The sequence below is a fragment of the Sphingomonas colocasiae genome (assembly GCF_019880585.1).
Taxonomy (GTDB): domain Bacteria; phylum Pseudomonadota; class Alphaproteobacteria; order Sphingomonadales; family Sphingomonadaceae; genus Sphingobium_A; species Sphingobium_A colocasiae.
Window position 1 is genome coordinate 391,923 of the sequence record NZ_JAINVV010000004.1, and the last position, 56,620, is coordinate 448,542.

Sequence of the window (56,620 nt, forward strand, 5' to 3'; positions counted from 1 at the left end):
GCGGTGGGCGACCTGTCGCACCGCGCGCGCATCGTTTCGGGCGGCGACGCGTTCGACGCGCTCGCCGGCCGCGTCAACATGATGCTCGACCGGATCGAGGGGCTGATGCGCGAGCTTCAGCTTCTCACCAACAGCCTGGCGCACGACCTGCGTTCGCCCCTGTCGCGGCTGCGCGTGAAGGTGGAGCGCGCGGTCGCGCTCGACGACGGGCCGCAGCGCGACGCCGCGCTCAACGGGCTGATCCAGGAAACCGACATCATCATGCGCATGCTCTCCACCCTGCTGGAGATCGGACGGCTGGAGACGATGCACGGCCGATCCCAGTTCGACTGGATCGAGCCCAGCGCGCTGGTGAGCAATCTGTGCGACATGTACGAGCCGGTGATGGAGGATGCGCGCATCGCGTTCTCCGCCGCGGTCGAGGGGCCGATCCTGCCGATGCGCGCGCATGGCGAGCTGCTGTCGCAGGCGCTGGCCAATCTGGTCGACAACGCCATGCGCCACGGCTGCCAGGGCGATGGCGGCGACGCGATCGCGATCCGGCTCTCCGCGCATGGCAACGAACTGGTGCTGGCGGTGGAGGATCGCGGATCGGGCATCGCGCCGGAGGAGGAGGGGGAGGCGCGCCGCCGCTTCGGCCGACTCGACGCGGCCCGGTCACGGCCCGGCGCAGGACTCGGCCTCGCCCTTGTCGAAGCTGTCAGCAGGATGCATGGGGGGCGCCTGGAGCTGGCGAACAACGCGCCGGGGCTGGCGGCGCGGATGATTCTGCCCACCGGCCTTGCCGCGCTCGGCTGAAATCGCGGCTTCGGGGGCAAAACGATCCCGGATGCGGGCGCATCCGCCGGGCCGTGGCCGCGTGGAATCGGGCGCCGCTTGACTCTCTCGGGGTGCGGGCCTAAATCCAACACATTCCGAAACACCGGTTCCCGGCGGCGCTCTTGTGCGCTCGCCGATTTCTTGCGTTTCGGGATGTCACGCGATGAGATGGGCGGCCGTGCCAAAGCCGTTCGTGGAGCAGGAGAAAGAAGAATGGCTCGTATTGCGGGTGTCAACATCCCGACCAACAAGCGCGTGCTGATCGCGCTTCAGTATATTCACGGTATCGGCCCGGCCAAGGCGAAGGAAATCACGGCGAAGCTGGGCATCACGCCCGAGCGCCGCGTCCAGGACCTGTCGGACCAGGAAGTGCTTCAGATCCGTGAGACGATCGACGCCGATCACACGGTGGAAGGCGATCTTCGTCGCGAGACCGCGATGAACATCAAGCGCCTGATGGACCTGGCCTGCTATCGCGGCCTGCGTCACCGTAAGGGTCTGCCCGTTCGCGGCCAGCGCACGCATACCAATGCGCGCACCCGCAAGGGCAAGGCGAAGCCGATCGCCGGCAAGAAGAAATAAGCCTTCCAGGTCAGGATAACAGCAAATGGCACGTGAACCGCAGCGCCTTCGCCGTCGCGAGCGCAAGAACATCACCTCCGGCGTCGCCCATGTGAACGCCAGCTTCAACAACACGATGATCACCATCACCGATGCGCAGGGGAATGCGATCTCCTGGTCGTCCGCCGGCATGATGGGCTTCAAGGGCAGCCGCAAGTCGACGCCCTATGCCGCCCAGGTCGCCGCCGAGGACGCGGGCAAGAAGGCCGCCGAGCACGGCGTCCGCACGCTCGAGGTCGAGGTGAAGGGTCCGGGTTCGGGCCGTGAATCGGCGCTCCGCGCGCTGCAGGCGGTCGGGTTCAACATCACGTCGATCCGCGACGTGACGCCGATCCCGCACAACGGCGTGCGCCCCTCCAAGCGTCGTCGCGTCTGATCCCAGAACGCCGTGCGGCCGCGCGGCGTTCTCGCAATTTATCCCGGCGGGCCGCTCGCGCCCGCCCAAAGCCAAGGGGAAGCCCGTGTCTGTCAATGCAAAGAACTGGCAGGAAATGAAGAAGCCCAATGGCCTCGAGAAGAAAGCAGGCGGTGACAGCAAGCGCAAGGCGACCTTCGTCGCCGAACCGCTGGAGCGCGGCTTCGGTCTGACGCTCGGCAACGCGCTGCGCCGCGTGCTGCTCTCGTCGCTCCAGGGCGCCGCGGTCACCTCGATCCGGATCGAGAACGTGCTCCACGAGTTCTCCAGCCTCGCCGGCGTGCGCGAGGACGTGACGGACATCGTGCTGAACGTGAAGCAGGTCGCGCTCAAGATGGAAGGCGAAGGCCCCAAGCGGCTCCAGCTTTCCGCGACCGGCCCGGCGGAAGTGACCGCCGGCATGATCTCGGTTTCGGGCGACATCGAAGTGATGAATCCCGATCTGGTGATCTGCCACCTCGACGATGGCGCGACGCTCAACATGGAACTGACCGCCGATGTCGGCAAGGGCTATGTTCCCGCCGCCGCCAACCGCCCGGCTGACGCTCCGATCGGCCTGATCCCGATCGACGCGCTCTACTCGCCGGTGCGCCAGGTGGCGTACAAGGTGGAGAACACCCGCGTCGGCCAGGAACTCGATTTCGACAAGCTCACGCTGAACATCGACACCGACGGCACCGTGACGCCCGAGGACGCCGTGGCCTATGCCGCGCGCATCCTGCAGGACCAGCTTCAGCTCTTCGTCCATTTCGACGATCAGATGATCCAGTCCTCGGCCCCGATCGGCATGGCCGCGCCCTCCGCTTCGGAAGGCGAGAGCGACACCAACCAGATCAACCGCTACCTGCTCAAGAAGGTGGACGAGCTGGAACTGTCGGTCCGTTCGGCGAACTGCCTCAAGAACGACAACATCATCTATATCGGCGATCTCGTGCAGAAGACCGAGGCGGAGATGCTGCGCACGCCGAATTTCGGCCGCAAGTCGCTCAACGAGATCAAGGAAGTGCTTTCCAGCATGGGGCTGCGCCTCGGCATGGAAATCCCCGGCTGGCCGCCCGAGAATATCGAGGAAATGGCCAAGAAGCTGGAACAGGAGATCATGGGCTGACGCCCATCGGGTCGAAGCCTGGCTTCGACCCGGATTTCCGGCTTCGCATTCCGGCAAAGGCCGGAATGACGAGACGATTTCAAGGGTTTTCGGCGGTGGCCCGTTTCGCACCGCCTGGTCCGGGGTACCAGCGGGTCCCCATCGAAGTACCACTTTGATGGGTTCGCTATACGGCCCCCGAACGAACTGAAGGAAGATTACCATGCGTCATCGCGTCGGCGGCCGTAAGCTGCAGCGTACCTCGTCCCATCGCGCGGCCCTGTTCCGCAACATGGCGGCGGCGCTCATCAAGCATGAGCAGATCCTGACCACCACCGCCAAGGCCAAGGAGCTTCGCCCCTATGTGGAGAAGCTGATCACGCTGGCGAAGAAGGGCGGCCTGTCGAACCGCCGCCTGGCGCATGCCCGGCTGCTCGACGACACCCAGCTCAAGAAGCTCTTCGAGGTGCTGGCCGATCGCTACAAGGATCGCAACGGCGGCTATACCCGCATCATCAAGGCCGGCTTCCGCGCTTCGGACGCGGCGGCGGTCGCCTATATCGAACTCGTCGACCGCGACGTGAGCGCCAAGGGCCAAGATTCCGGCCCGGTGCTGAGCGACGACGACTATGCCGACGCGGCCTGAGCCGCTGAGGGCATAGCCTGAAGATCAGGGGCCTCGCGGAAACGCGGGGCCCTTTTTCGTTGTGACGCGCGTCCGCCGATCGGCAGCCGATGGTGGATTCCTCCCCCTGAATTGCTCTACTCTCCCGGGCAGTTGTTCTGGAGACGATATTCGATGCGCGCCGCGCCCTTCTTCCTATCCCTTCTGATGCTCGGTGCGCCGGCGCAGGCGGCCGATACCGGCGGCTATGGCTATCCGGAAACCGCGACGGTGCCGGTGGTGGAAACGCAGTTCGGCGTGCCGGTGGCCGATCCCTATCGCTGGCTGGAAAACGACGTGCGCACCGATCCCAAGGTGCGGCAATGGGTGGAGCGCGAGAACGCGGCGACCAACGCCTATCTCAAGACGCTGCCGGGGCGCGACGTGCTGAAGGCGCGGATGCGCGCGCTCACCGATTTCGAGCGGTTCGGCGTGCCGCGCAAGGCGGGCAGCCGCTATTTCTACATGCGCAATGACGGGCTTCAGAACCAGTCCGTGCTGTGGGTGCGGGAAGGGCTGGCCGGCCCCGCGCGCGTGCTGATCGATCCCAATGGCTGGGCGAAGGACGGCGCCACCGCGCTGGGCGAATGGACCGCGTCGGACGACGGCGCCATGCTCGCCTATGCGATCCAGGATGGCGGCACGGACTGGCGGACGGTGAAGCTGCTCGACGTCGCGAACGGCCGGACGCTCGACGACGAGGTCAAATGGGTGAAATTCTCGCCGCTTTCCTGGGCGGCGGACGGCAGCGGCTTCTATTATTCGCGCTTCGCGGCGCCCGAGCCGGGCCAGACCTATCAATCGACCAACCTGAACCAGAAGGTCTATTTCCATCGCATCGGCACGCCGCAGGCGGAGGACCGGCTGATCTACGCCACCCCCGATCGCCCGCGCCTGGGCCATCGCGCGCAGGTGACCGATGACGGGCGCTGGCTGCTGATCACATCGTCCGAAGGCACCGATTCCCGCTACGAACTGCATGTGCTCGATCTGACGAGGCCCAATGCAAAGCCGGCCACGCTGGTGAAGGGGCTGGATTATAATTGGGCGATGATCGGCAATGTCGGCCCCAGCTTCTATTTCGTGACCAACCAGGGCGCGCAGCGCCAGCGCATCGTGACGCTCGACGCGGCCAGCCCCAGGCGCAAGCCCGTGGCCATCGTGCCCGAACGGCCCGAAACGCTGGTGGGCGCGTCGATCGTCGGCGCGAAGATCGTGCTCTCCTATCTGGGCGACGCGAAATCGGACGCGGAGATGGTCCATCTCGACGGCCGCCCGGCGGGCGACGTGCGGCTGCCGGGCATCGGCACCGCCGCCGGCTTTGGCGGTAAGGTGGGCGATCCCGAGACCTTCTACAGCTTCTCCAGCTACACCACGCCGCCGACCATCTATCGCTTCGATACCGCGACCGGCATCGCGGAAGTGTTCGCGCGTCCGAAGACCGCGTTCGATCCCGACCGGTTCGAGACGGTCCAGCATTTCTACAGCTCGAAGGACGGGACGCGGATCCCGGTGTTCGTGATCCGGCGCAAGGGCGCGATGCCCGCGGGCGGCGCGCCGACGGTGCTGTACGGCTATGGCGGCTTCAACGCGTCGCAGACGCCCGGCTTCTCCGCGACGCGGCTGGCCTGGATCGAGCAGGGCGGGGTGTTCGCGATCGCCAATCTTCGCGGCGGCGGCGAATATGGCAAGGCGTGGCACGATGCCGGCCGGCTCCAGAACAAGCAGAATGTGTTCGACGATTTCATCGCCGCCGGCGAATATCTGATCGCCCAGGGCATCACCGCGCCCGGCAAGCTCGCGGCGGAGGGGCGCTCGAACGGCGGGCTGCTGGTGGGCGCTGTCGTCAACCAGCGGCCGGATCTGTTCGCGGCGGCGCTGCCCGCCGTCGGCGTGATGGACATGCTGCGCTTCGATCGCTTCACCGCCGGCCGCTATTGGGTGGACGATTATGGCGACCCCGGAAAGGAGGAGGATTTCCGCACCCTCTATGCCTATTCGCCCTATCACAATATTCGCGGCGGCGTGGATTACCCCGCGATCCTGGTGACCACCGCCGATACCGACGACCGCGTCGTGCCCGGCCACAGCTTCAAATATGCGGCGAAGCTGCAAGCCTCCAACATCGGCGCGAAACCGCACCTGATCCGCATCGAGACGCGCGCGGGCCATGGATCGGGCAAGCCCACCGACAAGCTGATCGAGGAAAGCGCGGACATGTACGCCTTCGTCGCCAGATGGACGGGGCTGACCATTGGCGCCCCGGATGGGGATTAAATAGGGGCTCGCCGAAGCTGTATTGATCATCTAGTACAGCGAGTGTGACAGAGTCCGCTACGCCCGTTCCGCCGTTTCCGGAGGACAGGACCAATCCGGCGCCCGGCGCCGTGCCGATCGAAGCGCCGGCGCCAAGCCCCTGGCCGCGCCGCCGCAAGATTATCAAGCGTTGCCTGCTCGGGCTGCTGATCGTCTTCATGCTGCTGTTCGCCTGGCTGGCGGTGACGGCGCCGCTCTCCCGCTCGCTCCAGCCGATCGCGCCGCCCAGCATCACCTTGCTGTCGGCGGACGGCAAGCCGATCGCGCGCAAGGGCGCGATCATCGACAAGCCGGTGGTGATCGCCCAGCTTCCCGAACATGTGCCGCAGGCCTTCCTCGCGATCGAGGATCGCCGCTTCTACAATCATCTCGGCATCGATCCGATCGCGATCGCGCGCGCGGCCTGGCGCAACCTGCTGGCCGGCGGCGTGCGCGAGGGCGGCAGCACCATCACCCAGCAGCTCGCCAAGGTGGCGTTCCTCAATGCCGACCGCACCGCCGCGCGCAAGCTGCGCGAGGTGCTGATCGCCTTCTGGCTGGAAGCGTGGCTGAGCAAGGACGAGATCCTGGCGCGCTATCTGTCGAACGTCTATTTCGGCGACAATGTCTATGGCCTGCGCGCCGCCTCGCTCCATTATTTCAACCGCGAGCCCGAAAAGCTGAGCACCGGCCAGGCGGCGATGCTGGCGGGGCTGCTCAAGGCGCCCAGCCGGCTGGCGCCCACCGTCAACCTGAAGGGCGCGCGCGATCGCGCCGCCGTCGTCGCCGATGCGATGGTGGAGGCGGGCTATCTCAAACAGGCCGAACGCGATGCGATGGCGCCGGTGAAGCTGAACGTCCGTCCGGTGAAGACGATGGCGACGGGCACCTATTTCGCCGATTGGGTGCTGCCGGAGGCGCGCGACCGGTCCGGCCAGGTCTATGAACAGCAGACGGTGACGACCACGCTCGACAGCGGGCTCCAGCGCATGGCGGAACAGGCGGTGCGCCGCGCCGCGCTGGGCGGCGCGGAAGTCGCGATGGTGGTGATGCGGCCCGACGGCACCGTCGTCGCCATGGTCGGCGGCAAGCGCTACAGCGACGGCGCGTTCAACCGCGCGACGCAGGCGCGGCGCCAGCCGGGCTCCACCTTCAAGCTGTTCGTCTATCTGGCGGCGCTGCGCGAGGGCATGACGCCGGATACGATGATCGCCGACGAACCGGTGACGATCGGCGACTATACGCCGCGCAACGATGGCGGCCGCTATCGCGGGCAGATTTCGCTGCGCCAGGCCTTCGCCTGGTCGAGCAATGTCGCGGCGGTGCGGCTGGCGGAGCAGGTGGGGCAGGAGGATGTCGTCCGCGCCGCGCGCGATCTGGGCGTCACCAGCCCGCTCCATACCGAACCCAGCATGGCGCTCGGCACCTCGGGCATGACCTTGCTCGAACTGACCTCCGCCTATGCCGCCGTCGCGGGCAATCGCTATCCGGTGAAGGCGCACGGCCTGCCCGATGCGGAACGGACCTGGTTCGCCAAGCTGGTCGACCGGCAGCGCACGCTGGGCGACGACACGCACGAGATGATGCTGGAACTGCTTTCGGCGGCCGCGAACAACGGCACCGGGCGTTCGGCGGCGCTGCGCACGCGCACCTATGGCAAGACGGGCACGACGCAGGACAATCGCGACGCGATCTTCGTCGGCTTCGCGGGCGATCTGGTGACGGGCGTGTGGGTCGGCAATGACGACAACAGCCCGCTGGGCGGGGTCGCGGGCGGCGGGCTGCCCGCGCGGATCTGGCGCGATTTCATGGGCCGCGCGCTCAACGACGCGCCGCCGCCCGTCGCCGTCGAGGCCGAACCGGACAATGGCCTGGATCTCGATCTCGGCAATATGGCGATCAACGCGCAGATCGGCGATGTCGAGCTGGGCATCGATCTGGGCAACGAGACGCTGCGCATCCGCGGGCCGCGCGACGACGCGCCTGCGCCGCCCGAACGCCGCGTGCAGCCGCCGGTGCTGCCGCCGCCCAGCGAGAATGACGGGCCAGCCGAACGAAGATAGCGGTTTTCTTTCACCGTGCGTTCCGACTGAGCTTGTCGAAGCCCCGTACTTCTTTACTGCATGGCGTTTCGGATCGTGCGACAGGCCCGGCCGAACGGGGGGAAACGCGATGGTGAACGGAGCGGGCAGGACATGGTGACGCCGGTTGCGACCGAATATGGCGTGGAGGCCGCGCCGCGACGGCGGCGGCTGGCCGGCCAGCTTTACGTGCAGGTGCTGATCGCGATCGTGCTGGGCGCGACGCTCGGCCATTTCTGGCCCGATGTCGGGGAGTCGCTGAAACCGCTGGGCGACGGCTTCATCAAGCTGGTGAAGATGATCATCGCGCCCGTCATCTTCCTGACGCTGGTGACGGGCATCGCGGGCATGAAGGAGATCGCCTCGGTCGGCCGCGTCGCCGGCAAGGCCTTCGCCTATTTCCTGTTCTTCTCCACCCTGGCGCTGATCGTCGGGCTGATCGTCGCCAATCTCGTCCAGCCCGGCGCGGGCATGAACATCGATCCGGCGACGCTCGACAAGGGCGCGGTGGCCGATTTCAGCGCCAAGGCGCACGAAACCAGCATCACCGGCTTCCTGCTGGCGATCATTCCGGACACGATGGTCTCCGCGCTCACCGGCGGATCGATCCTGCAGGTGCTGTTCGTCGCCATCCTGTTCGGCATCTCGCTGTCGCTGGTGGGCGAACCCGCCCAGCCCGTGCTCGAATTTCTCGAGCGCGTCTCGCTCGTCGTCTTCCGCCTCGTCGGCATATTGATGCGCGCCGCGCCGATCGGCGCGTTCGGCGCGATCGCCTTCACCATCGGCGCCTATGGCATCCAGTCGCTGGTCAATCTGGGCGCGCTGGTCGCGACCTTCTACCTGACGTCGCTGATCTTCGTGCTCGGCGTGCTCGGCGTGGTCGCGCGGCTGAACGGCTTCTCGATCCTGAAGCTGATCCGCTATCTGAAGGCGGAATTGCTGCTGGTGCTCGGCACGTCCTCGTCGGAAGCCGCGCTGCCGAACCTGATCGACAAGATGGAGCGCGCGGGCTGCGCGCGGCCGGTGGTCGGGCTGGTGGTGCCGACCGGCTATTCCTTCAACCTGGACGGCACCAATATCTACATGACGCTCGCCGCGCTGTTCATCGCACAGGCGTGCAATGTCGATCTGTCGCTGGGCGACCAGATCGCGCTGCTGCTGGTCGCGATGATCAGTTCGAAGGGGGCGGCGGGCGTGACGGGCGCGGGCTTCATCACGCTGGCGGCGACGCTCTCGATCGTGCCGTCGGTGCCTGTCGCGGGCATGACGCTGATCCTGGGCATCGATCGCTTCATGAGCGAATGCCGCAGCCTGACCAACTTCATCGGCAACGCGGTCGCCACCGTCGTCGTCGCGCGGTGGGACAACGCGCTGGACCGCGACGCGCTCAACCGCGCGCTGAACGGAGACGGCCCGGCGGCCTGACGGCAAGTTTTTCCGAGACGTGAACGCTTTGCCGCGCCGGTGCGTTGGCGGGTGGAGCGGGTCATGGAGGAGGAACGACCATGCCGCGTGGCGACAAGAGCAGCTATACCGACAAGCAGAAGCGCAAGGCCGAACATATCGAGCAAGGCTATGAGGATCGCGGCGTCGGCCATGCGGAGGCGGAGCGCCGCGCCTGGGCGACGGTGAACAAGGATTCCGGCGGCGGCAACAAGTCCGGATCGGGCCGGGGCCGCAAGGGCGCCGCCGCATCCAGCCGCCGCGCCGCCGCCGATCGCTCCGCCGCCGCCAGGAAAGGCTGGGAAACGCGGCGCAAGCGCGCGGGCGGGTGAGAGACACCCACCTGACCAACCTCACCGTCGCTCCAGCGAAAGCTCGAGCCCATACGATGCCTGCACGTCCACCGCTGCCCGACGATCGCATGGGCTCCAGCTTTCGCTGGAGCGACAGGGGCGCCCCCTTCGCCCACAGATGCCATCACGCGCCAACTGGCCGTTGACCTGAACCGCCAAGGCCAGCAATGGGCGCTCATGCGCTTCTTTTCCGACAATGCCGCCCCGGTCTCCCCCGCTGTCCTCGCGGCGCTGGCTCAGGTCAATGTGGTCGATACCGCCTATGACGCGGACGCGCACAGCCAGGCGCTCGACGCGCGCTTTTCGGCGCTGTTCGAAACCGATGTCCGCGCGCTCTGGGTATCGACGGGCACCGCCGCCAATTCGCTGGCGCTCGCCGCGCTCTGCCCGCCGCATGGCGGGATCGTCTGCCATCGCAACGCGCATATCCAGGTGGACGAATGCGGGGCACCGGGCTTCTTCACGCATGGCGCGTCGCTGATGACGGCGGCCGGGCCGGGCGCGAAGCTGACGCCGGAGATGGTGCGCGGCGTGATCGATCGGATCGGCAAGTCCGTGCACAATGTTCAGCCGCACGCCGTGTCGATCACGAATGCCACCGAATATGGTGAAGTCTACACGCCCGGCGAAGTGGCGGCGCTCGGCGCCTTGTGCCGCGAACGCGGACTGGGTCTGCACATGGACGGCGCCCGCTTCGCCAACGCGATCGCGCATCTGGGCTGCGCGCCCGCAGATATGACGTGGCGCGCGGGCGTGGACGTGCTCAGCTTCGGATTCGTCAAGAATGGCGCGATGTCGGCGGAGGCGCTGATCTTCTTCCGCCCCGAACTGGCGGAAGAGACGCTGTACCGGCGCAAGCGCGCGGGTCATCTTCTGTCCAAGGGCCGCTATCTTGCCGCGCAGATCCTGGCGATGCTCGATGGCGATCTGTGGCTGGAGAACGCGCGCGCCGCCAATGCGGGCGCGCGGCTGCTGGGCGACGCGGCGGGGGACCGGCTGCTCTATCCGGTTGAGGCCAACGAGGTGTTCCTGCGCGTGACGGCGGCGGAAGCGGCCTCTCTGCGCGCGCTGGGCTTCGATTTCTACGACTGGGCGGAGGGTGAGGCGCGGCTGGTGACGAGCTGGAACCAGAGCGTCGACGATATCCGCCCGCTCGCGGACGCGATCGCACGCTTGTGAGCGCGGGGGGAACGCCTGCTCCGACGCGCGCGGCGGTTGCATTCCCCTTCGTCGCGGTCACGCTGATCTGGGGATCGACCTGGCTGGTGATCCGCGATCAGCTCGGCCATGTGCCGCCAAGCTGGTCGATCTGCTATCGTTTTCTGATCGCCGGGCTGGTGCTGCTCGTCGTCGCCCGCGTCCGGCGTGAAAGCCTGCGGCTCGATCGCGGCGGGCTGGCCTTCGCGGCGGCGCTGGGGCTGGCGCAGTTCGTGATCAACTTCAACTTCGTCTATCGCGCCGAACAGCATATCACCTCGGGGCTGGTCGCGCTGGTCTTCGCGCTGCTGATCGTGCCCAACGCGCTGTTTTCCTGGATCTTCCTGGGCAAGCGCGTCAGCGGCCGCTTCCTGGCCGCGTCGGCGGTCGCGATCCTGGGCGTCGGGCTGCTGTTCGTGCACGAGGCGCGCGCCGATCATGCGTCGCAGGGCGGCACCTTGCTCGGCATCGGCTTCACCCTGACGGGGGTGTTCGCCGCCTCCACCGCCAATGTCATGCAGGCCAGCCGCCGCGCGGCCCTCTATCCGATGGCGACGATGCTCGGCTGGGCGATGCTGATCGGCGCGCTGTGCGACGGGCTGTTCGCCTGGATCACCGCCGGGCCGCCGGTGATCGAATGGCGCGCGGGCTATATCGCGGGATTGCTCTATCTGGGCGTGATCGCCTCGTCGCTGGCCTTCACGCTCTATTTCGGGCTGATCCGGATGATCGGCCCGGCGATGGCGGCCTATACCAGCGTGATCATCCCGGTGATTGCGATGTTCCTGTCGACGGTGTTCGAGGGTTATCGCTGGTCGCCGCTCGCCATCGCCGGCTGCGCGCTGGCGCTGGTCGGGCTGTTGTTCGCGCTGAGGGCGCCCAGCCCCGCGCGATAATCGGGAAAGGCGGGGCGCCAGCCCAGCACGCGCTTCGCCTTGCCGTTCGCGACGCGCCGGTTCTCCGAATAAAAGGCGCGCGCGGCGGGCGACAGGCCGGCATCGTCGATCGCCAGCAACGGCGGCGGCGCGACGCCGAGCAGCGCGGCGGCATGCTCGATCACCTGGTTCTGCGCGCATGGCAGGTCGTCCGCCAGATTATAGACGCCCGGCGGGGCGGTGAACCCGGCGATCACGCCCGATCCGATATCGTCGACATGGATGCGGCTGAAAACCTGTCCGGGCATGGCGATGCGGTGCGCGGCGCCCCGCGCCACCCGGTCGAGCGGGGAGCAGCCGGGGCCGTAGATGCCGGGCAGGCGGAAGACATGGGCGTCCAGCGCCTGCCATGCCGCGTCCGCCTCCGCGCGCGCGGTGCGCCGGCCCGCGCCGATCGGCGCGCTTTCGTCCACCCATGCGCCGCCGCTGTCGCCATAGACGCCGGTGGAGGAGAGATAGCCCCGCCAGCCGCCGAAATCGCGGATCGCCTCGCCATAGGCGGCCAGCACCGGATCGCGTTCGTCCTTGGGCGGCACGCTCGACAGCAGGTGCGTCGCGCCGGCAAGGCCAAGCAGCACCGCCGCCGGATCGTCGAAGGCGACATCGCCCGCGCACCCCGTGCCGGTGACGCGCCAGCCCTCCGCGCGCAGCCGCGCGGCGAGGCGCGATGCGGTATAGCCGAGTCCGAAGATGAAAAGCGTGGGCATCCGGGCCTCTTCGCCGAAAACGCCGCGATCGTCACGCGGCGATCGCGTGTCATCGGCGTGGCGCTCGATTCCCCAACCGTTCTCGGGCGGCACGCCATGCCATGGCTATTTCGCCGGCGCCTCGCCCATATGATCGGCCTTCCACCGCATCGCCATGCGCACGCGCGTCTCGCCGGAGGGGTGATCGAAGAACAGCATCTCCTCGATCGGGCCGGGTGAGATTTTGCGATATTCGGAAAGCTTCATCGCGGTGAGCGCGAAGCCGTCGGGCTCGCGCGCGGCGTCCAGCCCGAAGGCGTCGGCGGCGCTCTCGCTGGTGCGGATCATGCTGTTGGTGATCGGCGTCGCCAGCAGGCCGAGCACGGTCGCGATGCCGAAGAACACCGGCGTCGCGGCGGGATCGTCCACCCCGCGCACCCGCCAGCCCGGCCCGTGGCGCGCGATCAGCGCGGGCGCGATGCGATGGACCAGCCAGAAGCCGGCCAGGAACAACAGGCCGAACATGCCGATCAGCCACCAGATATGGCGCAGCACATAATGGCCCAGCTCGTGGCCCATCACCGCCGCGATCTCGGGCGGGGAGGCGCGGTTGAGCAGATTGTCGTTGAGCGAGATGCGGATCGTCGGGCCAAGGCCGGAGACATTGGCGGAGATGCGCTTGCTCTGCTTCGATGCGTCGAACACATAGATATGCTCGGCGGGCACGTGATTGGCCGCCGCCATCGCCACGATGCGATCGCGCACCGGCCCCGCCGGCATCTCGCTATAGGTGTTGAACAGCGGCGCGATGAAGACCGGCGCGATCAGCAGCCCGATCGCGATGAACACCGTCATCGCGCCCGCGCCCAGCAGCCACCAGAGCCGGGGGGCGCGGCGGATCACCGTGAATATGATCGCCAGCAGCAGCGCGGTGGTGACGATGCCGATGCCCAGCCCGATCGCCTGTTCGCCCGCCCATCCGCTGAAATCCTGGCTCATCAGGTCATAGTGTTTCTCGCGCACATAGCCGGCATAGATCGTCCAGGGCAGCGTGATCAGCGTGGCGGTGACGATATAGGGCAGGGCGTAGAGCGCGGCGACCAGCGCGGGGCGCTTCGTCCGCCGTTCCGCCCAGTCGCGGAAGCGCGCGGAAAGGCCGAAGCGCAGCAGGATCCAGCAGGTGGCGACCGACACCAGCGCGCCCCACAGGATCATCCAGTATCCGCCCTCGAAATAGGCGTCCGATTTCGCGCGCGCCGCGCCGTGCAGCGTATCGACATAGGCGCGCGTCGCCGCCTCCACATCGAAGCCCTGCGCGTGCGCCAGCGCGGGCAGCGCCATGGCGAGCGCCGCCCCCGCGATGATCATGGTCCTGCCGTGCCGCATCATGGTTCTCCCCCCAACCGGCGGCAGGCTATGGCGTGTCGCCGGCGATGCAAGCCCAATTGCACGCCCCCGCACCGGGGCGTAAGGCTTTGACCATGCTCGATGCCCAAGCCACCGCCGCACCCGCCGTCATCCGCCGCGAGGATTATCGCCCGCCCGACTGGCTGGTGCCCGATATCGCGCTCGATTTCCGGCTGGATTCGATGCGCACGCGCGTTGCCTCGCGGCTTCAGGTGGTGCGCAACGGCGATCATGACCGGCCACTGGTGCTCGACGGCGACGGGCTGACCCCGGTGGCGCTGCGCATCGACGGCGTGGCGACGGACTGGCGGCTCGATGGCGACGCGCTGGTCGTGCCGCTGCCGGGCGGCGCGCATGTCGTGGAGGTCGAGGTCGATATCGCGCCCGAGCTCAACACCCAGCTCATGGGGCTCTACGCCTCGGGCGGGCTGCTCTGCACCCAGTGCGAGGCCGAGGGTTTCCGCCGCATCACCTTCTTCCCCGATCGGCCCGACGTGCTCAGCCGCTACAGCGTGCGGATGGAGGCGGACAAGGCGCGCTATCCCGTGCTGCTGGCCAATGGCGATCCCGTGGCGGCGGGCGATGCCGGGGACGGGCGGCACTGGGCGGAATGGCGCGATCCCTTTCCCAAGCCCTGTTACCTGTTCGCGCTGGTCGCGGGCGATCTGGTCGCCAATCGCGACAGCTTCACCACGCTGTCCGGCCGCAAGGTCGATCTGGGCATCTGGGTGCGCGCCGCCGATCTCTCCAAGACCGATCACGCCATGACCGCGCTCAAGCTCTCCATGGCGTGGGACGAGGCGGTTTATGGCCGCGAATATGATCTGGACGTGTTCAACATCGTCGCCGTCGCCGATTTCAATTTCGGCGCGATGGAGAACAAGGGCCTCAACATCTTCAACTCGCGCTACATCCTGGCCGATCCCGACACCGCGACCGACGCGGATTACGACGCGGTCGCGGGCGTGGTGGCGCACGAATATTTCCACAACTGGTCGGGCAATCGCGTCACCTGCCGCGACTGGTTCCAATTGTCGCTGAAGGAAGGCTTCACCGTCTTTCGCGATCAGCAATTCTCCGCCGATCAGGGCAGCGCCGCGGTCAAGCGGATCGAGGATGTCCGCACCCTGCGCGCCGCCCAGTTCCCGGAGGATTCGGGGCCGCTCGCGCATCCCATCCGCCCCGAATCCTATATGGAGATCTCCAACTTCTACACCGCGACGATCTACAACAAGGGCGCCGAGGTGATCCGCATGATGCATGCGATCCTGGGGCCAGAGCGTTTCCGCGCCGCGACCGACCTGTATTTCGCGCGCCATGACGGCGAAGCCGCGACCTGCGAGGATTTCGTCGTGGCGATGGAGGATGGCGGCGGCGCCGATCTCACCCAGTTCCGCCGCTGGTACAGCCAGGCCGGCACGCCGCGCGTGGTGGCGACGCTCGATCATGAGGGGACGACGGCGCGGCTGACGCTGGAGCAGGCGGTGCCCGCTACCCCCGGCCAGCCGGACAAGCAGCCGATGGTGCTGCCGCTGCGCACCCGGCTGTTCTGCGGCGAAACATCCGGCCCGCTGTGCGACGAACGGCTGATCCTGCTGACCGAACCGCGCCAGACCTTCGTGTTCGACGATATCGCGACGCGGCCGGTGCTCTCGATCAATCGGGGCTTCTCCGCGCCCGTCACCGTGGAGACCGGGCGCGACGCCGCCGATCTCGCCTTTCTTTCGGCGCATGACGACGATCCCTTCGCCCGGTACGAGGCGATGCAGCAGCTCATGCTCGACACGCTCGTCGCCGCGGTGGCGGAAGGGCGGGGCGATCACGGCGCGGTGATCGAGGCGGTGCGCAACACGCTTTCCGATCCCGCGCTCGACAAGGCGTTCGTGGGCGAAGCGGTGCTGTTGCCGAGCGAGGCGTTCGTCGGCGAACAGATGCTCGTCGTCGATCCCGACGCGATCCACCGCGCGCGCGAAGCGTTGCGCACCGATCTGGGCAAGGCGCTGGAGGGCGAATGGCGCGCGGCGCATGCGGGCGCGCAGGCCAATCGCTTCGAATATTCACCCGCCGCCAAGGGCGCGCGCCGGCTGAAGACGGTGGCGCTGGGCTATATCGCGGCGGCGGGCGCCGCCGACGCGGCCGAACTCGCCCATGCCCAGTTCACCGGGGCGGACAATATGACGGACCGGCAGGGCGCGCTGACCACGCTGGTCAACGGCGATTCCGCGCTGCGCGAAGCGGCGCTGGAGGCGTTCTACCGCCGCTATCGCGACAATGCGCTGGTGCTCGACAAATGGTTCACCACCCAGGCGCTCTCGACGCGCGACGACGCGCTGGACGCGGTGCTCGCGCTGGAGAAACACCCCGATTTCACGCTCGCCAACCCCAATCGCGTCCGCGCGCTCGCCGGCGCCTTCACCGCCAACCAGCGCGGCTTCCACGCGGCGGACGGGCGCGGCTATGGTTTTCTGGTCGACATCATCGTCGCGCTCGATCGGATCAATCCGCAGACGGCGGCGAAGCTCGTCCCGCCGCTCGGCCGCTGGCGCCGCTTCGACGAAGCCCGCGCCACCCTGATGCGCGCCGCCCTCGGCCGCATCGTCGAGACGCCGGGCCTGTCGAAGGACGTGTTCGAACAGGCATCGAAAAGCCTGGGGTAGGATTGGGCCGATCAAGATCGACGCCTCACCTTGTCATTCCCGCGAACGCGGGAATCCATCTTTTCCGTGAAGCATCAGAAAGAAGAAGCTGGATTCCCGCGTTCGCGGGAATGACAAGAGTTAACGACCCCGGGGCGGATTCAACGCCCGCCCAGCACGAAATCGCGCAGCGCCCGCGCATCGTGCAGCGCGTTGTGCGGCACCTTGCTGTTGGCCGCCGGGCTGAAGCCGGGCGAGCGCAGGAAGCTGAAATCGACATCGTCGATATCGACGATCACGCCGTTGCCGATCACCAGCAGCTTGCAGAAATAGGCGATGTCGTCGGGCCAGTCGGCGACGATCACGGGCTTGGGATCATGCGCCAGATAGCGGGCGACCTCGTGCGCGGCTTCGTCCGCGCGCATCGTCATGTCGAGCGCGGGCGGCACCATGTGGAGATAGGGCATCACATGGCGATCCACCCAGGGCACCACCGGATCGGCCATCGGCAGGATCGCGTAGAATTCCTCGTCGCCGAATTCGGGGACGAGCGCGATGCTGATCAACGCGCCGCCAAAGCCGTTGAACTCGGTATCGAGGAAGTAACGCAAAAGGGGCTCCTGATCCGCCCGTTATCTCAATTGCCGATCCAGGCGGCGACCTGGTCCGCCACCTGATTGGCGGCGGTGTTGAGCGCCACGGCGGCGGGGCCGGGTTCGATCGTCGAAACCGGCGCGCGCGCCTCGAAGCGGCGTTCCTCGATCTTCGCGCCGCCATCGGTGGCGCGCGCCGCGTCATAGGTGACCACCGCCTGCATCGACGCGGCGTCGATCGTGAAGTTGCGCAGCTCGCCCGAGATCGTCGTGCCGGGATCGAAGCTGAACTGGCGGTTGTCGAGCACCATGCGGCCGGTGCGCGCGGTGACGACATCGGCGAGCAGCGCGCGGAACAGGCGGTTGGGCGAATCCGCCCATTGCGCGTCCTTCACATAGGCGATGCTCGTATCGTCGCTGCGCACAGGGATGCGATTGTTGGCGAGTGCCGCGGGCACGCGCGGCGTGAGGATGGTCACCCCCTGGCCGGCGACGGCGGTGCGGCTCTCGCCCGCCGGCATCGCGGCGGCGGGGAACAGCGTCAGCAAGGTCGGCGGCGGCTTCGCGCCGAAGCTGATGCAGCCGGAAAGCGCCAGCAGGGCGGCGAACGGGATCGTCAGGCTGAGGATGCGTGCTTGGCGCGCCATGATCATTTGCCCTTCTTCTTATAGTCGGGGAGCTTGGGCGATCCGACGAGCGCGCCGGCGCCGCCGCGATCGAGCCGGGTCGCCACCGCCGTCAGCGCTTCGGACATGTCGCGCAGGTCGCGGACGAGCTGGCCGACCTCGGGAACCGTCTGCTTGGAAAAGGCCTGCAGGCCCGGCCGCGCATCGCCGATCGCCGCGTCCAGCGTGTCCATGCTCGCCTTGGCCGACGCGACGGTCTTGCGCAGATCGGCCATCAGCGGGCGGCCTTCCTTGTCGAGCAGGTCGTTGGTGGTGCCGGCGAGCTTGCCGATCTCCTCCGCCGCGTTGCCCGCCTGTTCGATCGCGATCCGCGTCTGCGCCAGCGTGGCCGCGATCTCCGGTCCGCGCTCGGCCAGCGATCCGGACAGTTTCTCCACATTATCCAGGATTCCCGCGATCGACGCCTGGTTGCGGTCGCTCAGCAACAATGTCAGCCGCTCGGTCAGCGTGGTCAGCCGTTCGAGGAGCTGCGGCGCGTTCGACAGCAATTCACCCAGCGCGCCGGGCTTGGTGGGGATCACGGGCACGCCGCCCGGCCCGATATCGGTGATCGGCGGCGCGCCCTTGACCGCGCCGTCGAGCATGATCTGCGACACGCCGGTGAAGCCCACGCCCTGGATCGTCGCGGTCGTGCCCTGGAGCACCGGGGTCTCGGATTTCACGCGGATGCGCACGCGCACGAATTCGGGATCGCGCGGCCACAGCGCGATCTCGTCGACCTGGCCGGACGGCACGCCGGAGAAGCTGACGCTCGATCCCTTGGCCAGCCCGTCGACCGACTGCTTGAAGAAGATGTCGTATTTGGTTTCCGATCCGCCGCCGAGCTGCGCCAGCCAGACCGTGAAGATCGCCAGTGCCGCGAGCAGGCCGAGCACGACGCTGCCGACGAGGACGTGATTGGAGCGGGTTTCCATCGGCGCTCAGCCCTTCTTCTTCTGCTTCGCCGCCACCGCGGCACGGCCGCGCGGGCCGTTGAAATATTCCTGGATCCACGGATGGTCCAACGCGAGCAACTCGTCGATGGTGCCAACCGCGATCACTTTCTTGTCCGCCAGCACCGCCACGCGGTCGCAGATCGCGTACAGCGTGTCGAGATCATGGGTGATCAGGAACACCGTCAGCCCCAGGATCTTCTGGAGCTCGGAGGTCAGTTCGTCAAAGGCGGCGGCGCCGATCGGGTCCAGCCCCGCCGTCGGCTCGTCGAGGAACAGCAGTTCGGGATCGAGCGCCAGCGCGCGCGCCAGCCCGGCGCGCTTGCGCATACCGCCGGAAAGTTCGGCGGGATATTTGGGGCCGGCCTCGGCGGGCAGGCCGCTCATCGTCACCTTGAACGCGGCGATCTCGTCGAGCAGCGGCGCCTTGATGTCGGGATAGAATTCGCGCAGCGGTACCTGCACATTCTCCGCCACGGTCAGCGTGGAGAACAGCGCGCCGCCCTGGAACAGCACGCCCCAGCGCTTGCGGATCGCCACCGCATCCGTCTCGTCGCGGCCGATCATCGACTGGCCGAACACGCTGATCTCGCCCTCGTCGGGGGTCTGGAGCCCGATGATCGATCGCATCAGCACCGATTTGCCGGTGCCCGATCCACCCACCACGCCCAGGATCTCGCCCTTGCGCACGTCGAGGTCGAGCCCCTGATGCACCACCTGATCGCCGAAGCTGTTCTTCAGGTTGCGCACGTGGATCAGCGTGTCGCCCTCCGCCACCTCGGGCAGATCCTCGGTCATGTCGGTTTCGGTGAAGCTCATGTCCACCCGATCGACGTGAAGAAGACCGCGAAAAAGGCGTCGAGCACGATCACGAGGAAGATCGCCTGCACCACGGCCGATGTGGTGCGCTGGCCCACTTCCTCGGCATTGGCCTTCACCTGCATGCCCTGGAAGCAGCCCGCCATCGCGATGATCGCGCCGAACACCGGCGCCTTGACCAGCCCGACATACAGGTCGGTCATCGGCACGACCTCGCGGATGCGCTGGATGAAGGTGACGGGCGGGATGCCCAGATCGATCCAGCACCAGATCAGGCCGCCCAGGATGGTGACGAGCGAGGCGTAGAAGCCCAGCAGCGGCATCAGCACCACCGTGGCGATCACGCGCGGCAGCACCAGCGCCTCCTGCGGGGAGACGCCGATGGTCCGCATCGCGTCCACCTCCTCGGTCAGCTTCATCGTGCCGAGCTGCGCGGCGAAGGCGGATCCGGATCGGCCGGCGACCATGATCGCGGTCATCAGCACGCCCAGCTCGCGCAGGGTGATTCGGCCGACCAGGTTGATGGTGAAGGTTTCCATGCCGAACTGGCGAAGCTGCACCGCGCCCTGCTGCGCGATGACGATGCCGATCAGGAAGCTCATCAGCCCGATGATGCCGAGCGCGGAGACGCCGACCACCTCGAAGCGCTGGACAACGGCGTTGATGCGGAAACGGGCGGGGTGGCGGATCACGCTCCACGCCGCGATCATCGTGGCGCCGAAGAAGCCGAGCAGGCCCAGCAGCGTCTGCCCCGCGATCGCGGTCGCGTCGCCGATCTCGCCCAGCACGCGGATATGCGGCGGCGTCCGGTCCGGGCGCATGCGCACCGGCTGGTCGGACGCGGAAACCTGTTCGATCAGCCGGGCGGCGTCGGCGTCGGCGCCCTTGATCTCGGCGCCATGGTCGCGGCTCAGCCGATAGACCAGCCAGGCGCCGATCGTGTCGATATGATCGATCCGGTCGAGCCGGATGACGTCGACGGGCACGGCGAGCGTGGCCAGCCGCTGCGGCACGTCTCCCAGCCGGGCGATCGAAAGGCTGCCCAGGAAACTGAGCTCGCAGCCGGCTTCGCCATGCTCCTGAATGAAATCCGCCATTTCGCTCATGCACTTGGAGTCTTGCGCGATTATGGCGCGGGGGGCAAGCGCGTTGGGCTGACAGGAAAGGCGGACGGATGACGGCGCTGGCGATCTACGACATGGACAGGACGATCACGCGCCGGGGAACCTATACGGGTTTCCTGTTCCATGTCGCGCTGCGCCGCTCGCCCTGGCGGCTGCTGCTGGCGCCCGTCGCGTTGCTGGTGATGGCCGCCTATGCGTGCCGGCTGATCGACCGGTCCAGGCTGAAGGAGATCAACCAGCGATTGCTCACCGGCGGGCATATCCCGTCGGCCGAGCTGGCGCCGCTGGCGCGCGGCTTCGCGGCGCGGACGGTGGCGACCAACATCTATCCCGGCGCGCTGCGCCAGATGGCGGCGGACCGCGAATCGGGCCACCGGCTGATCATGGCGACCGCGTCCTACCGCATCTATGTGACCGCGATCGCGGAAGCGCTGGGCATGGACGAGGTGATCGCGACCGACAGCTTCTGCCTGCCCGACGGCCGCATCCAGGCCCGGATCGACGGCGAGAATTGCTACGGCCCGGCCAAGCTGCGCAAGATCCAGGCCTGGCTGGCCACCCAGGGGCTGGACCGCCCCGATTGCACGGTGCGCTTCTATTCGGACCATGTCTCCGACGCGCCGGTGCTCGATTGGGCGGACGTGCCGATCGCGGTGAACCCCAGCCCGAAACTGCGCCGGATGGCCAGGGGCCATGGCTGGCTGATCGTGGACTGGAGCCGGTAGGGGGGGTGGCGGCGGGTTTGCGCGAGCTGGTTGGGAGATGCCAGCTTTCGCTGGCATGACGCGACAGTAAAGAATGGGCGTCACCCCAGCCCTTCGACTGCCTGCAAGCAGGCGCTCAGGACAGGCCTCGCCTTTGGCGAGGGCTGGGGTCTGCCGGACAGAGGGCGCGATTTCATGCTCAGGCGTTCAACCTGAGATACAGATCGTCCCAATCCGGGTTCTGCGTCTCGATCAGACGGATCTTCCATTCCCGCTGCCAGGCCTTGATCGCCTTCTCGCGGAGGATGGCGGTCTCGATCTCGTCATGGCGTTCCATATAGACCAGGCGGGTCAGCCCATAGCGTCGGCAGAAGCCCGATCCCTGTCCTGTCCGATGCTGGGTGGCGCGGGCCGCGATGTCTGCGGTCACGCCGGTATAGAGCACGCCGTTCGGCCGGTTGGTCATGATATAGACCCAGCCGCCGCGCATCGTTCAGGTCAGTGCGCGCTGGTTGGGAGATGCCAGCCTTCGCTGGCATGACGTGAAGGAGGGGCCACCCCTATGCCTTCTCCAGCGTGCATTGCAGCGGGTGCTGATTCTGCCGGGCGAAGTCTGTGACTTGCGTGACCTTGGTTTCCGCCACTTCGTAGCTGAAGATGCCGCAGACGCCGACGCCCTTCTGGTGGACGTGCAGCATCACGCGAGTCGCGTCCTCGATGCTCATGCGGAAGAAGCGCTGCAGGCAGAGGACGACGAATTCCATCGGCGTATAATCGTCGTTGAGCATCAGCACCTTGTAGGGCGTCGGCTTCTTGGTGCGCGCGCGGGTGCGCGTCGCGACGCCCAGGCCGGTGCCCTCGTCCTCGCCGCCCTTGCGGCCGGCCATCATGGGCGGAAGATGTTTCTCGTCACGCATAAGCGCAGAATATGGCAAGCGCGGCCGCGCGGGCAAGGGGCAATACGGCGGGTCCGGCGTCCGCGCGATGAAAATCGTGCGGCGCGGATACAAGAACGGCCGCCCCCGAAGGGACGGCCGTTCTTCACTCTACACGACTGTCGCTATCAGGCAGCGGTCTTGAACTTCTCGGCCGCGACCGCGATGCGGTTCGACAGCGGCTGGAACACGTCGCCGGCCAGCTTCAGCGAAGCTTCGGTGTTCTTCGAGGTCTGCGCGACGAACGAGTCGAACGCCGACTTCGCATAGTCGCTCTGCAGCTTGAAGAAATCGGTCGGCGACTTGGCGGCGGCGAAGCTCTTCAGCGCGGCCTGGGCCGATTCGAAATTCTTGCGGCCCACTTCGGCGGCGTCCTGGCCCAGCGTCTCGAGGCCCTGCGCGGCGACCTTGGCCGAAGCGACGAACGCTTCGAGGTTGCCCTTCTGGAAGTCCGCCAGGTCCTCGGCGATCTTCTGGCTCTTCTCGACGGCGGCCTTGGCGCGGTCGTTCAGGTCGGCGAACACGGCCTGCGCCTGGTTGGTGGCTTCGGTCGCGGCCTTCTTGACGGTTTCGGTCACTTTCGCGGTGTCGGTCATCTTGGTCGTTCCTTTCTCTGCTGCGGCCGGCTTCGCTGCCGTCCGCGTCGTTTTCACGGTCTTGGCCGGGGCTGGCTTCGCGGCCGGATCGGCCTTGTTGCCAGTGGCGTTCACGGTGGCGCTCATACTGCGGTCCTGCTTATGTTGCGCTGCACAATATAGTGCGCCGCAGCCAATTGCAAGCTTTTTTGTGCAGTGCAGCAAAAGCGTCACGCGAGCGGCACGGAACCGTCACACGCGCAGAGAAATCCTTGTATTACTGGGGCATTACCGGGATTTGACGTAGCTCCCCGGTGCGTCCTCGATCGCCTTCAGCTTGCCCTTGCCGGGCACGCGCCCCCCGGTGGCGGAAACCTTGTCGCCATCCTGGTTGGACAGCCAGGCGATCCAGTCCGGCCACCAGCTTCCCGGCGTCTCCTTCGCGGCGGCGAGGAAATCGGTGAGCGTCGCCGCCGGCGCCTCGCTGGTCCAATATTGGTATTTGCCCGCGCTGGGCGGATTGACCACGCCCGCGATATGCCCCGATCCGGCCAGCACGAAGCGGATCGGGCCGGCGAAATGGTCGTTGATCTTCCAAACGCTTTCCAGGGGCGCGATATGGTCCTCGCGGCCCGCCTGCACATAGGCGGGCGTCTTCACCGCGCGCAGGTCGATCGGCGTGCCGTCCACGCTGATCGCGCCGGGCACCGCCAGCTTGTTGTCGCGGTACAGGTCGGTCAGATAGGCCTTGTGCCATTTGGCGGGCAGGTTGGTGGTGTCGCCGTTCCAGTGAAGCAGGTCGAACGGCGCGTAATCCTGCCCCAGCAGATAGTTGTTCTGCACATAGTTCCAGATCAGGTCGCGCCCGCGCAGCAGGTTGAAGGTGGCGGCCATGTAGCGCCCGTCCAGATAGCCATCGCCCGAAAGGCTCTCGACCAGCTTCAACTGCTCGTCATCGACGAACAGGTTCAGCTCTCCGGCCTTGGCGAAATCGACCTGCGCGGTGAAGAAGGTGGCGGATTTCACCTTCTTCGCCTCGCCGCGCGCGGCGAGCAGCGCCAGCGTCGCCGCCAGCGTGGTGCCCGCGACGCAATAGCCGATCGTGTGCACGGTCTTGACGTCAAGCAGGTCGCGCACCGTATCGATCGCGTCGATCTGGCCGCGCACGATATAATCGTCCCAGGTCACGTCCTTCATGCTCGCGTCCGCCGATTTCCACGAGACGACGAACACGCTCAGCCCCTGCGACACCGCCCAGCGGATGAAGCTCTTCTCGGGATTGAGGTCGAGGATGTAATAGCGGTTGATCCAGGGCGGAAAGATCAGCAGCGGCGTGCGGTGGACCTCGGTGGTCTGCGGCGCATATTGGATAAGCTGGTAGAGCGGCGTTTCCTTCACCACCTTGCCCGGCGTCGTCGCGATGTTGCGGCCCAGTTCATAGGCGTCGGGCTGGCTGTGGGTGAGCTGGCCCCGGCTGATGTCGCGCAGCATGTGGGTCAGGCCCTTGAGCAGATTCTCGCCGCGCGTCTCGATCGTCTTCTCGATCACCAGCGGGTTGGTGAAGGCGAAGTTGCTCGGGCTCATCGCGTCGACGAAGCCCTGCGTCGCGAAACGGATCTGTTCCTTCTGCTTGGGATCCACGCCGTCGATCCCGTCTACGCTCCTGATCAGGTGATCGGCGATCAGCAGATAGCTTTGCCGGATCAGGTCGAACATCGGATTGTCGCGCCATTGCGGCGCGGAGAAGCGCCGGTCCCTGGTCAGGCGCGGATCGGGGGCGGGGGCGGGGGCGCTCGTCGGATCGACGAAGCGTTGCCATAATTTGACGCTCTCGCTCCAGAAATCGGATTGCGCCTGGGTGATGGCGTCAAGGCCGGTGAAGGGCAGGCTGTCGATCGGCGGCGGCTGGGCCGCGGCCTGCTGCATCCGGTCGATCCCGAATTCCAGCAGCATCTGCTGCGCTCTTCCCATCACCCAAGTCCAGCGCTGCATATCCTCCAGCGTCGGCGGCGTGATGGTCGTGCCCGTCTCGGTCATCGGCGATCCCTCCCCACAGAGTCGGCGCAGCGTAAAGCCTGCCCCGCCAAGCCGCAACGGCCTGGCCGGCCACAGGTTCCGCGCATGGCCCCTTCGGCACGGATATGCTATTGCGAGTGTATTGCAATATGCAGAGCGCTCCCCTAGCAGCGCCGCCCAAAGGGAGTCCGTCGATGAAATCTTTCGTCCTTGCAGCACTTGCCGCGTCCACATCGCTCGCGGCGCCCGCCTGGGCGCAGGCCGGGCCGGCCGAAAGCGAAGCGGCGGATGCCGCGCCCGCCGATATCGTCATCACCGCCGCGCGCACCGCGCTGCCCGCCAACGCGCTGCCGCTGACGATCGACGTGATCGACAAGGCGGCGCTGGATCAGCAGATCGCGATCTCGGGCTCGGTCACCGACGCGGTCTCGACGCTCACGCCCTCCTTCTCGCCGACGCGGCAGAAGCTGTCGGGATCGGGCGAGTCGCTGCGCGGGCGCTCGCCGCTTTATGCGATCAACGGCATCCCGCAATCGACGCCGCTGCGCGACGGCAGCCGCGACGGCTTCACCATCGACGGTTTCTTCGTCGATCGGGTGGAACTGATCTACGGCTCGAACGCGCTGCAGGGCGTGGGCGGCACCGGCGGCATCGTCAACCAGGTGACGGTGGGCGCACCGCGCAAGGAAGGGCTGGGCGGTCGCGTGCTGCTCCAGGGGACTGCCGATAACGGTTTCAGCGGCGACGGCATCGGCGGCAAGGCGGCCGGGCTCATTCAGTACAAGGCGGGCGATTTCGATGCGACCGTGGGGGCCGCCTACGAACGGCGCGGCGCCTTTTACGACGGCCAGGATCGCCGCATCGGCCTCAACCTCACCCAGGGCGAGACGCAGGATTCGAAGACGCTCTCGCTGTTCGGCCGCTTCGGCTATGCGCTGTCCTCCAGTGCCCGGCTCGACCTGATCGCCAGCCGTTACGAACTGGAGGGTGATGGCGACTATGTCGCGATCCCCGGCAATCGGCTGACAGGCATGCCGACCAGCGCGATCCGCGGCACCCCGCCGGGCGTGCCCGCAGCCAATCGCACAGAGAGCCTGGCGCTCTCGCTCACCGACAGCGATCTGGGCGGCGGCAACCTCGTCACTCAGATCTTCTTCAATCGCAGCCGCGACACATTTGGCGGAGAGATCGCGCCGATCGCCACGTTCCAGGATCCGAAGATCGATCCCACCGGCAAGCTGTTCGATCAGTCGCAGAACCGCTCGCGCAAGCTGGGCGCCAAGTTCAGCTACGAACGCGCCATGCCGGGCTTCGAGAACCTGACCGCGACGATCGGCTTCGACGCGCTGGTCGACAAGACCGAACAGCGGCTGATCGCCACCAACCGCGTCTGGGTGCCGCCCAGCGATTTTCGCAGCCTTGCGCCGTTCGGCCAGCTCAACCTGGCGCTGTTCGACAAGAAGCTGCGCCTGGCGGGCGGCGCGCGCTGGGAGAATGTGCAGATCAAGATCGACGATTTCACGACGCTGGCGAGCGCGGGATCGACCTTCGTTTCGGGCGGCAGCCCCAAATTCGACGATGTGCTGCTGAACGGCGGCGTGATCCTGGAGCCCTGGGACGGCATCCGCGCCTATGCCAGCTATGCCGAAGGCTTCACCGTGCCCGATATCGGCCGCATCACCCGCGCGGTGAACCGGCCCGGGCAGGATATCGACACCTTCCTGGATATCGCGCCGATCATCTCGAACAATCGCGAGATCGGGGTGGAGGTGAAGCGCGGGCCGCTTGATGCCAGCGCCACCTATTTCTGGTCGTCGAGCGACAAGGGCCAGTTGCTGATCGCCCGGCCGGGCGGCATTTTCGACGTGCAGCGCCAGCGCGTCGAAATCCAGGGGCTGGAGGTCAACCTGGCCGTCCGCCTGCCGATCGACGGGCTGCGCGTGTCGGCGGGTTATGCCCATCTGCTGGGCCGCTACGACAGCGATTCGGCCAATCCCGACGGCGTGGTCGATACCGATCTGGACGGCACCAACATCTCGCCCGATCGCCTCAACCTGTCCGCCAGCTATGCGCGCGGGCCGCTCAGCGCGATCGTGCAGACGCAGTTCTTCCTGTCGCGCAGCTTCCACGGCAAGGCGAATCCGGACCAGCGCAACAATTTCGAGGGCTATAACCTGACCGACGCCAGCATCCGCTATCAGACGCGGTTCGGCGGGCTGAGCCTGAGCGTGCAGAATCTGTTCGACAAATTCTATATCGACTATAGCAGCGACACGCGGCTCGCGGCGGAAAACCCCGTCCTCGCCTATTTCGCGGGCCGTGGACGCACCTTCACGCTCGGCTGGGATTATCGCTTCTAGGATGAAGACGCTCGACTTTCTCCATCGCTGGACCGGTGGCCTGATCGGGCTGGTGCTGGCGCTGCTGGGGCTGTCGGGCGCGATCCTCGTCCACAAGGACGCGTGGGTGATGCTGCCCCATGCGGGCGATGCGCTGGCGGCGGAGACCGAAACCGTCGCCGCCACCGTCACGCGCCTGATGGCCGATCCGGCGGCGCGGCCGCAAAGCATCAATTTCGCGAGCGAGACGTTCGGGCTGCACCGCCTGTCGCTGGGCAAGGATGCCGGCGCCTATGCCGATCAGGCGGGCAATGTCGTCGCGACCTGGCAAAGCCAGTGGGAACGGCCGGAGATCTGGCTGTTCGATTTCCACCACCACCTGTTCGCCGGCGACACGGGGGAGACGGTGGCGGGCATCGCCGGCATCGCCGGGCTGTTCTTCGTGCTGAGCGGCATCATCCTGTGGTGGCGCACGCGCAAGACCTTCGAGTTCCGCCTGTGGCCGCGCCGGATGAGCCGGCCGGCGATCGTCCGCCAGCATCGCGATCTGGGGATCATCGTCGCGCCCTTGCTGCTGCTCTCGCTCTATACCGGGCTCACCATGATCTTCCGCCCGATGACGATGCTGGTGCTCGGCCCTTCGGCCCCGTCCGCGATCGGGGCCGGGCTGAAGCCGCCGCCGCCGCTGAAGGCCGAACTCGCCGACACGATCGACTGGGCGGCGATCGTCCGTCAGGCGCGCCAGCGCTTTCCCGACGCGCAATTCCGCATCCTCTCGCTGCCGCGCGGGGACAGCGGGCTGATCAGCCTCAGGATGAAGCAGCCCGCCGAATGGCTGCCCAATGGCCGCACCACGCTCTATTTCGCGGCCGATAGCGGGCGTCTGGTCGCCGCGCGCGACGCGCTGGCGCTGCCCGCCACCGTCCGGGGCTTCAACATGCTGTTCCCGCTGCACGCGGCGAAGGTGGGGGGATTGCCCTGGCGGCTGGTGATGACGGTTTCCGGCCTGGCGCTGGCGCTGCTCGGCAGCCTGGCGGTGTGGAGCTTCTGGTTCCGCCGCAACCGTCCCATGCCCGCGCGGCGGCCCGCGACCGCCAATTAGGCTTCGACATCAGACGCCCGAAAGCGTAGGAAACCGGCTCCAAAAACCTCCAATCGGAATGGGAGCCATGACCGAAGACTTCTACCGCATCAAGCGACTGCCGCCCTATGTTATCGCCGAAGTGAATGCGATGCGGGCAGCAGCACGTGCGGCAGGAGACGACATCATCGATCTCGGCATGGGCAATCCCGATCTGCCCCCGCCCGAACATGTGATCGAGAAGATGTGCGAAGTGGCGCGCAATCCCAAGGCGCACGGCTATTCCGCGTCCAAGGGCATTCCCGGCCTCCGCAAGGCGCAGGCCAATTATTACGGGCGTCGTTTCGGGGTCGATCTGGATCCCGACAGCGAAGTGGTGGTCACGCTGGGTTCGAAGGAAGGGCTCGCCAATCTGGCGCAGGCGATCACCGCGCCGGGCGACGTCGTGCTCGCGCCCAATCCGAGCTATCCGATCCACACGTTCGGCTTCATCATCGCGGGCGCCAGCATCCGTTCGGTGCCGACCACGCCCGACGAGCATTATTTCGAATCGCTCGAACGCGCGGTGAAGTTCATGGTGCCCAAGCCCTCGGTGCTGGTGATGGGCTATCCCTCCAACCCGACCGCCGAGGTCGTCGATCTCGCCTTCTACGAACGCGTCGTCGCCTTCGCCAAGGAACATGGCCTGTGGGTGCTGTCGGACCTCGCCTATAGCGAGATCTATTTCGACGATTGCCCGACGCCGTCGATCCTGCAGGTGCCCGGCGCGAAGGATGTCGCGGTCGAATTCACCTCCATGTCGAAAACCTATTCGATGGCGGGCTGGCGCATGGGCTTCGCGGTCGGCAACAAGACGCTGATCTCCGCGCTCACCCGCGTCAAATCCTATCTCGATTACGGCGCCTTCACGCCGATCCAGGCGGCGGCGGTCGCGGCGATCAACGGGCCGCAGGACATCGTCGAGAAGAACCGCCAGCTCTACAAGCATCGCCGCGACGTGCTCGTCGAAAGCTTCGGCCGGGCGGGCTGGGATATTCCGCCGCCGCGCGCGTCGATGTTCGCCTGGGCGCCGCTGCCGCCCGCGCTCGCGCATCTCGGCAGCCTGGAATTCTCCAAGCAGTTGCTCACCCATGCGGGCGTCGCGGTGGCGCCGGGCGTCGGCTATGGCGAGGATGGCGAAGGCTTTGTCCGCATCGCGATGGTGGAGAATGAGCATCGCATCCGCCAGGCGGCGCGCAACGTGCGCAAATATCTCCAGAGCATGGGCGTGAACACGCCGGCCAAGGCGGGCTGACGCGCATGGCTGGGGCGCTGCTGCTGCTTGCCGCCGCCACCGCGCCCCAGCCCACCACGCTCGAAACCTTTCAGGACTGGATCGTCGGCTGCGACAATGGCCGCGCGTGCCAGGCCGTCGCGCTGATGCCCGAATCCGAACTGGAGGGCGCGACGCTGGTGCTGACGCGCGGCCCCGCCGCCGCCTCCCTGCCCGAAATCACGGTCACCGTGCCGGACAAGGGCCGCGCGCTGGGCGTGGGCAAGCGCCCCGTCCCGTTCTCGACCACCGGCGCGGTCGCCGCGAAGGACGTGCCGGCGATCCTCGACGCGCTGCGGCGCGATGCGTCGCTGCCCGTGCTCGACATGGCGGGCACGCGCGTCGCGTCGATCTCGCTGGCGGGCGCGAGCGCGGCCTTGCTCTATATCGACGACCGGCAGAAACGCGTCGGCACGACCAGCGCGCTGGTGCGCAAGGGCGCCGCCGCCGCGGTGCCGCCGCCGCCGGCCGTGCCCGTCATCGTCCGCCCCGCCGCCACCGCCGCGCCGCCGCGCACCTTGTCGCAGGCCGATGCCGCGCGGCAGCTCGGCGATATCGGCTGCGAGGTCGATCCCGACGCGCTGGAGCCCGATGCGGTGCGCCTGGACGCCGCGCACAGCCTGGCGCTGGTGATGCAGCCCTGCGGCAACGGCGCCTATAATTATTTCGGCGCGGCGCTGATCGTCGACGAACAGGGGAAAGCGGCCCCCGCCGAATTCGATTCCAGCCCCGGCATGGGCGACGACACGCATTCGCTCGTCAATCCGGCCTGGAACGACAGGACCGGCCAGCTCGAAACCTATGCCAAGGGCAGGGGCCTGGGCGATTGCGGGGTGACGAGCAGCTTCGCCTGGGACGGCCGCCGCTTCCGCCTCGCCGCGCGGGCGGAGATGGGCGAATGCCGGGGCAGCGTCGATTATATCCCCACCTGGCGCGCGACGGTGCAGGACGCGCGATAGGACTGGAACGGTCGAGCGAGACCTGCCTCGCGCACTGCATCGGAACGCACGCCAACCTCCACCCCCATCGTTCGGGCTGAGCCTGTCGAAGCCCTGTCTTGCCTTGGCACCGCAACAGAAGGACCAGGGGTCGGCAGGCTCCGCCCGAACGGCGGGCTGTTGGCGGCGGGTTGATGGCGGCGGGTTGAGCCAGGCCCGAACGGATCCGGCACCGGCACTTGAAAGCCGCGCGGCGCTCGGCCATTGCCGTGGCATGGCCCGTTCCGACTATCCCTTCTCGCACCGCTTCCGCGTCCGTTATTCGGAGGTCGATCCCCAATCGGTCGTCTTCAACTCGCGCTATCTCGAATATGCCGATCTCGTGCTGACCGAATATTGGCGCAAGGCCGGGATCAACGCGGCGGCGGGGGGCGAGTTCGATTGCCATGTCGTCCGCGCCGTCGTCGAATATCGCAAGCCGATCCGCGCCGATGAGGAGGTGGACGGGCTGATGCGGCTGGTGCGGATCGGCAACAGCAGCATCAGCTTCGCGATCGCGCTGCACGGCGCCGATGCGGAGGATCTGCGCGCCGAGATCGAGCTGGTCTATGTCCATGTCGATCTGGGCGACGGCAAGCCGCGCACGATCCCGCCCGCCGTCCGCGCCGCGTTCGAGGCGACGATATAAGCATATTCCCCGGCATGACAGGCCGGGGTGCGATGCCTATATGCCAGCCATGCACTGGGCGCTCGGCATTCTCCTCTTCCTCGCCACCATCGTCGCGATGGAGGGCTTCGCCTATGTCGCGCATCGCTGGGTGATGCATGGGCCGGGCTGGTTCCTCCACGAAAGCCATCACCGTCCGCGCACCGGCAATTGGGAGCTGAACGATCTCTACGCCGTGATCTTCGCCATGCCCTCGATCCTGCTGATCCTGGGCGGCGTCCAGCTCGGCTGGGGCGATTGGGCGACCTGGGTGGGCGCGGGGATCGCCGGCTATGGCGCGATCTATTTCGGTTTCCACGACGTGATCGTCCACAAGCGGATCGACCACCGCTATGTTCCGCGTTCCGACTATATGAAGAGGATCGTCCAGGCGCACCGGCTCCACCATGTCGTCGAGACGAAGGAAGGCACGGTCAGCTTCGGTTTCCTCTGGGCGCCCAGGCCGGAGGTGCTGAAGGCGGAGCTCAAGCGCCGCGAACGGGCAGGGGTGCGCGCGCCGGCCGGGACTGCTGCTGACGGCTGAAGCCGGGGCTTCCGATCATCCCGTCATCGCATTCGCGATGTCCTGTACCGTTCGGGCCGAGCGTGTCGGGACGAAGTCGGCCATGGGCCAACCCCTGTCCCTTCCGGGCGCGGCGCCGAAGAAGAAGAACAGGACTTCGACAAGCTCAGTCCAAACGGATTTGACTGACGCGCTGATAATGACGTCAGCGCCTTCCGCTCATCCTGTAGCTGGCCTCGTCCAAAGCCCGTCGCGCTTCACCGCCGCGCCGTGCGTGCCGCGAGCCTGAAAATAAGCCCGCATCACCCAAGCCAGCTTGGCGCCCTTGCCGGTCACGGCGCGCCGGTCCCAGGCATGGGCGCCGCGCGCGCGGACGGTGCGCGCGATATCGCCATAGATGCCCGCCGCCGCCAGCACCGCCCAGCGCGCGCGGAAGGGCAATCTGGCCGCGCCGGTCCGCGCCGACGCCTCATGCGCCTCCGCCCGGTCCGCCAGCCGCGCGGCGATGGCCGCCAGCGCGTCGCGGTGGCGCGGGTCCATCTGCTCGCCCGGCGCGATGCCGAATTCGGTAAGCCAGTCGCGCGGCAGATAGCAGCGGCCGGCGGCGGCGTCCTCCGCCACGTCGCGCGCGATATTGGCGAGCTGGAAGGCGAGGCCGAGGTCGCAGGCGCGGTCCAGCGTGTCACCGTCCTCGGGATCGACGCCCATCACGATCGCCATCATCACGCCGACGGCGCCCGCGACATGATAGCAATAGGTGAGCAGGTCATTCTCGTCGCGCGGCCGCCAGTCGGCGGCGTCCAGCGCGAAGCCCTGCACCAGATCGCGCGGCAGGGCGGGGGGAATGCGGCATTCGGCGGCGACGATCCGCAGCGCGTCGAACGCGGGATCGCCGATCACCTCGCCCGCCAGCGCGCGTTCGGTTCGCGCGGAGATCAGCGCCAGCCGTTCGGCGGGATCGTCGACCACGCCCATCGTGCCGCCATGATCCTGCCCGTCGGCCAGATCGTCGCAGCGCCGGCACCAGGCATAGAGCAGCCAGGCGCGTTCGCGCGTCGGCCGGTCGAACAGCCGGCTGGCCAACGCGAAGCTCTGCGATCCGCGCGCGATGCTTTCGCCCGCGGTCGCGACGATCGCGTCACGGGTGGGAAGAGGGTTGGAAGCGTGCATGATTGCTGGAGTGGACGTTAGCAGCGATGCGTGAGCTTGCCGCTGCTCGTCGTCTCGATCCGCATCGGCTTGCCGTTGCGCGTGCCCGTGCTCACGCTGCGCAACTCGTAGCTGGTCGCGGTGAAGCTGCCCGTGCTCGTCACCGTCATCGGCACGCCCAGCTTCCTGTCGGTGCAGGTGGCGACGCTCGCGATCTGGCCATTGGCCATGCTGAACCGGCGCGGCGTGCATTCCATATCCTCGCCGCGCAACACCATGCCCGGATTGTTCGCCGCATCATTCGGCGACAGGCAGGTGCGATACTGTTTCGGCCGTCCCTTCGGGATCAGGAAGCCCGGAATGCCGGGAATGGTCGCGCTGTGGATCGTCATGCTGTGCGTCCACCCGCCCGGCTGGACCGGGCCGGGCGCGGCGCCGCCGAGCATCAATATCAGCGGCGCCGCGGCGGCAAGCCTCATGCCGCCGCCGGGCCGATGCGAAAGGCGCAGAGCTTGTTGCCGTCGAGATCGCGGAAATAGGCGCCGTAAAAGGCCTGGTCGCCATCATCGCCGCGCACGCCGGGGCCGCCCTCGCAACTGCCGCCCAGCGCCAGCGCCTTGGCATGGAGTGCGTCCACCTTGGCGCGCTCGTCCATGGCCACGGCGATCATCACGCCATTGCCGACGGTCGCGGGTTTGCCGTCATAGGTCGGGCCGACGCCGAACATCGGCCGGCCCCAGTCCGACCCCCAGGCCGCGCCGCCATTGGGGAAATTCATCAGCCGGCCGATGCCGACTTCCGCGAACAGCGCGTCGTAAAAGGCATGCGCCTTGTCCAGGTCGTTGGTGCCGACCAGCGTGTATCCGATCATCGTCTCTCTCCCTTGTTGGTTGTTATTTGCAGTCGCCGACGCGCTTGGACGTCATGCGCATCGTCATCTCCACCTTGCCGGGCATGCCGGCGCCGTTGGTCGTGCTGGTCATCGTCATGTCGAGCAATTCGGGGTTGATCGTGCCGGTCATCGTCGCCTCCAGCGTGCCCTGCTGTCCGCGCGTGCAGGTCATCTTGCCGTCGATCTTGCCGCCCGTGAAGCTGAAGCGTTCATAGGTGCATTCGCCGCCCTGGCCCTTCTTGATGAATTCGCTCGGGTCGCGCTCCGCTTCCTCCGGCGTCACGCAGGATTTGCTGCTGTTGTTGGCCTGCGCCATCGATTGCTGCAGCGCTTCCTTCATCTGGGGCGGCGCATCGGGCATGTCGAACTTCACGATCTGCACGCTGGTTTCCCATTCGCCCGGCTTCATCTTCGGCGCGCTCTTCATCTCTTCCGCGACCTGTTCGATCGACTTGGGCTTGCCGGCCTCCGCCGCATTGGCCTGGCCGTTGGCGCCGCCGTCGTTCGATTTTCCGCAGGCGGCGAGCGCCAGCGCGGGCAGAACGAGGAGCATCAGATGTTTCATGGAAATCCTTTCGGCAGGGAAGGGTGAAGATTGGTCGTCCCGTGTTGCGCCAGCCGCGACCATCACCCATATCCCTCTGCCATGGCAATCCAAATCCGCACCACGCTCGACGAGCCGGAAACGGGTCAGTCATTCGTTCCGCACCGGCCGGAGCGCCCGCCCAAGGCCGAGGGGGGGAAGAAATTCCGTATCGTTTCGGATTACGAGCCGGCGGGCGACCAGCCGACCGCGATCGCCGAGCTGACCGAACAGGCGCTCGCCGGCGAGCGTGATCAGGTGCTGCTGGGCGTCACCGGATCGGGCAAGACCTTCACCATGGCGAAGGTGGTGGAGACGCTGCAGCGCCCGGCGCTGGTGCTTGCCCCCAACAAGATCCTGGCGGCGCAGCTCTATGGCGAGTTCAAGAGCTTCTTTCCCGACAATGCGGTCGAATATTTCGTCAGCTATTACGATTATTACCAGCCCGAGGCCTATGTGCCCCGGTCGGATACGTACATCGAGAAGGAAAGCTCGGTGAACGAGGCGATCGACCGGATGCGCCATTCGGCGACGCGCGCGCTGCTGGAACGCGACGATGTGCTGATCGTCGCTTCGGTCTCGTGCCTGTACGGCATCGGATCGGTCGAGACCTATTCGGCGATGATCTTCGACCTGAAAAAGGGCCAGACGGTCGACCAGCGCGAGATCATCCGCAAGCTGGTGGCGCTCCAGTACAAGCGCAACGACGCGGCTTTCGCGCGCGGCAATTTCCGGGTGCGCGGCGACAGCCTCGAGATCTTCCCCTCGCACTATGAGGATACGGCGTGGCGCGTCGCCTTTTTCGGCGACGAGATCGAGGAGATCGTCGAGTTCGATCCGCTGACCGGCCGCAAGGTCGCCAGCCTCGACTATGTTCGCGTCTATGCCAACAGCCATTATGTGACGCCCGGCCCGACGCTCAAACAGGCGATGGAGGCGATCCGCTTCGAATTGACCGAGCGGCTGAAGGAACTGGTCGCCGAAGGCCGGTTGCTGGAGGCGCAGCGGCTGGAGCAGCGAACCAATTTCGACCTGGAGATGATCGCGGCGACGGGAAGCTGCGCGGGCATCGAGAATTACAGCCGCTTCCTGACCGGCCGCCTGCCGGGCGAACCGCCGCCGACCCTGTTCGAATATCTGCCGGAAAACGCGCTTCTGTTCGTCGATGAAAGCCACCAGACGATCGGCCAAGTCAACGGCATGTCGCGCGGAGACCATCGGCGCAAGCTCACGCTCGCCGAATATGGCTTCCGCCTGCCGTCCGCGATCGACAACCGCCCGCTGCGCTTCAACGAATGGGACGTGATGCGTCCCCAGACCGTCTATGTCTCGGCGACGCCGGGCGGGTGGGAGATGGAGCAGACCGGCGGCGTGTTCAGCGAGCAGGTGATCCGCCCCACGGGGCTGATCGATCCGCCGGTGGAGATCCGTCCGGTCGAGGATCAGGTGGACGACCTGATCAACGAATGCCGGCAGACCGCGGCCAGGGGCTATCGCACGCTCGTCACCACGCTGACCAAGCGCATGGCGGAGGACCTGACCGAATATATGCACGAGGCGGGGCTGAAGGTCCGCTACATGCATTCGGATACCGAGACGCTGGAACGCATCGAACTGATCCGCGATCTCCGGCTCGGCGTCTACGACGTGCTCGTCGGCATCAACCTGCTGCGCGAGGGGCTCGACATTCCCGAATGCGGGCTGGTGGCGATCCTCGATGCCGACAAGGAAGGGTTCCTGCGTTCGGAAACCTCGCTGATCCAGACCATCGGCCGCGCGGCGCGCAACGTGGACGGCCGCGTGATCCTTTATGCCGATCGCATGACCGGATCGATGGAGCGCGCGCTCAACGAGACCAGCCGCCGCCGCGAAAAGCAGATGGCGTATAATGTGGAGCACGGCATCACGCCGGCGTCGGTGCGCAAGAATATCGGCGACATCATCGCCCATGTCGCGAGCCGCGATCAGGTGACGGTGGAGATCGACGAGGAACGGCCGCACATGGTCGGCCACAATCTGCGCGCCTATATCGAGGAACTGGAAGCCAAGATGCGCAAGGCCGCCGCGGACCTGGAGTTCGAGGAAGCCGGGCGCCTGCGCGACGAGATCCGCGCGCTCGAACGCGAAGAGCTGGGCCTGCCCGAAGGGGAGCACAAGGCGCCGGTCATGGGCCGCAGCAACGAAGGCAAGCCCGGCACCCGCAAGACGCGCTTCGGCAAGACCCAGCGGAAATTCGGGGGAAAAAGATAGGGGGCGCTATTTTGACCTCCTTTACCGTGTCATTCCCGCGAACGCGCGTTGATGTCCGGGATTTGTTTGCCGAAGTTCCGCGAGCGCTCCGTAAACTGGACGAAAGTGCCTGGGATTGCGTTGTCGAGACATGATCTTGCCGTCGCAGCCGAACCTCTCCTCCCTGTCGAAGATGGGGAGGGAGTGGCGGGTTGGATTGCCCCCGGCAATCCAAGATCGTGCCGGGGGCACGATCGACCCGATACTCACCGACCGCAGGTCGGTGGTGGAGGGGAAGATGCGATGGATCATTCCCTGCCGTAGCCGACGGAAATCCTGAAAGAATCCGCTTCGAACATCGTGCGGGGCGGAGGCATCCCATTTCCCCTCCACCACGCCGCTTCGCGCCGCGGTCCCCCTCCCCATGCTGCGCGTAGGGAGGAGAATTCTTGCCGTCTCGCACTCCGAATGAAATCCCGGACAGGAATGCGCGAACGCGGGAATCCGGTAGCTCAGCTTTGTCCTGAAGAGGCGGTGCAACTGGATTCCCGCGATCGCGGGAATGACATGGCGAAGTTATCCGGGCGCTGCTCTCTACGCCGCGAACCCGTCGGTCGCCCGGATCAGGCGATCGAGAATGCCCGGTTCGTTGAACGCGTGGCCCGCGCCCTCGATCAGATGAAACTCCGCCTCGGGCCAGGCCTTGTGCAGGCGCCAGGCGGTGTCGGCGGGGCAGGCCATGTCGTAGCGGCCATGGACGATCACGCCGGGGATGCCCCTCAGCTTGCCGGCATCGCGGATGAGCTGATCATCCTCCAGCCAGCCCAGATGCGAGAAGAAGTGATTCTCGATCCGCGCGAAGGCGAGCGCGAAATCGTCTGCCTCGAAGGAATCGGAGAGGTCGGGATCGGGGAGCAGGGTCACCGTCTGGCCTTCCCACAGGCTCCATGCCTTGGCGGCCGCGATCCGTGCGACGGGATCGTCGCCCGTCAGCCGCTTGCGATAGGCCGTGACCATGTCGCCGCGTTCGTCCTCGGGAATCGGCGCCAGGAAGCGTTCCCATTTGTCGGGATGGATCAGCGAGGCGCCGTGCTGATAATACCAGTCGATCTCCGCCCTGGTGAGCGTGAAGATGCCGCGCAGCACGAGTTCGGACACGCGGTCGGGATGCGTTTCGGCATAGGCGAGCGCCAGCGTCGATCCCCAGGATCCGCCGAAGACCTGCCATGTGTCGACGCCCGCCATCTCGCGCAGCCGCTCGATATCGGCGACCAGATCCCAGGTGGTGTTGGCGTTCAGGCCCGCATGCGGCGTCGATCGGCCGCAGCCGCGCTGGTCGAACAGCAATACGTCATAGCGCGCCGGATCGAAAAGCTGGCGATGCACCGGCGCGAATCCGCCGCCCGGTCCGCCATGCAGGAAGATTGCGGGCTTGGCTCCCGGCGTGCCGCTGCGTTCCCAATAGAGGCTGTGGCCGTCGCCCACGTCGAGATGGCCGGAGGCATAGGCGCCGATGGGCGGGTAAGGCGTGCGGAGCGTGGTCATGCGCATTCACTGGCGCAGGCCGCCGGGCTGTGCAAGCCTGTCGGGAACCGATGAAGGCCGGTCTTTGTTGATGGTCCGAGTCGGACGGGAGAAGGGACCGGATCGTGAAAGGGGAAAGCGCCGGACGCATCCTGATCGCCGCGTGCGCGGTGACGATCGTCGGCGCGCTGGCGGGTGCCGGCCTGGGCAGTTTCGCAGCGGGCGGCGTTCCCCTCCGGATCGCCGAGCGTGACGATGGCGACCAGCCGCTTGGCCGGCCGGAGGCGATGATCGCCGATCGGGCGGAGACCGCTTATACGGGCCCGCCGCCGATCATTCCCACCGTCTGCGAGGGATGCGGCCCGAGCCTTCAGGAACGCAAGGCGATGGCGCGGGATCGCGCGATCGAGGCGGAGATGGCGCGCAACGAAGCCCTGTTGCGGCGCGGTTATGCGGAAGATGCGCGGTTCGACGCCGAAATGGCGGCGCCGGCGATCGAACGCGCGGGCGATCCGGCGGCGGTGTCGGCGCCGATCGCCTTCAGGCTGACCGGCGCGAGCGCGACGCTGGCGGAAGCCGCCGACGCGCCGCGCTGATCGTCGGCCGCCGGGAGGTCAGCGACGCCCCAGCGCATCCTCGACGCTCAATGTGATGAGGACGGTCGCGAACAGCACGATCATCGTGCCGAACAGCAGGGGGATATGGTTGCCGATGAACCCGATCATGTCTCGCTCCTTCATGTGATGAAGGAATGATGCGGCATGATGGGCGGAAGATATTTGATCCCGGTCAAAATCGCGATGTGGTGTCCGATGCGAAACGCCCCGGCGCCAAGGGCGCCGGGGCGTCTGCTTCACCAGCCGCGATAGTGGCGGCGGCCGTTCTGCCAGTAATAATAGCGTCCACGGCTGTCGCGGCGATAGTCGCGACGGGCCTCGCGAAGATCGCGGCGGAGGTCGCGGCGCGCTTCCCGCACGTCGCGGCGGCTGTCGGCACGGCGCATGTCGCGGTGATAGTCGCGATAGGCGTCGCGAACGTCCTCGCGATATTCGCGGCGATCGCGCCACGACTGCGCTTCGGCGCTGGCGGGTACGGACAGGCCGATGGCGGCCAGGCTGGCTGCAATGATCAGAGTACGCATGATCCTGCTCCTTCTCTACGCGTTCCAGACTTTAGGAACGACCCAACATGCGCGATGTTGCGTGAACCGGAAACTACGTGCCGTTCATCGGGCGGACAGCCATGGCGATCATTTCACCGCTTCATGCGCATAACTCAGGATTCTGGCGATCTTCCAGGCGCCGCCCTCCTTTTTCCAGAGCTGGGTGAAATGCGCCCGGCCGACCAGTTTTTCGGGTCCGTCGCCCTTGCGTTCGTAGAAGACATGTTCGCCGTCCTCGATCGCGCCATAGCCGGGCACGGGATCGACCCTTAGCGTATCCGCGACCAGTTCGCGGCGCGATCGCCAGGCGTCCGGTGCCTTTCGCGCTTCGCAGGTCTTGGCATATTGCGCGACGAAGGGCGCCGCCGATCGCGCCACCACGCCCTGCTTGTCGTGATAGAATTCCAGATCGTCGGTCAGCATGCCGGCAACGGCCTGCGGATCGCAGCCTTCGAAGAAGATCCGGAAGAATTCGGCGTCGCGCGCCGTGATTTCGGCGCGCAGCCCCGGATCGGGCGTTGCTGCCTGTGCATGACCGGCCGACAGCAGGGCGGCGGCGAGAATGCCCGACAGGGACAGGAAGTGAAGCGGCATCGATCGGGGCTCCATGTGTATTAGCAAAATAATACACGTGGAGCCCTTACGGTCAATTCGCGCCGTCAGCGATTGTCGAGCTGCGCGCGCACCGCGCCCAGCCCAAGCCGCGTGATGCGATAGGGCTGGCCGCCCATGCTGGCGATCAGCCGCCGACGCTTCAGCCGGCGGAAGACGCCAAGATTGCAGTCCGAAAGCAGCCAGCCGTCGCGCGTGAAGCATTCCACCGCGACGATGCGGCCGTCTTCATCGCGGCGATGCGCGATGCGACCGCCCTGCGCCAGCGCGTGCAGCACGCGCTGTTCGTATTTCGAGATATTCATGCGGGAAAAAAGACCCATCCTTCTGGACGTGATCTCCAATCCGTTCTGGCTGAGCTTCGAAAAGTTCAGGGCAAGCGAATGAGAGGCGTCCGGTCAAAGGGCGCGAACGTCCGCTGGCGGAGGCGCGAAGCCCCGCCATCGCATTCGCGCGGCCGACGGCGCCGCCGGGTTCGTGAACCCGGCCCCGTCGATCAGCGGGCGACAATCTCCGACATGAACCACTCCGAAAGTGCGGACGGGCCCTATAGCAAGTCTTGATGCGCTTGTCTCATCAGCATCTTCAGGATCGCGCCTGGTGGATCGTATCCGACAAAAGCATCCGCTTTTGACGGAGGTCCGATCCACTGAGCCGTGGTCAGACTGCTAGAGCATATCCGGTGCCGGCTGCGAAGCCGGGCGGCTGATCATCGCATGCGCCATTTGCGCGAGCCGCGCGACCATGGCTTCGCCCAGCCTGGGATCGATCCCAGGCTGCGCCGCAACCGCGCGCGCCATCGCCTGCACCCACTGGCCGGCGATCGCAGGCGTGACGGCAAGGCCGCGATGGAGCGACATGACGCAGGCATTGCGCGCCATCCAGGCCTGGCTCGGTCCGCCCAGCCAGGCGGTCAGGAACTGCTCCAGCCCTTCCGCCACCGGCCCCAGATCGGCAGCATGCATCGCGCGCAGCGGCGCATAGTCCGTCTCTTCGTCCATCAGCGCATAAAAGCGTGAGACGATCGCCGACACCGCGGGCGCGCCGCCGATCGCCTCATAGGGAAGGATAGGGGCGGGATCGGCCATGTTCTGCTCCATGACGGTGCGGCATGGCATGATGGCGGCCGTCTGGATTTGATCGGTGTCAAATCAGCGGCCCGGAACGATCCTGCCGCCCGCTTGCGCGCTCGCCCCGTTTCTGGGATCGCTGATCTCCATGAGCGATGGCGAGACACTGGTTTTCGAGGCGGTTCTGTGGCGCTGGACCCCGCAGCCGCCGGCCAAGGCGAGCTGGTATTTCGTGACCCTGACCGGCGATGCCGCCGATCTGGTGCGGATGCGGTCCTTCGAGCGCCGCGCCGCCGGCCAGTCGCGCGGCTTCGGATCGGTTCCGGTGCGCGCGACGATCGGGGGGAGCGACTTCGCGACCTCACTGTTCCCGCACAGGGAAAGCGACGGCTATCTGCTGCCGATCAAGGCCGAGGTGCGGCGGCGCGAGGATATCGGGGAAGGGGATGAGGTGAGGGTGACGCTTTGGCTGTGAATGGAGTGCACTAAGTATTTGAAACCAGATGGCATTCACCCGTTGGGCGAATGCCATCTGAATCATTTAGGTAGTGTGACAGGCGTTGCTACAGAAATAGCAGCCGTTCGATTGCCAGTAGTACGCTTTTGCTGCTGCGACTGCCGGCGGACACGAAGGAAAATCGCCTAGGTAAATTCGATTTTCGAGTTGAGGCATGAAAGCGCATCCATAGGCATGCACTTCGTGGTCACCGTTGGGTTGGGCATTTTTGTTAACGTAATACGATGCCATGTTCGGCACTCCGGCGGCGGTTGCAAAAAATGCGCTTCGGAGCGTATGACCCGTTTATCGGTCGCTGGGCATACGTCCTCGACCCGGAGGAAGGTTGCCGCAAGCTCCTTCGTCCAGGAGGGCGGGCTGCTGGCAGGCAGACCCGCCCTTCGCGATTCGGTCATATGCGGACCGCCGGTGCTGGTCAAGCCTGATCGCAGAAGCCTTGAAGATATTCTTCTGAAAAAAGGCTGTTAAGGCTCAGGTTGCGCCTGTGTGGTCGGCTGATGTGGCCGAAATTGTCAGCGCGGCTCACGTCGCTTGTGCTTTCGGTGTTATGGGCATTATCGGCATCTCTGGCCTATTAATGGGCTTTCTGTTTCGTGATGGATTCTGCCGATGAACTAGGTTATAAGGTTGCCGTGCACTTCGTGATGGAGTTCAAGTATGGGATTAAATCCGAAGGCTAGGAGTCGTAGTCCGCGGTTTCCTAGCTACCCTCTGAATGAGGCAGTTGCGTACGCGCAGAGAATTTATGAAGGTGTCCACAGGAGTACTATCGACGCATCGACCGCATTCCGACTCATGGGATTTAGCGGGCGTAGTGGAGCTAGTTCGACGGCTCTGGGGGCCATCCGTCAGTTCGGTTTGATCGATGGGATTGGTGAGAGTACGCGAATTAGTGATCTCGCCTTGAGGATTCTTGAGCCGGCTTCGTCAGCTGAACGCAGTGATGCGTTACGTGTCGCTGCTAACGAACCGGATATTTTTCGTTCAATCCTTGATCGGTTTGATGGCCGGATTCCCAAATCAGATGAGCCTGTGAGGGCGTATCTGATTCGCGATATGGGTTTTTCCAAAGGTGGAGCGGAAGATTGTTTGTCATCGCTCCGGAAAACAATCGAATGCATTAACGCATTGGAAGATGACGTATCGCGATCAATTGTTGAGGCTGAAGCAGAGATATTAGGTTCTGCTCAGAGTGAGCCGATATTGAAGCGTGATGGTGTCAATAAATCTAGTCGGTCGTACCGGATTCCACTCACTCGCGATTGTGAGGTTGAGTTGGATTTTCATGGCGCTGTAACGGAGCGAGCAATATCGCGATTAATTATGCACATCGAATTAATGAAAGAGGTCTGGGCCGAAGAGGATTGATTGGCCTTATTTAAATGCAAGATTGCTATATTTAGTCAGTAGAAACCGGCCTCGGGCTGGCTTGCGCCACCCGAGGCCGGTGCGTCTTTATTCGGCGGCGATTCCTGCTTTCGCGAACATATCATCCTCGCCGGTCTCGACAGCCACATCGTTGGCGCGCGCCTTCTTGCGGCGATCGAAGCTGTCCCACACCTCGTTCCAGTTGCCGCGCGTCGCGGCCTTGGAATATTCGGTGGCGCGCGTTTCGAAGAAGTTCGCATGCTCGACGCCGTTGAGCAGCGGGGCGAGCCAGGGCAGCGGGTGTTCGTCGATCATGAACATCGGCTTCAGGCCGAGCTGGCCCAGGCGCCAGTCCGCGATGTAGCGGATATATTTCTTGATCTCCTTGGGGCTCATGCCGGGCACCGGGCCCTGTTCGAACGCCAGATCGATGAATGCGTCCTCCAGCCCCACGGTGGTGTGGCAGACGTCGCGGATGTCGCTCTTCACCGCCGCCGTCAGGCAGTCGCGCTCGCGCGTGAAGGCGTGGAACAGCTTGGTGATGCCTTCGCAGTGCAGGCTCTCGTCGCGGATCGACCAGGTGACGATCTGGCCCATGCCCTTCATCTTGTTGAAGCGCGGGAAGTTCATCAGCATCGCGAAGCTGGCGAAGAGCTGGAGCCCCTCGGTGAAGCCGCCGAACATGGCGAGCGTGCGCGCGATATCCTCGTCGCTGTCGACGCCGAAGGTCGCCAGATAATCGTGCTTGTCCTTCATCTCCTTATATTGAAGGAACATGCCGTACTCGCTCTCGGGCATGCCGATCGTGTCGAGCAGATGGCTGTACGCCGCGATATGCACGGTCTCCATGTTGCTGAACGCGGTCAGCATCATCTTGATCTCGGTCGGCTTGAACACGCGGCCATATTTGTCGTGGTAGCAATCCTGCACTTCGACATCGGCCTGGGTGAAGAAGCGGAAGATCTGGGTGAGCAGGTTGCGCTCATGATCGGTCAGCTTCTGCGCCCAGTCGCGACAATCCTCGCCCAGCGGCACTTCCTCCGGCATCCAGTGGATCTGCTGCTGGCGCTTCCAGAACTCGAACGCCCAGGGATATTCGAAGGGCTTGTACTGTTTGGAAGCTTGAAGGAGTGGCATCGGTTCGTTCCTCGGTTCTCTCTACGCGTCACCGCGTGCAACATCTCAAACTGGCGCCTCGGTCGCCCGCGGCATTCGATTTTCTATTCGGCTCGCACCGTCAGGCGTCTCGCCTCGGTGACCGGCAGCCCCGCCTCGGTGGGGATATAGATCAACGACGCCCTGGTGCTCTCCAGCGCCTGGATCTGGAGGTAACGCAGATAACCCTCCGGACCCCCCAGGCTGTTCTGCAATATCGCGTTGGCCTTTGCCGCACCTTCGGCGCGGATGACTTCCGCTTCGGCCAGTGCGATCGCGCTTTCCTTTTTCGCGCGAGCTTCCAGGATCGCTACCTGCCGGGACGATTGCGCCTCGGCCAGCGCGGCTTCGCCTGAAAGCCGCTGCGAATAGACCCGATATTGCGGATAGCCGTACATCAGAACGACGAGGGCTATGGCGCCCGCGACGATCCCTATGCCCGTGCAACCCATCTTCGGGTCCATCACACTCTCCTACTCCGCGATTGTTCAGGGTCGATCGGCGGGGCGCCAAAGCACCCCTCGCATCAGCGATCCATCACTGGCAGGCCAGGCACTCGTCATAATCCTTCACCTCGACCTCGATCTGCTTGAGGTCGATGGTGTTGTCCGCTTCGACGCCGCCCGCGAAGCCCGCGCGCTGCACGCTCTTCGAGCGGAGATAATAGAGCGACTTGATGCCCAGTTCCCAGGCGCGGAAATGGAGCATCAGCAGATCCCATTTCTCGACATCGGCGGGGATGAACAGGTTCAGCGAAGCCGACTGGTCGATATAGGGGGTGCGATCCGCCGCCAGTTCGATCAGCCAGCGCTGGTCGATCTCGAAGCTGGTCTTGTAGGTGTCCTTCTCCTCCTGCGAGAGGAAATCGAGATGCTGGACCGAACCGCCGCGTTCCAGGATCGAGTTCCATACCGCTTCGCTGTTCTTCGATTTCTCGCTGAGCAGCTTTTCCAGATAGGGATTGCGGATCGAGAAGCTGCCGGACAGCGTCTTGTGCGTATAGATGTTGGCCGGGATCGGCTCGATGCAGGCTGAGGTGCCGCCGCAGATGATGCTGATCGACGCGGTCGGCGCGATCGCCATCTTGCACGAGAAACGCTCCATCACGCCCATGTCGGCGGCGTCGGGGCAGGGGCCGCGCTCGACCGCCAGGTTCATCGACGCTTCGTTCACCTGCGCGCTGATGTGCTTGAACATGCGCATGTTCCAGCTCTTGGCCATCGCCCCTTCGAAGGGCAGGCCGCGCGCCTGGAGGAAGCTGTGGAAGCCCATCACGCCCAGGCCGACCGAACGCTCGCGCTCGGCGCTGTACTTGGCGCGCGCCATCTCGTCGGGCGCGCGGGCGATATAGTCCGACAGCACATTGTCGAGGAAACGCATGATATCCTCGATGAACTGCTTGTCGCCGTTCCACTGGTCCCAGGTCTCGAGGTTGAGGCTGGAGAGGCAGCAGACCGCGGTGCGATCATTGCCGAGATGGTCGGTGCCGGTGGGCAGCGTGATCTCGGAACAGAGATTCGAGGTCGAGACCTTCAGGCCCAGATCGCGATGATGCTTGGGCATGGTGCGGTTCACCGTGTCGCCGAACACGATATAGGGCTCGCCGGTCGCCAGCCGCGTTTCGACCAGCTTCTGGAACAGTGCGCGGGCGTCGACGCGGGCGCGCTCCGACTGGTCCTTGGGGCTGCGCAGCACCCATTCGGCGCCGTCGCGCACCGCTTCCATGAAGGCGTCGGACAGCAGCACGCCGTGATGGAGATTGAGCGCCTTGCGGTTGAAATCGCCCGAGGGTTTGCGGATTTCCAGGAACTCCTCGATCTCGGGATGCGAGATATCGAGATAGACCGCCGCCGATCCACGGCGCAGCGAGCCCTGCGAGATGGCGAGGGTCAGCGAATCCATCACGCGGACGAAGGGGATGATGCCGCTGGTCTTGCCATTGAGGCCGACGGGCTCGCCGATGCCGCGCACGCTGCCCCAATAGGTGCCGATGCCGCCGCCGCGGCTGGCCAGCCACACATTCTCGTTCCAGGTGTTGACGATGCCGTTCAGGCTGTCGTCCACCGAGTTGAGATAGCAGGAAATGGGCAGGCCGCGCCCGGTGCCGCCGTTCGAGAGCACGGGGGTGGCGGGCATGAACCACAGGCGCGAGATATAGTCGTAGACGCGCTGCGCGTGCGCGGCATCGTCGGCATAGGCCGATGCGACGCGCACGAAGAGATCCTGATAGCTTTCGCCGGGCAGCAGATAGCGGTCGCGCAGCGTTTCCTTGCCGAAATCGGTCAACAGCGCGTCGCGCGCGTGATCGACCTCGACGGGGAAGGGCAGGGGCAGCACCGTCTTGCTGTCGATCGCGGCGTTCTTGCCGTCGACGGCCTTGTCCTCCGCCTTGGCGGCGGGCTTGGTCGGTGCTTCGGTTACGGTTGTTGACACGTCGCTGCTGCTCTCTTCCCGGGTATCTCTGAAGTCCATGATATACGCGCTCCCGTTCCCGATCCGTTCGACTCGGGGGCAAGCCCCCAGAATAGCATCTTTCCAGGGGCGGCGGGACGCGAAATTCGCGCGATTCCCTCGTTCATGACATGGCGAAACCGTGTGTCGCGATATGGTGTCGCGTTGGCGGTTCTACCAGTTCTTGTGCCCAGCCCCCTAGATTCACACCATCAATAGTGCCGCATCCGGCCCGTGATGCAAGACGGTAAATGACGGTTCGGAGACTCGGTTCGTCGCTCATATGACTCGGTTCACAGCAGCGGCGAAACGAGGTGGACGCGCGACGCGCGGAGTTTCCTTGCCTTCCGAAAAGGCAAGGGAACGGACGAGGAACAAAAATATTTTACCGGGATCTGGCCGGATCGGACCGATCGGACCCTTGGGGGTCATCGATCGGTCGCCGGCTTGTCATCGGTCCGTCACCGATCGGTCATGGTGCGGCCGGGGCGTCGTCGCAGCGGCGACCGCCGGCGGGAACCTGGCCCTTCGCGAAGGGCAGCGCCTTGTCGCGCAAGGCGCCGAGCACCTGACCGGGCTGTTCGTTCACCAGATAATGGGCGGCATCGTCGATCACCACCATCTCGGTATAGGGCGAGCAGATCTCGGCGGAGAGCGCCGCGGCGGCCTCGGTGGGTGCCTGCAGGTCGTATCGGCCGGAGACGAAGATCACCGGGACGGCGAAGCGCGTGCCGAGCGTGCGGCGGAAATCCCAGCCGGCCGCCGAGCGCAGCAGCGGTACCCGCCATTCTTCCGAATCGCCCAGCATCGTGACGATCTCGCCCAGCCCCATGTCCGGTGATGCCAGCGCGGTCAGCAGCGTCCAGCGCACGATGTCTCCGCCGCCGCGCGCATTGTGGATCGCGCCGCGCAGCGGCAGGATCGGGTGCTGGACCTTGGCCATCCATGCGCTGAACGCTTCGACGTCCCGTCCCGGGGGTGGATCGCCCATCGCCACGACCTCCGCCGCCAGCGCCGAATCGCCGCGCCGCTCGGCGATGCGCCGGATCGCTTCGCGCGAAGCGACGAAATTGCTTTCCCAGCCGGTGACCTGGCCGAAGCCGACATAGGCATGGAGCAGGTCCGGACGGCGGCGCGCCACTTCCGCGCCCAGCAGCGAACCCCAGCTATGCCCGACCAGGATGATCCGCCGCTGATGGAATTTGCGGCGCAGATGCTCGATCAGCGCGATCGCGTCGTCGACGAGCTGGGCACGCGTGACCGTGCCGCGCAGCGCCTCTCCGTCGATCGCCGAGCGGCCGAAGCCGCGCTGGTCCCATTGGACCACGGTGAAATACTCCTCCCAGGGGCGCTGGAAGGAATAGGAGACCCCGCTGATCACGCCGCCCGGGCCGCCATGGAGATAGAGCAGCACGGGATTGTCGCGGTCCTGCCCACGGATCGTCACCCATTGGCGCGCGCCGTTCAGCCGCACATAGAGTTTCTGGTCGATGCCGCGCGGCGACATGATGATGCCGCCGGCATAATTGTTTTCGCGCGCGATGGACCGGATGAGAAGCGATGTCGCGATGGTGACGATAAGTACCGCCAGCAGAGGCAGGAGCACATAGCGCGCTCCCAGGGCCAGAACGCGCTTCAGCTTCCCCATTATCCATCCCCGCTATTATTCTCTGATCAGAAAATCATATCCTCACAGAGACAAGTGTAAAGCGGCAAAATGGATCGAGGATCCAAAGCCTCAGCTTTTTCCGCCGCGCGGTTTGCGCCGCCAGATACGGAACCGATCGAACATGGTAACCCCCAGATAAGCGGCGCCCAGCCAGAAGATCGCTTCAGTGAGCAGCGCCGCCGCCAGCACGATCCCGGTTCGCAGCGCGACGCTTGGTTCGAACAGCCATATCGTCGCGGCGACCATGGCCCAGGCGGACAGGATGACGGCGCCGGCGGCGATGATGAGGCCACGGCGCAGACGAGGGTTTCTGATCATTGGCGTCCTCCCGAACGGTTGTCTGCCTGTTAGTCGCGCGCACGCCTCGTCTTCTTTCAATACCGGCAAAATAAAATGCGATCGGGCCGGGTCCGGCAGATGGCGGGCCATCTGCTTGCAAATTGCAAGTGGTTCATCTATCCGCCTTCCGGCACGAGCATGAAAAGGCAGGTGGCGTCATGGCTCTCGAACTCTTCTCGCATCCTTTTTCCTCTTATTGCCAGAAGGCGCTGATCGCGCTGTTCGAGAACGACATTCCCTTCATCTATCGCATGCTGGAGGATGAGGGCGTGGGTGAGGAACTGGCGCGGATCTGGCCGCTCGGCCGCTTTCCGGTGCTGCGCGAGGGCGATCGCGTCGTGCCGGAGGCGACGATGATCATCGAATATCTCGACGTCCACCATGCCGGTCCGGTGCGGCTGATCCCGGAAGATCGCGATGCCGCGATCCTGGTCCGCACCATGGATCGCTTCTTCGACAATTACATCGCCAGCCCGCAGCAGAAGATCGTCTACAATGCGCTGCGCGACGAAGCCGCGCGCGATCCGCACGCCGTGGCGGAGGCGCATGTGATGTTCGACAAGGCCTATCGCTGGCTCGACGGCCATATGGCGGGGCGCGAATGGGCGGCGGGCGATTTCAGCCTGGCCGATTGCGCGGCGGCGCCGCAGCTTTTCTATGCCGACTGGACCTATGCCATCCCGGAGGAATTCGCCAATGTCCGCGCCTATCGCCAGCGGCTGATCGAACGGCCGAGCTTCGCGCGCGCCTTGGACGAGGCGCGGCCCTATCGATCCTATTTCCCGCTGGGCGCCCCCGACCGGGATTGATGCCGGGTCTCGATGAGCCTGACTCGTCGAGCCCCGGTATCAGCCCGCGCGGCGCTTGAGCGAACCGGTCGAGGATGCGTCAGCATCTTCGAGATCGCGTATAAGGCACGTCGCCGGCGCGATGTGCAACCCGGCCATTCCCACCTGCGGCGGAGCGCGATAAGGGGACGCGACTCCGCCCGCAGGGAAACACCGAATGACCGTCATCAAGGAAGCCGACCTGATCGAGAGCGTGGCCGACGCGCTCCAGTTCATCTCCTATTACCACCCGATGGATTATATCCGCGCGCTCGGCGCCGCCTATGAGGCGGAGGTCTCGCCCGCCGCGAAGGACGCGATCGCGCAGATCCTGACCAACAGCCGCATGTGCGCGGAGGGGCATCGCCCGATCTGCCAGGATACCGGCATCGTCACTGTGTTCGTCAAATGGGGCCAGGATTGCCGGCTGGAATCGGACAAGTCTTTGCAGGAGGTGATCGACGAGGGCGTGCGCCGCGCCTATCGCAATCCCGAAAATCCGCTGCGCGCATCGATCCTCGCCGATCCGGCCTTCAGCCGCGTGAACACCAGGGACAACACGCCGTCCGTTCTCCATGTCGAGATGGTGCCGGGCAACAAGATTTCGGTCGACGTCGCGGCCAAGGGCGGCGGCAGCGAGAACAAGTCCAAGTTCAAGATGCTCAACCCCTCCGACTCGATCGTCGACTGGGTGCTGGAAATGGTGCCGCAGATGGGCGCGGGCTGGTGCCCGCCGGGCATGCTCGGCATCGGCATCGGCGGCACCGCCGAAAAGGCCGCGCTGCTTGCCAAGGAATCGCTGATGGGCGCGATCGACATGAGCCAGCTCAAGGCGCGTGGCCCCCGGAACAGGATCGAGGAACTGCGCATCGAGATCTACGACAAGGTCAATGCGCTGGGCATCGGCGCGCAGGGGCTGGGCGGGCTTTCGACGATCCTCGACGTCAAGATCATGGATTGGCCGACTCATGCCGCGTCCAAGCCGATCGCGATGATCCCCAATTGCGCGGCCACGCGCCATGCGCATTTCACGCTCGACGGATCGGGGCCGGCCTATCTCGAGCCGCCCAAGCTGTCCGAATGGCCCGACGTCAACTGGACGCCGAGCAAGGAAGCCATCCGCGTCGATCTCGACACGCTGACGCCGGACGTGGTGCAGAGCTGGAAGCATGGTGACCGGCTGCTGCTCAACGGCAAGATGCTCACCGGCCGCGATGCCGCGCACAAGCGCATCCAGGACATGCTGGCCAAGGGCGAGCCGCTGCCCGTCGAGTTTGCCGGGCGCGTCATCTATTATGTCGGCCCCGTCGATCCGGTGGGCGAGGAGATCGTCGGCCCCGCGGGTCCCACGACCGCGACGCGCATGGACAAGTTCACGCGCATGATGCTGGAGCAGGGGCTGCTCGCGATGGTGGGCAAGGCCGAGCGCGGCCCCATGGCGATCGACGCGATCCGCGAGCACAAGTCCGCCTATCTGATGGCGGTCGGTGGTGCTGCGTATCTGGTCGCCAAGGCGATCAAGGGCTCCAAGGTCGTCGGTTTCCACGATCTCGGCATGGAAGCGATCTACGAGTTCGAGGTGCAGGACATGCCGGTGACGGTGGCCGTCGATGCCGAGGGCCAGAGCGTCCACCACCTCGCCCCGCTCGTCTGGCAGGACAAGATCCGCAAGGAAAAGCTGCTCGAAGGGGTTTGATCCGGATTTCTCCTCCCCATCGTTAGATGGGGAGGGAGGCCACGACGCGAAGCGGCGTGGTGGAGGGGAGGTACGATGCTCATGTCACTCGGAATCCCGACTTGATCACCTCCCCCATCTGGCTGCCCGCGACATTGATCGGCGGAGTGCTCCAGGCGTGGCGGACGGCGGTGCAGCGGCGGGTGAGCCAGACGCTGTCGCTGAACGCCGCCGGACTGGTGCGCTATCTTTACGGGCTGCCCTTCGCGATCGCGATCGCCTGCTTCTACCAGTTCCTGATCGCGCCGGCGCCCATTCCGGCGATGGGGATGCTGTTCGTCCCATTTTGCGCGGCGGCGGGATTGGCGCAGATCGTGGCGACGAATTTGCTGCTGATGGCGTTCGAGCAGCGCAATTTCGTTGTCGGCACCGCCTATTCGAAGACCGAGGCGGTGCAGGGTGCGCTGCTGTCGATGCTGTTGCTCGGCGAGCGGTTGAGCCTGCTCGCCTGGGCCGGGATCGTGGCCGGCGTGATCGGGGTGATGATCCTGTCGACCGGGGGCAAAAGGATGGCGTCGGGCGAGCTGCTGCGCGCGCTCGGCCAGCCCGCCGCGCGCTACGGCATCGCTTCCGGCCTGTTCTTCGCGCTCACCGCCGTCGCGGTACGGCGCTCGACCGCCGAGATCGCGACCGACGATCCGATCCGCTCCGCGCTGTCGGCGCTGGTGGTGACGATCGCGCTTCAGACGCTCATGCAGGGTGGCTGGCTGTTCTGGCGCGAACGCAGCCAGGTGCGCGCGGTGTTCGCGAGCTGGCGGGTTTCCGGCCAGGTCGGGCTGTTGTCCGCGCTCGGCTCCGCCTGCTGGTTCACCGGCTTCGCCACCGCACCGGTCGCGCTCGTCCGGATCGTCGGTCAGGTGGAGATGGTCTTCACGCTGGGCTTCGCGCATTTCTATCTGCGCGAACGGCTGCGCGGCAGCGAAGTCGCCGGGCTCGGGCTGGTAGTGCTGGGCGTGGTGCTGGCGCTTGGCGGATCGGTGCGGTGACGACGATGCGGCCGGCGATCATGGCGGTGGTGCTGGGGCTGGGTTTGCCGATGGCGCAGGTGCAGGCGCGATCGTCGAACCCGAACGGGCAGGCGCGCGAGGCGCCGCGCGATATCGCGATCGGCGATCCGCAGCGGGCGATGATGCTGGATGCGCTGCACAAGGCGGTCGACCGCGAATTGGGCCAGCCCAGCCGCTTCATCGTCAGGACGTTGCGCGTGCAGGGCCGCTGGGGTCACGCGGTGGTCGATCCCCGGACGCCGTCGGGCGGGCGCATCGACATGGCGAGGACCAGCCAGGCCGAGGCCGCGCGCGAAGGGTTGCTCGACGGCGATACCATCCACGCGCTGCTCGAACGCCGCAAAACCGGCTGGACCATCAGGGCATGGATGATCGCGCCCACCGATGTCGGCTGGGCAGGCTGGCCCGCGGACTATGGCGTGCCTTACGAGTTGCTGGGGCTGCCGGCCCCCGATTGAGCCGGCGGTTTGCGACGCCGCTTCGGTTTCCGTTCTTCGGCGACATCCAGCAGCGTCTGCAGCCGGACATCGCCGAACTTGCCGATCCAGCGCCGGACGATCTGCGCGAGCGGCACCGGATTGAGATAGTGGAGCTTTTCCCGCCCGCGTCGACGGACCGCGACGAGGTTGGCCGCTTCCAGCACGGCCAGGTGTTTCGAAACCGCCTGGCGCGACATCGCCAGATCGGTGCAGAGAGCGCTGAGCGTCTGGCCGTTATCGGCGAAGAGGCGATCGAGAAGTTCGCGCCGGCTTTCGTCGGCCAGCGCACGGAAGATATCGGTCATCGATGCAATTAGGCAACCATATGGTTGCATGTCAACCGGTTGAAGTGGCTGAGGTTCGCTGCCGGTTACCGTGATTTTCGAGCCGGCGGGTGATTCCATCCGCCCCGGAACCGCTCTATGCATCGGCCGGCTCGATATCCGGAGAGATTATGCGAAGCGCGCGGCTGCTCAAGGCGTTGGTCACGGTCCTATGGTTCGCCGCAATCGCGGCGTGCCTCGCGATCACCATCGTGCCGCCGTTCCTCGATCGCATCTATTATCGGGGGGCGGCGAGCGATCATTTCGACGGCGCCCGCTTCTTCAATCCCGATGGCGAGGACACCGTTCGCCCGCCCACCGGCGGCGGGCGCAGCGGCTTCCTGTTTCGCTGGGTGTTCGGCAGCGACGATCGCCCCGCCTGGCCGCTCGGGATTGCCGTGGCGCAGACGAAGCCGGCGGCGCGGGTGGAGGGCGATGCGATGGTCGCGACCTGGGTCGGCCATGCCACGATGCTCGTCCAGACCCAGGGGCTCAACATCCTGACCGATCCGATCTGGGCCGATGTGGCGGGGCCGTTCGACCGGATCGGCCCCAGGCGCATCGCGCCGCCTGGCATCCGGTTCCAGGACCTGCCGAAGATCGACCTGATCGTCGTCAGCCACAATCATTACGACCATATGGATCTCGCGACGCTTAAACGGCTGTGGGATCGCGACCGGCCGAGGATCGTGACGAGCCTGGGCAATGACACGCTGATTCGCGGCGCCGGCGCCGAGGCGATCGCGCTCGACTGGGGCGGGCGGCTGACGCTGAAGCCCGGCATCGATGTCGTGGTGACGCGCAACCATCATTGGGGCAGCCGCTGGGGCACCGATCGCAACCGTGCGCTCTGGTCCAGCTTCACCGTCACCCTGCCGGGCGGCAATATCTTCTTCGCGGGCGATACCGGTCCCGGTGACATGAAATGGCCCGGCGAGGCGGCGAAGCTCGGCCCCGTCCGCCTCGCGATCCTGCCGATCGGCGCCTTCCGCTTCGAGCCGGGCCAGATGAAGACGGGCAGCCATATCGGCCCGCGCGAGGCGGTGGAGGTGTTTTCCGCATTGGGCGCGTCGTTCGGCCTGCCCATCCATTGGGGCACTTTCCGCCTCTCTTACGAGGCCTATGACACGCCGCCGCAGATGCTCGATCTCTTCGCCCGTTGCGCGGGTTATGGACCCGATATCTTCCGGCCCCGGCGGATCGGCGTGGCCGTCAGCGTACCGGCATATCGGCCGCCGGTGCGCGGGCCTGCCGAACCCAGGGATTGCATGGAGGGCTCGGCGGCGTTGAGCGCGCTCAAATAGCGAGCCGGGCCAAGCCGTCCGCCAGGCCGGCTTTTCGGTATTGTTGCCGATTTACAATTTTCGGGGCGTCTGATCTATCCGGGGAATGCATCCCATGCCCCAGGCAGTCCGCCGTTCGCTCGCCACGCTGTTCGCGCTTGCGACAGCCATGGTTTCCCAACCCGCGCTTGCGCGTCAGCCGGGCGTTTCGATCGTTCGGACGAGCTTCGGCATTCCGCATATCACCGCGCGCGACTGGCGCGGGCTGGGCTACGGCTATGGCTATGTCGCGGCGGAGGACAATCTCTGCATCCTCGCCGACGCCTTCGTCACCTTCCGAGGCGAACGGTCGCGTTATTTCGGTGGCGACGGTCGCCGGCCCAAGGGCGGCACGCTGGGGACGCCGGTCAATCTCGAATCCGATTTCTTCTTTCGCCAGGTTGCCGACGATGCGCAGATCGCGCGTTTCCGCGGCGCGCAGCCGGCCGATCTCGATGCGCTGATCGCCGGTTATGCCGCCGGTTACAGCCGCTATGCCGGCGAGGTGCGCGGCGGCGGCCATGCCGGCCGCCATGCCGATTGCCGCGATGCCCCATGGCTGACCGCCGCGTCGGCGGAGGATATCTATCGCCGCCTCTATGCGCTGTCGCTCACCGCCAGCTCGATCAATTTCATCGAGGCGATCGGCGGCGCGCAGCCGCCGGCGAAGGCGGGCGCGGCGACGGCGGAGCGGCAACGCCCGCAGCAGCTCGCCTGGACGCTGCCCTCGGAACGCGATCCCGATTTCGGCAGCAACATGTTCGGCTTCGGCAGCGAGGCGACGGGGAGCAAGCACGGGCTGCTGCTCGGCAATCCGCACTGGTACTGGAAAAGCGTCGACCGCTTCCAGCAGGTCCATCTGAAGATACCCGGCAAGATCGACGTGCAGGGCGTCTCGATCGTCGGCGTGCCGGTGGTGCAGGTCGGTTTCAACCGCGACGTGGCGTGGAGCCATACCGTCTCCACCGCGTCGCGCTTCACGCTCTACAAGCTCAAGCTCGTCGACGGCGACCCCACCGCCTATCTCTATGACGGCAAGGTCCGGCGGATGACGTCGCGGCCGATCACCGTGCAGGTGAAGGCGGAGGACGGCAGCCTGCGCGCCGTTACGCGCACGCTGTATCGTTCACATTATGGATCGATGCTGGCGACGGGCTGGACGGGCACGGAGGCGGTGACGATCCGCGACGTCAATGCCGAGAATTTCCGTCTCTACCGCAACTGGCTGCGCCTGGATCAGGCGAAGAATCTCGACGATTTCATCCGCATCCAGCGCGAGGAGGTCGCGATCCCCTGGGTGAACACGGTCGCGGTGGGGCGCAACGATAATCGCGCCTGGTATGCCGATATCGGCACCGTGCCCAATGTCAGCGATGCCAAGCGCGCGGCCTGCGGCGTCGCCAAGGCGACGCTCGACGGCTCGCGTTCGGACTGCGAGTGGGATGTGGACGCGGATACGCCGCAGCCCGGCGCGCTGGGCGTATCGAAACTGCCGTCGATCGAACGCCGCGACTATGTGGCGAACATGAACGACAGCTATTGGCTGGCCAATCCCAAGGCGCCGCTGACCGGCTATCCCACGATCATCGGCGCGGTCGATTATGAACAATCGCTGCGTACGCGGATGGGGCATCGCCTGGTGCAGGATCGGTTCGCGGGCGCCGATGGCCTTGCGGGACACGGCATCACCAGTGAGTCGCTTCGGGACATCACGCTCAACAACCGTGTGCTGAGTGCCGAACTGTTCCTCGATGCGGTGCTGGAGGGGCCGTGCCGCAAACAAAGCATCCGGCTGGCCGATCCCGCAGCCGATGTGGATGTGTCGAAGGCCTGTGGCGTCCTCGCGAAATGGGATCGGCGCGGCAATGCCGATTCGGTCGGTGCGCATATCTGGGATCGCTTCTGGGAGGAGATGAAGGCCATCCCGTCCGAGACGCGCTACAGCGTGCCCTTCGATCCCGCGCGTCCGCTGGAAACGCCGCGCGGGCTGCGCGTGGAGTTGCCGGCCATCGAGCAGGCTTTCGCCGCCGCGGTGCGCGTGATCGAGCGCAGCGGAGTGCCCCTCGATGCGCCGCGCTCCGCCTATCAATATCTGACCGATGCCGACGGCACGAAGATTCCGATCGCGGGCGGCTGCGGCCCGCTGGGCTATTTCGCGATCGCCTGCACCCAGATCACGGAGGAAGGGCCGGTCGTGGGCGGCCATGGCAACAGCTATATCCAGGTCGTCGGCTTCGACGACAAGGGCGTGGTGCCCTATACGCTGGAAGTGCCGTCGCAATCGA

General features: G+C 65.9%; 55 protein-coding genes (2 of these 55 only partly in view). 29 read left to right on the forward strand and 26 right to left on the reverse strand.

The annotated features are described in order from the left end of the window. From K7G82_RS08320 to K7G82_RS08370, 11 genes are all read left to right on the forward strand, one after another. Window positions 1-798, forward strand: the 3' portion of a protein-coding gene (locus tag K7G82_RS08320; RefSeq protein WP_222989388.1) for a sensor histidine kinase. 558 nt of this gene lie to the left of the window's left edge; only the last 798 of its 1,356 coding nucleotides appear in the window; its start codon lies beyond the left edge, outside the window; the stop codon is at window positions 796-798. Between the two features lie 234 nt (window positions 799-1,032). Continuing rightward, entirely contained in the window at window positions 1,033-1,401 is a 369-nt protein-coding gene (gene rpsM / locus K7G82_RS08325; protein WP_222989389.1) for a 30S ribosomal protein S13, read from the forward strand. 25 nt (window positions 1,402-1,426) lie between these two features. Then, window positions 1,427-1,816 (forward strand): 30S ribosomal protein S11, encoded by a 390-nt coding sequence (gene rpsK / locus K7G82_RS08330; protein WP_222989390.1) that lies wholly within the window; start codon window positions 1,427-1,429, stop codon window positions 1,814-1,816. An 85-nt stretch (window positions 1,817-1,901) separates the two neighbouring features. Further along, complete coding sequence (locus K7G82_RS08335) at window positions 1,902-2,963, forward strand: DNA-directed RNA polymerase subunit alpha (RefSeq protein WP_222989391.1); 1,062 nt, start codon at window positions 1,902-1,904, stop codon at window positions 2,961-2,963. 202 nt (window positions 2,964-3,165) lie between these two features. Continuing rightward, window positions 3,166-3,588 carry a 50S ribosomal protein L17 gene (gene rplQ, locus K7G82_RS08340; RefSeq protein ID WP_222989392.1) on the forward strand — a complete coding sequence of 141 codons (423 nt, stop codon included), beginning with the start codon at window positions 3,166-3,168 and terminating at the stop codon, window positions 3,586-3,588. A gap of 153 nt (window positions 3,589-3,741) precedes the next feature. After that, window positions 3,742-5,883 (forward strand): prolyl oligopeptidase family serine peptidase, encoded by a 2,142-nt coding sequence (locus K7G82_RS08345; protein ID WP_222989393.1) that lies wholly within the window; start codon window positions 3,742-3,744, stop codon window positions 5,881-5,883. A 44-nt stretch (window positions 5,884-5,927) separates the two neighbouring features. After that, complete coding sequence (locus K7G82_RS08350) at window positions 5,928-7,964, forward strand: transglycosylase domain-containing protein (protein ID WP_343228542.1); 2,037 nt, start codon at window positions 5,928-5,930, stop codon at window positions 7,962-7,964. Window positions 7,965-8,096: 132 nt separating this feature from the next. After that, the gene (locus K7G82_RS08355) at window positions 8,097-9,407 is read left to right on the forward strand and encodes a dicarboxylate/amino acid:cation symporter (RefSeq protein ID WP_222989394.1); all 1,311 of its coding nucleotides are present in this window, start codon (window positions 8,097-8,099) and stop codon (window positions 9,405-9,407) included. Window positions 9,408-9,487: 80 nt separating this feature from the next. Beyond that, on the forward strand, window positions 9,488-9,757 hold the full coding sequence (locus K7G82_RS08360; protein ID WP_222989395.1) for a plasmid stabilization protein: 270 nt from the start codon (window positions 9,488-9,490) through the stop codon (window positions 9,755-9,757). Window positions 9,758-9,955: 198 nt separating this feature from the next. Further along, window positions 9,956-10,957, forward strand: a complete 1,002-nt coding sequence (locus K7G82_RS08365) for a threonine aldolase family protein (protein WP_222989396.1) — start codon at window positions 9,956-9,958, stop codon at window positions 10,955-10,957. Further along, window positions 10,954-11,871: a DMT family transporter gene (locus tag K7G82_RS08370; protein WP_222989397.1), complete on the forward strand. Its 918-nt coding sequence runs from the start codon at window positions 10,954-10,956 to the stop codon at window positions 11,869-11,871. Before K7G82_RS08365 ends, K7G82_RS08370 begins: the two co-directional genes overlap by 4 nt. On the opposite strand, the gene K7G82_RS08375 is transcribed toward K7G82_RS08370, so the two are convergent. Together K7G82_RS08375 and K7G82_RS08380 are read right to left on the reverse strand one after the other, a co-directional pair. Next, a complete protein-coding gene (locus K7G82_RS08375; protein ID WP_222989398.1) occupies window positions 11,781-12,617 on the reverse strand; it encodes a Rossmann-fold NAD(P)-binding domain-containing protein in 837 nt (278 codons plus the stop codon). The genes K7G82_RS08370 and K7G82_RS08375 overlap by 91 nt on opposite strands. 105 nt (window positions 12,618-12,722) lie before the next feature. After that, window positions 12,723-13,982, reverse strand: a complete 1,260-nt coding sequence (locus K7G82_RS08380) for a M48 family metallopeptidase (RefSeq protein WP_222989399.1) — start codon at window positions 13,980-13,982, stop codon at window positions 12,723-12,725. 95 nt (window positions 13,983-14,077) lie between these two features. On the opposite strand from K7G82_RS08380, the gene pepN reads away from it, so the two are divergent. Then, window positions 14,078-16,660: an aminopeptidase N gene (gene pepN, locus K7G82_RS08385; protein WP_222989400.1), complete on the forward strand. Its 2,583-nt coding sequence runs from the start codon at window positions 14,078-14,080 to the stop codon at window positions 16,658-16,660. Window positions 16,661-16,800: 140 nt separating this feature from the next. On the opposite strand, the gene K7G82_RS08390 is transcribed toward pepN, so the two are convergent. Genes K7G82_RS08390 through K7G82_RS08410 form a run of 5 tightly spaced genes read right to left on the reverse strand, consistent with a single transcriptional unit; the run spans window position 16,801 to window position 20,775 of the window. Continuing rightward, window positions 16,801-17,250 carry a hypothetical protein gene (locus tag K7G82_RS08390; RefSeq protein WP_222989401.1) on the reverse strand — a complete coding sequence of 150 codons (450 nt, stop codon included), beginning with the start codon at window positions 17,248-17,250 and terminating at the stop codon, window positions 16,801-16,803. Between the two features lie 26 nt (window positions 17,251-17,276). Continuing rightward, window positions 17,277-17,879: an ABC-type transport auxiliary lipoprotein family protein gene (locus tag K7G82_RS08395; RefSeq protein WP_343228543.1), complete on the reverse strand. Its 603-nt coding sequence runs from the start codon at window positions 17,877-17,879 to the stop codon at window positions 17,277-17,279. Between the two features lie 2 nt (window positions 17,880-17,881). Then, window positions 17,882-18,832, reverse strand: a complete 951-nt coding sequence (locus K7G82_RS08400; RefSeq protein ID WP_222989403.1) for an MlaD family protein — start codon at window positions 18,830-18,832, stop codon at window positions 17,882-17,884. Window positions 18,833-18,838: 6 nt separating this feature from the next. Next, a complete protein-coding gene (locus K7G82_RS08405) occupies window positions 18,839-19,648 on the reverse strand; it encodes an ABC transporter ATP-binding protein (protein ID WP_246623460.1) in 810 nt (269 codons plus the stop codon). A gap of 17 nt (window positions 19,649-19,665) precedes the next feature. After that, window positions 19,666-20,775: an MlaE family ABC transporter permease gene (locus tag K7G82_RS08410; protein ID WP_222989405.1), complete on the reverse strand. Its 1,110-nt coding sequence runs from the start codon at window positions 20,773-20,775 to the stop codon at window positions 19,666-19,668. Between the two features lie 68 nt (window positions 20,776-20,843). Here K7G82_RS08410 and K7G82_RS08415 point away from each other — a divergent pair, with 68 nt between their 5' ends. Further along, entirely contained in the window at window positions 20,844-21,518 is a 675-nt protein-coding gene (locus K7G82_RS08415; RefSeq protein ID WP_222989406.1) for an HAD family hydrolase, read from the forward strand. A gap of 178 nt (window positions 21,519-21,696) precedes the next feature. Here the strand turns inward: K7G82_RS08415 and K7G82_RS08420 are convergent, their stop codons facing one another. From K7G82_RS08420 to K7G82_RS08435, 4 genes are all read right to left on the reverse strand, one after another. Further along, window positions 21,697-21,987 (reverse strand): GIY-YIG nuclease family protein, encoded by a 291-nt coding sequence (locus K7G82_RS08420; protein WP_222989407.1) that lies wholly within the window; start codon window positions 21,985-21,987, stop codon window positions 21,697-21,699. 70 nt (window positions 21,988-22,057) lie between these two features. Next, the gene (gene clpS / locus K7G82_RS08425; protein WP_425517252.1) at window positions 22,058-22,414 is read right to left on the reverse strand and encodes an ATP-dependent Clp protease adapter ClpS; all 357 of its coding nucleotides are present in this window, start codon (window positions 22,412-22,414) and stop codon (window positions 22,058-22,060) included. A 146-nt stretch (window positions 22,415-22,560) separates the two neighbouring features. Beyond that, window positions 22,561-23,154: a phasin family protein gene (locus K7G82_RS08430; protein WP_222989408.1), complete on the reverse strand. Its 594-nt coding sequence runs from the start codon at window positions 23,152-23,154 to the stop codon at window positions 22,561-22,563. A gap of 141 nt (window positions 23,155-23,295) precedes the next feature. Next, a complete protein-coding gene (locus K7G82_RS08435) occupies window positions 23,296-25,044 on the reverse strand; it encodes a PHA/PHB synthase family protein (protein WP_222989409.1) in 1,749 nt (582 codons plus the stop codon). Between the two features lie 173 nt (window positions 25,045-25,217). On the opposite strand from K7G82_RS08435, the gene K7G82_RS08440 reads away from it, so the two are divergent. The 6 genes from K7G82_RS08440 (at window position 25,218) to K7G82_RS08465 (ending at window position 31,943) form a co-directional block, all read left to right on the forward strand. Next, window positions 25,218-27,383: a TonB-dependent receptor gene (locus K7G82_RS08440; protein WP_222989410.1), complete on the forward strand. Its 2,166-nt coding sequence runs from the start codon at window positions 25,218-25,220 to the stop codon at window positions 27,381-27,383. Window position 27,384: 1 nt separating this feature from the next. Next, window positions 27,385-28,464 carry a PepSY-associated TM helix domain-containing protein gene (locus K7G82_RS08445; protein ID WP_222989411.1) on the forward strand — a complete coding sequence of 360 codons (1,080 nt, stop codon included), beginning with the start codon at window positions 27,385-27,387 and terminating at the stop codon, window positions 28,462-28,464. Between the two features lie 67 nt (window positions 28,465-28,531). Beyond that, window positions 28,532-29,737 (forward strand): LL-diaminopimelate aminotransferase, encoded by a 1,206-nt coding sequence (locus K7G82_RS08450; protein WP_222989412.1) that lies wholly within the window; start codon window positions 28,532-28,534, stop codon window positions 29,735-29,737. Between the two features lie 5 nt (window positions 29,738-29,742). Continuing rightward, window positions 29,743-30,714, forward strand: a complete 972-nt coding sequence (locus K7G82_RS08455) for a DUF1176 domain-containing protein (RefSeq protein ID WP_222989413.1) — start codon at window positions 29,743-29,745, stop codon at window positions 30,712-30,714. 184 nt (window positions 30,715-30,898) lie between these two features. Further along, window positions 30,899-31,381 carry an acyl-CoA thioesterase gene (locus tag K7G82_RS08460; RefSeq protein WP_246623381.1) on the forward strand — a complete coding sequence of 161 codons (483 nt, stop codon included), beginning with the start codon at window positions 30,899-30,901 and terminating at the stop codon, window positions 31,379-31,381. A gap of 49 nt (window positions 31,382-31,430) precedes the next feature. Beyond that, window positions 31,431-31,943 (forward strand): sterol desaturase family protein, encoded by a 513-nt coding sequence (locus K7G82_RS08465; RefSeq protein WP_222990225.1) that lies wholly within the window; start codon window positions 31,431-31,433, stop codon window positions 31,941-31,943. A 198-nt stretch (window positions 31,944-32,141) separates the two neighbouring features. On the opposite strand, the gene K7G82_RS08470 is transcribed toward K7G82_RS08465, so the two are convergent. The 4 genes from K7G82_RS08470 to K7G82_RS08485 are packed head-to-tail and all read right to left on the reverse strand — an operon-like array spanning window position 32,142 to window position 34,528. After that, the gene (locus K7G82_RS08470; RefSeq protein ID WP_222989414.1) at window positions 32,142-33,092 is read right to left on the reverse strand and encodes a phytoene/squalene synthase family protein; all 951 of its coding nucleotides are present in this window, start codon (window positions 33,090-33,092) and stop codon (window positions 32,142-32,144) included. A 17-nt stretch (window positions 33,093-33,109) separates the two neighbouring features. Further along, window positions 33,110-33,550 carry a DUF3617 domain-containing protein gene (locus K7G82_RS08475; RefSeq protein WP_222989415.1) on the reverse strand — a complete coding sequence of 147 codons (441 nt, stop codon included), beginning with the start codon at window positions 33,548-33,550 and terminating at the stop codon, window positions 33,110-33,112. Beyond that, entirely contained in the window at window positions 33,547-33,942 is a 396-nt protein-coding gene (locus K7G82_RS08480; RefSeq protein WP_222989416.1) for a VOC family protein, read from the reverse strand. The genes K7G82_RS08475 and K7G82_RS08480 overlap by 4 nt, the downstream gene beginning before the upstream one ends. Window positions 33,943-33,964: 22 nt before the next feature. Next, window positions 33,965-34,528, reverse strand: coding sequence for a DUF3617 domain-containing protein (locus tag K7G82_RS08485; protein WP_222989417.1), 564 nt, complete (start codon window positions 34,526-34,528; stop codon window positions 33,965-33,967). A gap of 81 nt (window positions 34,529-34,609) precedes the next feature. Here K7G82_RS08485 and uvrB point away from each other — a divergent pair, with 81 nt between their 5' ends. Beyond that, window positions 34,610-36,796 (forward strand): excinuclease ABC subunit UvrB, encoded by a 2,187-nt coding sequence (gene uvrB, locus K7G82_RS08490; protein WP_222989418.1) that lies wholly within the window; start codon window positions 34,610-34,612, stop codon window positions 36,794-36,796. Between the two features lie 573 nt (window positions 36,797-37,369). Here uvrB and pip read toward each other — a convergent pair. Continuing rightward, window positions 37,370-38,320: a prolyl aminopeptidase gene (gene pip / locus K7G82_RS08495; protein ID WP_222989419.1), complete on the reverse strand. Its 951-nt coding sequence runs from the start codon at window positions 38,318-38,320 to the stop codon at window positions 37,370-37,372. A gap of 104 nt (window positions 38,321-38,424) precedes the next feature. Between pip and K7G82_RS08500 the strand changes: the two genes are divergently transcribed. Further along, window positions 38,425-38,895 (forward strand): hypothetical protein, encoded by a 471-nt coding sequence (locus K7G82_RS08500; RefSeq protein WP_222989420.1) that lies wholly within the window; start codon window positions 38,425-38,427, stop codon window positions 38,893-38,895. 257 nt (window positions 38,896-39,152) lie between these two features. Here the strand turns inward: K7G82_RS08500 and K7G82_RS08505 are convergent, their stop codons facing one another. The 4 genes from K7G82_RS08505 to K7G82_RS08520 form a co-directional block, all read right to left on the reverse strand. Then, window positions 39,153-39,440 (reverse strand): hypothetical protein, encoded by a 288-nt coding sequence (locus tag K7G82_RS08505; RefSeq protein WP_222989421.1) that lies wholly within the window; start codon window positions 39,438-39,440, stop codon window positions 39,153-39,155. 108 nt (window positions 39,441-39,548) lie between these two features. Next, on the reverse strand, window positions 39,549-40,055 hold the full coding sequence (locus K7G82_RS08510) for a nuclear transport factor 2 family protein (protein WP_222989422.1): 507 nt from the start codon (window positions 40,053-40,055) through the stop codon (window positions 39,549-39,551). Between the two features lie 65 nt (window positions 40,056-40,120). Continuing rightward, the gene (locus tag K7G82_RS08515; RefSeq protein ID WP_222989423.1) at window positions 40,121-40,378 is read right to left on the reverse strand and encodes a YjhX family toxin; all 258 of its coding nucleotides are present in this window, start codon (window positions 40,376-40,378) and stop codon (window positions 40,121-40,123) included. A 363-nt stretch (window positions 40,379-40,741) separates the two neighbouring features. Beyond that, a complete protein-coding gene (locus tag K7G82_RS08520) occupies window positions 40,742-41,161 on the reverse strand; it encodes a globin domain-containing protein (RefSeq protein WP_222989424.1) in 420 nt (139 codons plus the stop codon). Between the two features lie 55 nt (window positions 41,162-41,216). Between K7G82_RS08520 and K7G82_RS08525 the strand changes: the two genes are divergently transcribed. Continuing rightward, window positions 41,217-41,618, forward strand: a complete 402-nt coding sequence (locus K7G82_RS08525) for a DUF1905 domain-containing protein (RefSeq protein WP_343228544.1) — start codon at window positions 41,217-41,219, stop codon at window positions 41,616-41,618. A gap of 945 nt (window positions 41,619-42,563) precedes the next feature. After that, window positions 42,564-43,028 carry a hypothetical protein gene (locus tag K7G82_RS08530; protein ID WP_222989425.1) on the forward strand — a complete coding sequence of 155 codons (465 nt, stop codon included), beginning with the start codon at window positions 42,564-42,566 and terminating at the stop codon, window positions 43,026-43,028. 87 nt (window positions 43,029-43,115) lie between these two features. On the opposite strand, the gene K7G82_RS08535 is transcribed toward K7G82_RS08530, so the two are convergent. The 5 genes from K7G82_RS08535 to K7G82_RS08555 form a co-directional block, all read right to left on the reverse strand. Then, entirely contained in the window at window positions 43,116-44,165 is a 1,050-nt protein-coding gene (locus K7G82_RS08535) for a ribonucleotide-diphosphate reductase subunit beta (RefSeq protein WP_222989426.1), read from the reverse strand. 83 nt (window positions 44,166-44,248) lie between these two features. Further along, complete coding sequence (locus K7G82_RS08540; RefSeq protein ID WP_246623382.1) at window positions 44,249-44,647, reverse strand: SPFH domain-containing protein; 399 nt, start codon at window positions 44,645-44,647, stop codon at window positions 44,249-44,251. A gap of 73 nt (window positions 44,648-44,720) precedes the next feature. Beyond that, the gene (locus K7G82_RS08545; RefSeq protein ID WP_222989427.1) at window positions 44,721-46,655 is read right to left on the reverse strand and encodes a ribonucleoside-diphosphate reductase subunit alpha; all 1,935 of its coding nucleotides are present in this window, start codon (window positions 46,653-46,655) and stop codon (window positions 44,721-44,723) included. A gap of 451 nt (window positions 46,656-47,106) precedes the next feature. Beyond that, window positions 47,107-48,282 carry an alpha/beta fold hydrolase gene (locus K7G82_RS08550; RefSeq protein WP_222989428.1) on the reverse strand — a complete coding sequence of 392 codons (1,176 nt, stop codon included), beginning with the start codon at window positions 48,280-48,282 and terminating at the stop codon, window positions 47,107-47,109. Window positions 48,283-48,372: 90 nt separating this feature from the next. Further along, the gene (locus tag K7G82_RS08555) at window positions 48,373-48,621 is read right to left on the reverse strand and encodes a hypothetical protein (protein ID WP_222989429.1); all 249 of its coding nucleotides are present in this window, start codon (window positions 48,619-48,621) and stop codon (window positions 48,373-48,375) included. A 179-nt stretch (window positions 48,622-48,800) separates the two neighbouring features. Between K7G82_RS08555 and K7G82_RS08560 the strand changes: the two genes are divergently transcribed. The 4 genes from K7G82_RS08560 (at window position 48,801) to K7G82_RS08575 (ending at window position 52,669) form a co-directional block, all read left to right on the forward strand. Beyond that, a complete protein-coding gene (locus tag K7G82_RS08560; RefSeq protein WP_222989430.1) occupies window positions 48,801-49,451 on the forward strand; it encodes a glutathione S-transferase family protein in 651 nt (216 codons plus the stop codon). Between the two features lie 196 nt (window positions 49,452-49,647). Beyond that, window positions 49,648-51,165, forward strand: coding sequence for a fumarate hydratase (locus K7G82_RS08565; protein WP_222989431.1), 1,518 nt, complete (start codon window positions 49,648-49,650; stop codon window positions 51,163-51,165). A gap of 101 nt (window positions 51,166-51,266) precedes the next feature. After that, on the forward strand, window positions 51,267-52,190 hold the full coding sequence (locus K7G82_RS08570) for an EamA family transporter (protein WP_222989432.1): 924 nt from the start codon (window positions 51,267-51,269) through the stop codon (window positions 52,188-52,190). After that, window positions 52,187-52,669: a hypothetical protein gene (locus tag K7G82_RS08575; RefSeq protein ID WP_222989433.1), complete on the forward strand. Its 483-nt coding sequence runs from the start codon at window positions 52,187-52,189 to the stop codon at window positions 52,667-52,669. Before K7G82_RS08570 ends, K7G82_RS08575 begins: the two co-directional genes overlap by 4 nt. Here K7G82_RS08575 and K7G82_RS08580 read toward each other — a convergent pair. Next, the gene (locus tag K7G82_RS08580; RefSeq protein WP_246623383.1) at window positions 52,636-53,094 is read right to left on the reverse strand and encodes an ArsR/SmtB family transcription factor; all 459 of its coding nucleotides are present in this window, start codon (window positions 53,092-53,094) and stop codon (window positions 52,636-52,638) included. The genes K7G82_RS08575 and K7G82_RS08580 overlap by 34 nt on opposite strands. 50 nt (window positions 53,095-53,144) lie before the next feature. Here K7G82_RS08580 and K7G82_RS08585 point away from each other — a divergent pair, with 50 nt between their 5' ends. Continuing rightward, entirely contained in the window at window positions 53,145-54,317 is a 1,173-nt protein-coding gene (locus K7G82_RS08585) for an MBL fold metallo-hydrolase (RefSeq protein WP_222989434.1), read from the forward strand. A gap of 94 nt (window positions 54,318-54,411) precedes the next feature. Then, window positions 54,412-56,620 carry the 5' portion of a penicillin acylase family protein gene (locus K7G82_RS08590; RefSeq protein WP_222989435.1) on the forward strand. The gene runs 128 nt beyond the window's last position, so only the first 2,209 of its 2,337 coding nucleotides appear in the window; it begins with the start codon at window positions 54,412-54,414; its stop codon lies beyond the right edge, outside the window.

Coding starts and splice junctions, on each gene's coding strand:
- uvrB (WP_222989418.1), top strand. CDS start 34,610: ATGGCAATCCAAATCCGCACCACGCTCGACGAGCCGGAAACGGGTCAG.
- K7G82_RS08355 (WP_222989394.1), top strand. CDS start 8,097: ATGGTGACGCCGGTTGCGACCGAATATGGCGTGGAGGCCGCGCCGCGA.
- K7G82_RS08360 (WP_222989395.1), top strand. CDS start 9,488: ATGCCGCGTGGCGACAAGAGCAGCTATACCGACAAGCAGAAGCGCAAG.
- K7G82_RS08535 (WP_222989426.1), bottom strand. CDS start 44,165: ATGCCACTCCTTCAAGCTTCCAAACAGTACAAGCCCTTCGAATATCCC.
- K7G82_RS08375 (WP_222989398.1), bottom strand. CDS start 12,617: ATGCCCACGCTTTTCATCTTCGGACTCGGCTATACCGCATCGCGCCTC.
- K7G82_RS08515 (WP_222989423.1), bottom strand. CDS start 40,378: ATGAATATCTCGAAATACGAACAGCGCGTGCTGCACGCGCTGGCGCAG.
- K7G82_RS08450 (WP_222989412.1), top strand. CDS start 28,532: ATGACCGAAGACTTCTACCGCATCAAGCGACTGCCGCCCTATGTTATC.
- K7G82_RS08540 (WP_246623382.1), bottom strand. CDS start 44,647: ATGGACCCGAAGATGGGTTGCACGGGCATAGGGATCGTCGCGGGCGCC.
- K7G82_RS08485 (WP_222989417.1), bottom strand. CDS start 34,528: ATGAAACATCTGATGCTCCTCGTTCTGCCCGCGCTGGCGCTCGCCGCC.
- pip (WP_222989419.1), bottom strand. CDS start 38,320: ATGACCACGCTCCGCACGCCTTACCCGCCCATCGGCGCCTATGCCTCC.
- K7G82_RS08435 (WP_222989409.1), bottom strand. CDS start 25,044: ATGACCGAGACGGGCACGACCATCACGCCGCCGACGCTGGAGGATATG.
- K7G82_RS08520 (WP_222989424.1), bottom strand. CDS start 41,161: ATGGCCGATCCCGCCCCTATCCTTCCCTATGAGGCGATCGGCGGCGCG.
- K7G82_RS08410 (WP_222989405.1), bottom strand. CDS start 20,775: ATGAGCGAAATGGCGGATTTCATTCAGGAGCATGGCGAAGCCGGCTGC.
- K7G82_RS08400 (WP_222989403.1), bottom strand. CDS start 18,832: ATGGAAACCCGCTCCAATCACGTCCTCGTCGGCAGCGTCGTGCTCGGC.
- clpS (WP_425517252.1), bottom strand. CDS start 22,414: ATGCGTGACGAGAAACATCTTCCGCCCATGATGGCCGGCCGCAAGGGC.
- K7G82_RS08445 (WP_222989411.1), top strand. CDS start 27,385: ATGAAGACGCTCGACTTTCTCCATCGCTGGACCGGTGGCCTGATCGGG.
- K7G82_RS08455 (WP_222989413.1), top strand. CDS start 29,743: ATGGCTGGGGCGCTGCTGCTGCTTGCCGCCGCCACCGCGCCCCAGCCC.
- pepN (WP_222989400.1), top strand. CDS start 14,078: ATGCTCGATGCCCAAGCCACCGCCGCACCCGCCGTCATCCGCCGCGAG.
- K7G82_RS08405 (WP_246623460.1), bottom strand. CDS start 19,648: ATGACCGAGGATCTGCCCGAGGTGGCGGAGGGCGACACGCTGATCCAC.
- K7G82_RS08430 (WP_222989408.1), bottom strand. CDS start 23,154: ATGAGCGCCACCGTGAACGCCACTGGCAACAAGGCCGATCCGGCCGCG.
- K7G82_RS08560 (WP_222989430.1), top strand. CDS start 48,801: ATGGCTCTCGAACTCTTCTCGCATCCTTTTTCCTCTTATTGCCAGAAG.
- rpsM (WP_222989389.1), top strand. CDS start 1,033: ATGGCTCGTATTGCGGGTGTCAACATCCCGACCAACAAGCGCGTGCTG.
- K7G82_RS08395 (WP_343228543.1), bottom strand. CDS start 17,879: ATGGCGCGCCAAGCACGCATCCTCAGCCTGACGATCCCGTTCGCCGCC.
- K7G82_RS08585 (WP_222989434.1), top strand. CDS start 53,145: ATGCGAAGCGCGCGGCTGCTCAAGGCGTTGGTCACGGTCCTATGGTTC.
- rpsK (WP_222989390.1), top strand. CDS start 1,427: ATGGCACGTGAACCGCAGCGCCTTCGCCGTCGCGAGCGCAAGAACATC.
- K7G82_RS08480 (WP_222989416.1), bottom strand. CDS start 33,942: ATGATCGGATACACGCTGGTCGGCACCAACGACCTGGACAAGGCGCAT.
- rplQ (WP_222989392.1), top strand. CDS start 3,166: ATGCGTCATCGCGTCGGCGGCCGTAAGCTGCAGCGTACCTCGTCCCAT.
- K7G82_RS08580 (WP_246623383.1), bottom strand. CDS start 53,094: ATGGAATCACCCGCCGGCTCGAAAATCACGGTAACCGGCAGCGAACCT.
- K7G82_RS08505 (WP_222989421.1), bottom strand. CDS start 39,440: ATGCGTACTCTGATCATTGCAGCCAGCCTGGCCGCCATCGGCCTGTCC.
- K7G82_RS08510 (WP_222989422.1), bottom strand. CDS start 40,055: ATGCCGCTTCACTTCCTGTCCCTGTCGGGCATTCTCGCCGCCGCCCTG.
- K7G82_RS08475 (WP_222989415.1), bottom strand. CDS start 33,550: ATGAGGCTTGCCGCCGCGGCGCCGCTGATATTGATGCTCGGCGGCGCC.
- K7G82_RS08415 (WP_222989406.1), top strand. CDS start 20,844: ATGACGGCGCTGGCGATCTACGACATGGACAGGACGATCACGCGCCGG.
- K7G82_RS08420 (WP_222989407.1), bottom strand. CDS start 21,987: ATGCGCGGCGGCTGGGTCTATATCATGACCAACCGGCCGAACGGCGTG.
- K7G82_RS08465 (WP_222990225.1), top strand. CDS start 31,431: ATGCACTGGGCGCTCGGCATTCTCCTCTTCCTCGCCACCATCGTCGCG.
- K7G82_RS08545 (WP_222989427.1), bottom strand. CDS start 46,655: ATGGACTTCAGAGATACCCGGGAAGAGAGCAGCAGCGACGTGTCAACA.
- K7G82_RS08440 (WP_222989410.1), top strand. CDS start 25,218: ATGAAATCTTTCGTCCTTGCAGCACTTGCCGCGTCCACATCGCTCGCG.
- K7G82_RS08365 (WP_222989396.1), top strand. CDS start 9,956: ATGCGCTTCTTTTCCGACAATGCCGCCCCGGTCTCCCCCGCTGTCCTC.
- K7G82_RS08470 (WP_222989414.1), bottom strand. CDS start 33,092: ATGCACGCTTCCAACCCTCTTCCCACCCGTGACGCGATCGTCGCGACC.
- K7G82_RS08565 (WP_222989431.1), top strand. CDS start 49,648: ATGACCGTCATCAAGGAAGCCGACCTGATCGAGAGCGTGGCCGACGCG.
- K7G82_RS08555 (WP_222989429.1), bottom strand. CDS start 48,621: ATGATCAGAAACCCTCGTCTGCGCCGTGGCCTCATCATCGCCGCCGGC.
- K7G82_RS08550 (WP_222989428.1), bottom strand. CDS start 48,282: ATGGGGAAGCTGAAGCGCGTTCTGGCCCTGGGAGCGCGCTATGTGCTC.
- K7G82_RS08345 (WP_222989393.1), top strand. CDS start 3,742: ATGCGCGCCGCGCCCTTCTTCCTATCCCTTCTGATGCTCGGTGCGCCG.
- K7G82_RS08380 (WP_222989399.1), bottom strand. CDS start 13,982: ATGCGGCACGGCAGGACCATGATCATCGCGGGGGCGGCGCTCGCCATG.